Here is a 57671-nt window from a genome sequence, read left to right as displayed (position 1 = left end):
GGATAAATCCGCGGTTTGAAACACCTTTTGCAACGTTCGAATAGAAGTCTGGCAATAAGCAGCAGTTTGCTCGATCGTCAAGCCTGCCTCCTGCAAATTTCTGCGCATAAAATCCGTGGCACTGACTAAAAGCTGATTGTAATTTTTCCGCTCTAAAAAAGGCACTGTTTCCGGCAACCAATCACAAAAAAGCTGAATGAAATGCTTTAGTAAGAGATAATTTTCTTCTTCGGAGCAAAAAGTAAACTGCTCGGCAAGCTGGAAAACCATGTCCAATAAAACCCTGCCCATCCCCCTTTCCGCATCAATGATACGACTGGAAGGAGCGAAAAGCTTTTCCGTCTGACAATCCTTTGGAATAAAAAGATTGATCCCTTCGGTCAGTTTTTCTCGCTGATAGCGGCTGGTTGCCCGCAAATCAAAAATACCAATGGTGTAGTCTTTTAGAATGCTGGTCTTTTCCCCGTCTGAATGACGTTCATAGCCCTTTTTGATAAATCGAAAGCCTAAGTAATCCTTTTGCGCCTCGGAACAACGAGTGAAAATACCTTGAGAACGATCGACAATACTATGAGTCAACACGAAATGATCCAATTGATAGATTCTAGAGACGGACAGTGTTTCCTTGGGACTATTGATCGTGTATTGAAAGTTCAATTGAGACAGACCATACGAATAATCCTGCGACTTGGAAAATTGAGAACAATGAATTCCTTCTTCTGTCATAGGTATTTCCGCTCCCCTCGCGTAATAATTATATTCCTCGGGCGCTAAAATCATAGTGATCTTGATCAGATATCCTATACTTAAATTATACTAGTTGTTTAGCATTTCACAACCTGATTTTGTGGATTGGTATACAACAAGATAATAACTCGATAAAAAGGAGGAATAGTTGTATGACGGCAAAATTTGAAAGTTTGTTTTCCCCTTTGAAAATTGGTCCTGTTGAAATTCCCAATCGAATCGCCATGATGCCGATGGGGGTCTTTTCCCCACGCCTGCTAAGTATGGAAACCATCGCTTATACCAAAGAGGGTACTGATTATTATATCGAAAGAGCCAAGGGCGGTACCGGACTGATCATTACTGGTTTGATGCCGGTCGTGGATAATATGGGCTTTTGTATTTTGAGCAATCCTGAGGGCTATGTCAGAGACATGAAATATTTAATGGATGGCGTTCATGAAGCCGGTGGAAAAGTGTTTGTGCAATTGACCGCTCTGACCGGACGAGCAAATCACGGCCTCGTTGGAATCTGCCCTGCCCCTGCACCGATTCAAAATGTCTGGGACCCGACCAAAACGGATCGCGGAATATCCAAAGAAGAAATCAAAACCTACGTAGAAAACTTTGCAAAAGGTGCAAAACTAGTCCAGGATGCGGGCGGTGATGGTGTCGAAATCCATGCGGTTCACGAAGGATACTTATTGGATCAATTCGCGATCTCCTTCTTTAACCGACGGACCGATGAATATGGCGGCTCCTTGGAAAATCGCCTACGGATCATCCGAGAAATCGTTGAAGCCATCAAAGCGGCTTGCGGTCAAGATTTTCCTGTTTCAATGCGCTACAGTGTGAAAAGTTATGTGAAGGACTTTAATCGAGGAGCGATCCCTGGCGAAGAATTTGAAGAAAAAGGACGTGACTACGAGGAATCCTTCATCGTTGCCAAAAAATTAGAAGAATTCGGTTACGATATGCTGAACTGCGACAACGGCAGCTACGATTCTTGGTTTTGGGCTCATCCGCCAATGTATATGCCAAAGGCCTGCAATTTAGAAGACGTGATGAAGGTCAAGGAAGTCGTTTCGATTCCGGTCGCTTGTGCTGGCCGATTTGATGATCCAGCATTGGCTGATCAAGTGATTGCCGATGGAAAACTGGATATTATGGGAATGGGCCGACCATTATTGGCCGATCCATACGCACCTGAAAAATTTTCTCAAGGTCGCTTAGATGATGTGCGCCCATGTATTTATTGCCATCAAGGTTGTTTAGGACGAATTTTCCAATTTAAAGATATTTCCTGTGCAGTCAATCCCGCTTGCGGGCGAGAAAAAAGCTATGCATTGACTCCTGCGAAAACACGGAAAAAGGTTCTAGTCGTCGGTGGCGGGATCGGTGGAATGGAAGCGGCTCGGGTTGCCGCGATTCGTGGTCATGCCGTTGATTTATATGAGAAAACCGATCAATTAGGCGGCGTCTTTGTGGCGGCAGCGACCCCTGATTTCAAAGAGGACGATCGCCATTTATTGGACTGGTACAAGAAACAGATGGATGATTTGATGGTACGTGTTCAATTGAATAGTGAAATCACGCCCGAGCAAACAAAAGAATATGATGAAGTCTTTGTAGCTACCGGTGCGAATGAACGACGATTGGATACACCAGGCTTTGACAGCGAACAGGTGACTTACGCTATTGAGGCGTTACGCCACAAAGAAATCACAGGTGACAGTGTAGTGATCGTGGGTGGCGGGCTAACCGGTTGCGAAATCGCTTATGATCTAGCTAAAAAAGGAAAGAAAGTGACCATCGTCGAAGCCAGCGAAACCATTTTAAATGCCTTTGGTTTGTCAGCAGCCAACTACAATATGATGATGGAGCTGCTAGATTATTATCAAGTGACGGTTCTTAAAAATTCAGTCGTTGATAAATTTTCCGATGGCACTGCCTACGTAACAGAAACGATCAAGAATTATCCAAATGTTGCAAATCGAGCGCAGCACATGTTCGCTCTGGGTGTTCAAGGCATGCCAAAAGCCCATGAAATTCCGGCTGACGATATTATTGTTTCTGTCGGCTATACACCAGATGATGCATTGTATCAAGTAATCCAAGCAGAGAATGTTCATTTGATAGGTGACGCCAAGAAACCGACCAATGTAATGGATGCCATTTGGGAAGCCTATGAAGCAGCGATGAAGGTGTAAAGTCATTTTGAATCAGACTTAACAAAAGTAAAGAAAATAAGCCATTTACTATCTATTTGTATAGTAAATGGCTTATTTAGTTTATTCGTAAGATAAGTCTTCCCCATTCGTAGCAATCACTTTTTTATACCAATAGAAGCTGTCCTTTCGACTGCGGTCAAAGCTTCCGTTTCCTTCATCATCCTTATCGACATAAATGAACCCATAACGTTTGGACATCTCGCCGGTTCCGCCAGAGACCAAATCAATACACCCCCACGGTGTATAGCCGATCAAATCGACCCCATCTTCCACGGCTTTTTTCATCTCTTCAATGTGCTGGCGAATATAATCAATCCGGTAGTCATCATGAATGGATCCGTCCTCTTCCACTTTATCCACTGCACCCAAACCATTTTCGACGATCATTAGTGGAATCTCATAGCGATCATAGAGCTCATTTAGCGTAAAACGTAGACCAACCGGGTCGATTTGCCACCCCCATTCGCTCGTTTCCAGATAATTATTTTTTACACCACCAAAAAGATTACCGCCCACTCGATCCTCACTTTCTTCGATGTTCGCAGTGACACAGCTGGTCATGTAATACGAGAAGGTATAGTAATCCACTGTTCCCGTTTTTAAAATTGCCTCATCGCCTTCTTCAAATGTTACATTGATGTTGTGTTTCTTAAAATAATTCTTCATATAATACGGATATTTCCCTTTGACCTGAACATCGCCGCAGAACCAATTTAGTTTTTTGACCAGTTCTTGGCTGGCTAACGCATCTTCAGGCTTGCAGGTCAACGGATACATTGTCATGTAAGCCAGCATGCAGCCGATTTTGAAATCAGGATTGATTTCGTGTCCGACTTTGACTGCTTTGGCACTCGCAATGAACATATGGTGAAGCGCTTGGAAACGTCGTTCTTCATCATCCTCTTCAGCTAGTATCCCTAACAAATTTTTACCGCCTAAAGGCAATGTTCCGAAGTTGATCTCATTGAAGGTCAGCCAGTATTTCACCTTGTCCTTGTAGCGTTCAAACAACGTCGTCGCATAGTTCACAAAGAAGCCGATCGTCTTACGATTGGCAAAGCCGCCATAATTCTCCGCTAAGGCATAAGGCAGTTCAAAATGACTGATTGTAACTAACGGTTCGATCCCGTATTTTTTGCATTCGTCAAAAACCTTGTCATAAAAAGCCAGGCCGGCTTCATTTGGTTCCTGCTCATCACCCTTGGGAAAAATTCGTGACCAGGCAATACTTAAGCGAAACACTTTAAATCCCATCTCCGCAAACAACGCAATATCTTCTTTGTAACGATGGTAAAAATCGATTCCATCATGGTTTGGATAATAGCCATCCGGTTCAATGGTAGGCGTCATCACTCGATGCTTATGCAATCCACCTGCCCGCATATGATCTGGAATACTTTCCCCTTTTCCATCAACGTCCCAGGCTCCTTCATATTGATTGGCTGCTGTCGCTCCACCCCATAAAAAATCCGTTGGTAATGTCATTTGAATAGCCTCTTTTCTTTATTTTTTGTTAGAATTGCTTCTTAAAACGTCAAAAACCCGTCAACAAACAAAGCGTTCCTCACGCTTCATTTATTCACAGGTTTAGCTTGCTTAAAGCAATCACTATCCATTTATTTTCTTACTAAAAGAATTATAGCACTCTAAATCGAGAAAATGCAAACGCTTTTTTAGACTTTGTTATTAAAAAAACGCTTCTGTACATCAGCCACCTGTTTTTTCAACTCACAGGCATTTATCTTAGCCTTTTCCAATGAATCAATCAGATTGTCGCAGGCGGAAATAATACTATCATCTGGCGTAACCGGGTTTAATAATGACTTGATGTCTTGTTTTTCTTGCTCTACCGCATTCAACATCCGTAAAATCGCGGCTAAGGAATACTTTGCTGAGCGCAAGGTTCGAATAATCTTCAACCGTTTAATATCTTCTTGATCATAGAGACGATAGTTATTTTTACTTCTTTTGACAGCAAGTAGCCCATTGCGCTCCCAATTACGCAATGCTTCAGAAGTCACACCTAAATACTCAGCGGTTTCACTGCGGGTTAAACACAGCGCCTCTTCCTCTGTTTTTCCAACCAGAATATTTTCTACCACATGAATCACATCGTTTGCATTGGCGATTTCTTTTTCTACCAATTCTAGATAGCGATCAAGCAAAGCTTGTGCCTCAGCAAAATCATAGCGTGCCACCGCCTTGACCATCTCAACCATGATGATTCGCAATCCCGATTGCAACACCTCGATCTGAAAAGCGACCTGGGCAATTTTGATTGTTTCGATATGGAAATCAGTAAATACCCGATAGCCATTATTCGCTCTAGGAGGAATAGGAATCAGCTCCCATTCCTCGTAGCGGCGGATCGTATTTGGGTGCAAACCGACAAGAGCTGCTACCTCTGAAGTATGATACGTTTTCATTTGTGTTCCTTTCAATCTCTGACTAAGAGCGTCAACTCGTGCAGTGCTCTAGAGCAGCTGGTATAAAGCAGGGTGCTTTTTTGCGTCAATTGCTGGGAACGAATATCTGGTAAAATTACCTGATCGAATTCCAATCCCTTTGCATATTGTGCGGTCGTTAGGATTATCCCTTCCGCAATCTTTTTCGTGTCCTTTTCAAAGCGGGTTAATTGTTCAGCTGGAAACTCCGCTTCTATCTTTGCCACTTCCTGCCAATTCTGACAAATTATACCACACGATTTATACTCACTAGCTTTAAAATCAGCTAGCTTTTGCGCCAACGTATTTTGCTGATAATCAAGGATTTCCACTTCCTTGCCATGACGCCGCACTGGCTGAATTTCAGTTGCATCGATGAAGCGGCTGGCAAAATCCATAATTTCAAAACTGGAGCGATAGCTTGTTCGAAACTTTAATAGACGGGAGTAAGGTAAGGCAGCTTGAATATCTGCTAGAAAACTTGGATCATTGGCTACTAGTGACTGATGAATATCGCCGCAAATGGTTTTTTGACATGGAAAGAGCCGTTCGATCATTACTAACTGTAACAATGAGTAATCCTGCATCTCGTCAATTACCAAATGTTGAATCTTTTTATTCGGTTTGATCCCTTCAATCATCGATTTAAAGAACAGGTACGGGAATAAATCCGAATAATTGATGACATTTCTTTTTCGTGAAAATTCCAGTTGTTTCGTAGAAAGAAATTGATAGTAATCGGCTAAGCTTCCAGTCGTTTTGATGCGTTTCTTGAATACCTGTTCCAATTGTTTCGCAAATTTTTCACGACTCAATTCAGACACCCGTTTGCTCAACAGTTTCGTTAGTTCTTGAATCAGCTCAAACAAATTCTGTTCTGACTGCTGATCGACAAGACGTTTAATTTCTGAGGAGGAAATATGTTGCTCATCAATTATAATTTCACTAGCGTATAGGCGACTTTTTACTTCTTCGACGTGCTTCAGAAGCTGATTGTAAAATTTTTTCGATTGCTTGTATCTGTAGGCTTCCGCTTGTTTAGAATGCGGCTCTTCCAATACGGCTTGTAACTCGTCATGACGATTGACCACCTGATAACTCTCTTCAATAAATAGGCTCCCTAACTTAACGATATCTATCTGCGGCAGCTCGTCTTCTCCTAATTCAGGTAACACTGTTGCGATGTAATCGGCAAAGACCTGATTTGGTGAGACAATTAAAATATCTGAAGCATCCAGCTCCTCCTTTTTCTGGTAAAGCAGATAAGCCATGCGATGGAGGGCAATGGATGTCTTTCCTGAGCCAGCTACCCCTTGAATGATTAAATTTTTCGTTTTTGTATCTCTGATTGCCTCGTTTTGCTCTTTTTGAATGGTGTGGATAATCGTTTTCATTTCATTGGAAGTACTTTTGCCGAGCTCCCGCATCAATAACTCATCATTGACGGCATCATTCGTATCTACCACAAAACTGATCGCACCTTGCTTGATTTCAAATTGACGCTTCAGGCGTAACTGTCCATGAAATTTTCGCTGTTGCGATTCATAGAAAGCCTCTCCCAAAGAAAAATCATAATATAAAGAAGAAATGGGGGCTCGCCAATCATAAATAAGCTGCTCGCCGTATTGATCCGCAAAGCCATAACGTCCAATGTAAAAATCCTCAACCTCCACTTCGTCCGCAAATTGAAAAGTAATCTTGCTGAAGTACGGAGTATCCTTTTGATACTTCAGCTTTTTTAAAACATTTGCTTCCAAAACACTGCGGCTGTCGAGAAATTTCAGGTGCTGCTGATGATTGTAGACCTCATACTTATCCAGTTCATTTTTATAATCAATGGTGTAATGCTTTAATTCCTTATAATTGTCTTCATTGATATTCAGGGCGGCCTCAACCTCTGTGATCTTTCTTTTAAGTTGGTGTGTTACTTCTGTTAAATACTTTTCTTCAATTGTGGTATCCATCTAATCCTCCCCTTTCATCAGAACTCATCTTAGCAAATCTGAAAAGGTTGGTGTTATAGTGGAGGGTTCAAAAGATAAAAAAACACGCTAAAAAGATCAATCAGTATCCACAGTCACTTTATATTCTAAAAAAATTGTTGCATCATTAATATAAAAGCTTTTAAACCATTGTTTTACTGCCTTTCTTCCCAATGAGAAAAACAGGCCTGTTTTGTACAGAATTGAGTAATTAGGCTTATCTAGCATTCATAGACACTTCATAATAGTGAACGATCTTTTTTAAAGTAGCAACTTATGTTTTTGACTCTCTTTTGGATCAAAATGAACATCCATTTGCTCAGGTAACCCTTACTAATGTTGGGTCACTTCGTCCTTCTTACTTATTTCTATGTTTTTTAAATCGCTCCCACAGTTTTCGTTTTGTTTGATGGATTTTCTTTTTTTGTTCCTTTTTTAAATTTTTCTCTTGCTCCAGCTTATTTGCCACAGCTTGTTTTTCTTCGTCCAATAGCATGTCCGAGTCAGAAATCTTTTTTTCGTTTGATAGATTTTCTTTGTCTTTTAGTGGTTCTTTTTCGTCCTCAGAAAATATTTCCTCTGCAGAAACAATATCAGGTAAATTACTGACAAAGATTGTGCGTAATTCTTCGTCTGATAACCTAGTGATGGCGAATCCATCAGGTAGAAGGAGCCCTATTTGCATGATTTCTTCTTCCGAATCTTCAATGATTTGGATAGTAACGTCTTTTTTGCTCACTTTTGGGTTTTTAGGTGACAACCAAACAGGTTCCTGCTTGGCTATTATTTCTTTTTCATTCTCATCAAAAATTTTCGTTTCAATGGTTTCAACGAACTTTGCGCGAACAAGCTTGTGAAACAACTGTGTTCCGTCGTTTTCAACCACCTTTAGCTTTGTTAATTTTTCTAAAAAAACATTGATTTCTTCTGCAGAATTATTTGTATCTAAATTATGTAGTTGCCAACGGTACTTTTTCCCTTCACCATTTTCAAATATTGCCTCTAATGTCAGCATAATTATCCCCCTCACACTTATTGGTTTCTACAATTACTCTCACGAACACAGTCACCTTCAATCATCAGTGATTTAAATATACGAATCATTGAACACTGAAAATGGGCATTCATCTCGTAAGAGTTCTTCTTTTTCTTACTAATAGTTAAAATTTAATCCTCAAATCGAAACGATGTCAACAGCATAATTGTTTTATGTCTACTAATAAGGGCAATTCACAATTGAACAATAGTAGTATATTAGACCAGAATCTAAAAAACGTTCTTACAATTTTTTTTTACTATATTAAAACTGAAAAATTTTCCTTATTAAAATAATAAACCGTTATAAAATAACTCGAGTAACTACTTTTTGTGAGCTACTAACACAACCGATAGTATGAACGTACGGAATAAACGAAGTCTAAAAAAGGGAAATTTTCTAGATCTTTCTTACGCGGATTTGTTAAACTTTAGTTAGCAAACCAAATGGAGGAAAAAAATGATAAAGAAGCTATATTTAATGCGCCATGGAGAAACACTCTTTAATGTCTTAAAAAAGGTTCAAGGTGCCTGTGATTCGCCATTAACAGAGAAGGGTATCCAACAGGCGAAGTTGGCACGCGAGTATTTTCAAGAAAATAATATCGAGTTTGATCATCTTTATGCCTCTACCCAAGAGCGTGCCAGTGATACACTTGAACTCGTTACTGAACGTGAAGATTATCAACGATTGAAGGGGTTGAAGGAAATGCATCATGGCTTGTATGAGGGAGAGCCTCAGTTTTTACAGCCGAATGGGGCCGAATACTTTGAGTCCTTTTACTCCCAATTTGGCGGAGAATCCCTATCGGCTGTGCAGGAACGTGTGAGTTCTACTTTACATCAAATAATGGCAAATGATGACCATCAACAAGTCTTGGCCGTCTCTCATAATGGCGCTTGTATCAGTTTTCTTCAAACCCTTCAACAAGAAAACAAGGACGAATTGATTCGGGCATACCCTAATTGTGCGATTTTTATCATTCAATATATAGATGGACAATTTCACTTAGAGGATATTGTTGATCCGGCGACGAAATTGAGTATTTTATAACTAAAAAAGAACTGTCCCAAAAGCCTTTAGACTTTTGGGACAGCTCTTTTTCACGAAGAAACAGCAACTCATTAAGCAGCCTTTTCGGAAAGAAACTGATATTTCTTGAGGCTGACTACTTCTGACGTAACCTCTTCTATTTCTTATCTTTTAAGAATAATTGAAATAAACTTCCTTTTCCATATTCACTTATTACTTCTAGCTTACCATCAAGTTGCTCGGCCAAACTTTTACTTATATAAAGACCCAAACCCGAGCCGCCGGTTTCAGCATTTCTAGATTTTTCGACACGATACAACCGATCAAAAATCTTTGCTTGCTCCGCCTCCTTGATACCTATCCCCTCGTCTCTGATCGAAAACAGTATCTGCTCATTTCGTCTCTCGATCTTCAAATAGATCGTTGTCTGTGATAGCGAGTATTTACTGGCATTTTCAATCAAATTAGTCAATATTCGATTAAGTTTTCCTTCATCAGTTGTCAGAGTTTTCACTTGCGGATCTACTTCAAGAGTGAGTGTTTGTTGTTTTTTTCTCAATACATAATCAAAGCTGGAAAGCAGTTTTAGTAAAAATTGATCCAGCCAAATTTTTTCTTCCTGATTCACCGAGCTTTGTGTCGTTGCCTTTTCCATCACAGCGACCTCCATCAATTGCTTAGTGAAAGAGCTCAACCGTTCGATTTGAAACGCCATTTGTTCAAGAGTCTGGTCAATCTCATCCTTCGAGATAATGCCATCTTGGATTGCTTCAATCTGATTTTTTATTGCAGTAATCGGTGTTTTGATATCATGTCCCAGTTGTGCTACTAAATTACTTTTATCCTGTTCGCTTTTTTCTAGCGCTGTAAAGCTATCTGACAACGCAGCAACCATTTCATTGAAATCATCAGCCAATGTCTCCAGTTCCTTCGGTGCATGATACAACTGAATCTCCGTAAATTGATTTTCTTTAATTACTTTAGTCTGCTGGCTTAACTTATTTAATGAATGGAAAGTATTTCGCAACAAAAATAAGCCAAGACCCGTTCCCAAAATATTTGCTAAAATCGTAATCCCGATAATCAAATAGCCATCATAATCAGTTAAATACATTTTGCTAATACTAAACCAGACGATCAAGATCACGACGATACTCGATGAGAGAAAGGATAAAATCAACATATTTCGTAATTTCATCATTATTCCTCCATCTTGTAGCCTAAGCCCCAAACAGTCTGGATATGAGGATAAGGCAACCCGTCTGCCGCCGATTCCAACTTTTCTCTTAAACTATGAATATGAACATTTAAAGTATTCGCATCATCTAAATAGTCCGTTTGCCAAATTTTTTCGTACAACTCGGATTTTGGAAATACTTTACCAAGATTTTTCAAGAATAATAGAAGTAACTGAAACTCTTTAATCGATAACTCTAAGGATCGATCATATAATGAAGCCTGAAACTTCTCTTCATTAATCTTGAATGGACCCTCTTCAACCGTATTTTTTGTGCGCTCTTCCTTGCTCCCCACACGTCGTAAAATATTTTTCACCCGCAGCGTCAACTCTCGTGGACTAAAAGGTTTAGTGATAAAGTCATCCGCTCCCAAGGTCAAAGAAAAAATTTTATCTTTCTCTTGATCTTTGGCACTAACAAAGATAAATGGTGTCTCTTCATTTTTTTCAAGCACTTTTTCAATAAAATCATAACCATCCATCTCTGGCATCATGATATCCGTAATAATTAAATCCAATGATTCCTTCTGAAAGAAGCTTAAGGCTTCCTTACCGTTGCTGGCAGAAAAAACTTTATATCCCTCTCTTGCTAAATAACGTGAGACAATGTCCAATATCGCTTTTTCATCATCCACAACTAGTATTTTTTGCATAGTATCCACCTCTCGCCCTATACTAATCTAGTCTGAACGAAAATGCACTCAATTTACTCGTAAATTCATTTAAAACAACTCTTAACTGTTTCTTAAGTGATTCATTCAATTTACTTAAACTGCTTTTTCTCCTCTTTAAAATTCACTAGTTATTTTCGCCAACTAAACAAGGGAATCCTTCAGATATTTGACCAAAAATAACTCGTATAAGCAAAAAATAGTAACAGAAACCCTTTTCGTTCAAACGACTTATGATTTGGTTAAGGAACAGTTTCTTTGTTTTTTGGTTCAGACAGAAGTAAAGTAATACCCGTTAAGCGAAACAAACAAAATAAAAAAGGGGTCTTTACTATGATGTCAAGAAAATTTGGAGCAGTGGCAGCCGTCACTATCCTAAGCAGTATCGCATTAGGAGGTTTTATTAAAACAGATTCAACGACTGTACATGCTGCAGCCAACTTCACACAAGGGGAAAAAGAAACACGGAATCCAATGGGCGCCGCTCTTGGCAGCACAATGGCAAAAAAATACAATATCTCTATGCCTGAAGCTGGCAAAGGGTACTTCTCAGGTGGTTCTATGTACATTGGTCCACGTGTTGGTACAAGTGCTGCTGGCGCAACCTCTACCATTCAAGTAAAGGTTTCTAAAACTTCAAAAGGGACAACCTTTGAATTGGAACCTGCAAAAGCTGGTAAACAACCTGATGCCGCTAAACTTCGGTTAGATGGTGTCCCAAATATTGCTTTTAGTGATACGAAGAAAGAGGATATTAAAAAGGGCGATGTTACTTTGATGGCTGATAGCTACAAAGTCGAAAAAGGAACCAGCGCTGAAAAAATGGCCTTCGATGGAAATAAAGATGGCTTAATCAAAATCAACGACAAAACTATGAGTGATAAGAGCATGGGCTGGTCATTATTCGCTGCTATTACTCCATTAATGGACAAAGACGGTGACACCTTGAACGCTACATTGAACCTTAAACTAACTGGTGACAATGGTGTTGAAGGAACATCAACTAGCTTAGATAGCATGAACGGCGAAGCAAAACCTGTCTTAACTGCTGCTAAAGGAACTGGCATGGATACAACCAAAGTAATGATTGACCAAAAAGGAACCACATTGAAGATCAATAAGAATGAAAATATCCAAGCGGGAGTTTACCAAGCAAATGTTGTTTGGACACTCGCAAATGATGCAAACGCACAAGCAAATATGGCAAATGCCAATGCTAACCGCGGTGCAATCAATAATCAATAATTGTTAACTTAAAAGCACCTGCCTCTTCATGAGACAGGTGCTTTTCTATTTTCCTAAAACCTTACGAAAGACAGGTGTATCATTGTCTTTTCCATAATCAAAATCACTTACAACGCCTTTCAGCTTCAGCATATCCCTCTCAGAAATAGTAAAGTCAACATCTGCATTGTTTTCCATGTGTTTTTTGTTTCCCGTTTTGGGTAACGGTAAAAGATCTAATTGCAGGCAGTAACGGATTGCCAACTGCGGGATCGATACTTGATATTTCTGGGCTAACGTAGTAATCGTTTTACTGTTCAGCATTGCACCATGGGCAATCGGCGAATACGCCTCAACCAATAACCCATTTTTTTGGGAATAGTCGATTACTTCAACGAGTGTTTGGCCAATATGGGCGAGAACTTGATTGACCATTGGCTTAATTTTGCAATGTTGAAGCAGGTTCTCTAGATCGATAATCTCAAAATTTGAAACGCCAATTGCTCGAATTTTCCCTGCTTCATAAGCTTCTTCTAACGCTTGCCAAGCGGCGCAGTTTCCTTCAAAATAATGATCCTCTTCTTGAAAATAGGCCCACGGTTTTGGACTATGAATGAGCATTAAATCGAGAGATTCAAGCTTTATTTTTTTTAGAGAGTCATCAATTGCTTGAACGGCTCCCGCATAGTCTTTGATCTCTGCCGCAAGCTTTGTCGTAATAAACAGATCATCGCGCGAGATTTTACTTGCTTTGATTGCCTCACCAACGGCTTCTTCATTGCCATAAGCTTGTGCTGTATCAATGTGACGATAGCCTACCTCGATTGCTTCGAGAACTTTTTCTTTTGCTGCCGCAGCATGAAGCTTCCAAGTGCCAAATCCGATTTTCGGAATTTCATTTCCATTTGATAAGGTGAATGTTTCTGTTAACATAGTCTCTCTCCTTTTCCTTAGTTAATTCTCTCGACTAAAACTGCATCCGCTCCTAATCGATCCGCTAGTTTATCACTATTCCCGATTCGACCGATCCTTGTATAAGAATAGTTAGTAGTGAAGGATCGGTAAAAAATCACTAATGTGTTTTCACCGTACAACATGACGTCTCCTTTTTGGATCTCCTCAACACGTTGTTGCTGCGTGGGAAGATTTTGCGGAAGCTCAAAGTATTTCTCATTTTGATTTAGATCCTGCATGGTAAAGGTGTCCGGTAAAACGCTCAACAGTTCATTCACCGTTGAGTTATTCATTAATTCTAGAGCAGAAACTTGACCATTTATGCGTAATTCCAGCATTTTTCGATTTTCCTTTTCACTAGTAAACGTTGCCGGGCTTGATGTTGGTTTTGGTGAATCCCCAGACGAACAACCAGTCAGTAACCCACTGAACAGACACATAGATAGAATAATCTGCAAACGTTTCACCTTCATCACCCCCATACATCCTAAAAGCTTTTATGATAATAGAATTTTTATTTGATTTACTTCTTGACCTCTATGCAGTGAGTCAACTAAATTTCTTTGATGACTTTCGCTGGTGAGCCTGCAACGATCACATTATTCGGAACATCCTTGGTAACCGTCGAATCCGCTGCAACAATGGCATTCTTACCCACGGTTACTCCAGGAAGAATCGTAACATTCGCTCCTATCCACGCATTTTCTTCGATTTTTACCGAAGCAACTGATAACCCGCGACGTTTTTTGGGTTCTTTCAAATGATTGACGGAAATAATACGGGTCATTGGCCCAATCAAGACATGATCTTCAATCACGATACCGCCTAAATCGACAAACATCACATTCTGATTAATAAAAATATCCTTTCCAAAAGAGATATGTTTTCCGAAATCTGTATAGAACGGTTGAGAAATGGTCACAGACTCATCGATGACTCTACCTGTGATTTTTTCTAAATAACTCCTCATTCCTTCAGGTGTAAGATAGTCGCTATTCATTTCCATTACTAATTGTTCATTATCCGCCTTTAACTCATGGATCTCCTTATAGATAGAAGACCCCGGTAAAATCTCGATTTCTTGAATCGCTGCTAAAAAATCATGTTTACTCATTGTAATCCTCTCCTTTTATTGCTGAGACTAGTATACTTCGCTATACTATCAATGACTAATACTTATATAGAATACTCAACTATTACTTTTAGTTATAGGAGGACGACTATGGAATTACGAGTGTTGAATTACTTTTTAACTGTGGCCAGAGAAGGAACCATTAGTAAAGCGGCGGAGGTTTTGCATCTTTCACAACCCACCTTATCAAAACAATTGAAAGACCTCGAAGAAGAGTTGGGCGTACAACTTTTCATTCGAGGAAATCGCGAAATATCATTAACAGAAGATGGCGTTTATTTGCAAAATCGTGGCAAAGAAATTTTGTCCTTAGTCTCAACGACTACCTTAAATTTACAAAAGAACGAAGTCATTGGCGGAGATATTTTAATCGGTGGCGGCGAGACACAAGCTTTTCAATTTCTAACAGATATTTTAAATCACTTAATGGAACGCTATCCTGATATTAAGGTCCATATGTATAGTGGCAATGCAGATGATGTGAAGGACAAGATTGATAAAGGCTTACTGGATTTTGGCTTAGTCATTGATCCCGTTGAAAAACAAAAATACGAATATGTCCCCTTACCTATCGTTGACCGTTGGGGTATCTTAGTCAATCAAAAACATGCCTTAGCGGAAAAAGAGCACGTTTCACCGGCGGATTTAAAAAATCAGCCCTTATTAATTTCTAGTCAAACACTCGTAAACAACCAGTTGGCGGAATGGTTAGGAGGCAATTTGAATAATTTTTCGATCGTCGGAAGCTATAATTTACTTTACAATGCTTCATTACTGGTTAAGGCTGGGAAAAGTGTGGCCTTTTGTATTGAAGGAATCATTCAGACAAAAGACAGTGACTTAGTTTTTGTTCCACTTGAACCGGCACTAACCTCCACCATCAGTATTATTTGGAAGAAGAAACAAATATTTTCCAATGCGGCAGCGCTCTTTCTGGAGAAACTGACGAATTCCTAAAACGAAATCTTCGTGATTTTTTTGTATAAGCAGTACAATAGACCTGTTCGAATAACTTCTTTTTATTTACTAGTTATTTTTCAAATAGCCAAACTATTTGCGCAGAATAAAAAAGTAAGCATGAAGGGCTCGTTAAGCGAACAAAAAGATTTAACTTTTCTATTGGAAAAAAGTTAAATTCACTATTTGAATTTAGGAGTGGATAGAATGACTAGCTATGCTAAAAGAACCGAAGACGAATTGCTTTCACCAGAAAATACTGTGTTAACTGTGATCGACTATCAACCGACCCAAATCAACTCTATCAATTCTATGAATCGTTCAGAATTGATCCGTAACACAGAAATCGTTATCGAGTTGGCTAAACTTTATAATATCCCCATCGTCCTTTCTACCGTCAACGTTGAAAAAGGCTGGAACACAGACACTATTCCTGTCTTGAAAAAAGCGGTCGGTGAAGATGTTCCATCTTATGATCGCAGTTCCATCAATGCTTGGGAAGACAAGGAATATAATGAAGCGATCAAAGCAACGGGACGTAAAAAAATCTTGATACTGGCTTTATGGACAGAAGCTTGTTTAACCTTCCCAACCTTGGATGCGTTAAAAGAAGGCTACGAAGTTTACCCAATCGTTGATGCGGTAGGCGGAACGTCAACAATTGCCCACGAAACAGCACTACGCCGTGTCGAACAAGCAGGGGCACAATTAACGTCGATTGCCCAATTGGCTTGCGAATTGCAACGGGATTGGAATCGTGAAGACACTGTTCCTGGCTTTGATGAATTAATGACTAAATTTGGTGCTTTCTCTAACTTAAGATAATCTCCACGAAAAAAATAACTGTGCCGGAAAATCGGCACAGCTATTTTTTTAATCATTTATTTAGTCTGAGCTTTTAGTTGCTCTCTTAGCAGAATCACCAGTGCTATAAGCAACAACCAGATTCCTGCAACAATGAGCTCATTTTGTCTTATCTCGCCTGTTTGAGGATAGCTTTCATTTCGAATTGACGCATGGATCACTTCTTTAGGCGTTGAACTTGGGGAAGTTGCCTCAGGCTCTGGAACAGACGACTCAACAGGCATGTTTAAGATTCCTGTTATTTGAATATTCTCCTTCATCTGTGAAGCCTCCTAATAGGATTAAGGTGCTGCAGTCCAATCAACTGCTTCAAATTCAAGTGTCATGGTATAACTGTGTTGAATCTTGTTAGTCAGTTCCTCATTCACTTTACCCGTGTACTCATACTTAACTGTATTTTCCCCTGTAGTTGTCCCAGCTTCATCCATGTTTCCTTTCCCATTCGCCAAAGTAATCAATTTCGAACGATTAACCGATAAATCCTTCACCGTTCTAATTGCAAGATCTGAATCAAATCCTTTTAGATTCAAATTATAGCTAATATCATCGTATGTTCCATTCGAGGTTAAGCCATTATAGTAAATATCTACAGGACGACCAGAATTATTAGTGATCGTGTATTTAGGAGAAGTAATAGGAGCATCTTTCTCTGTATTCGTACTGTAAAAAATCGTTTCAGTTGGCAAACTTACATTAATCCAAGAGTCTTCACCTTCAACGATCGGTGCTGTTGGATCTGTATTATCCATTCCTAAGGTCCCGTTGACTGGAATATCTCCTGTTCCTTCCCCGACTATTTCTTGATCCACTGCACTCACTGGTACCGCCATTAACATCATACTTGATAAAGCCAATAAACTAATCATTTTTTTCATAAATCATCTTCCTTCCGAATAATTATTTTTCAATAGTAAAAGTAACTGTTGCTGCGACTTGTCCGCGTTTTTCTTTTGTGGCATTGTCATAAATACTAAAAAGTGCTGTTGCCGGATAACTTCCCTCCCCTAATTCTTTCTCTAGGGTCGCCCCTTTTATTTCATAACCCGGTTGTATTGCCCCCGAGGTATAAACCAACTCATCTGAATCTTTTAATCGAATCTCAACATTCACTGGATTTGCATTGTGTTTAGGATTTTGAATGAACAGATTGCTGTTCCTATCCTTAGTAACAGTCACGTTTGGTGCGATCACCATATTAAACTGACTAGCGTCGACTTTCTTTTGTGCCATGTTCTGCAATTCTTTTTCTGAGATTTCTTTCGCATCTTTTCCTTCGGGTAAAAACTCCCCACTCACTACTGTGACAGGTGTCTCTGGCTGATTGAAATGTTGATACACAAAGTACCCGCCGACACCAAGCAATAAAAGCAAGAGTAAGAGTAAAAGAAGTCTCTTTCGTTTTTGCTCTTCCGGTCTTTTTTCGATTTCTTCCATGTTCTAATCCTCCGCTTTTTTAAAATTCATGGTCATGTTGTACTTCACATTTATTTCTTTTCCAGCTGACCCGTAGTATTCTCCTGTAAATCGCAACTCATTGTTTTCATCAGTATCAAGCTTACCTATAGGGATATTTAACGGGCCCGTGCTAAGGGTAGTTAAATACTCGTGATTTTTTGTAAGCTGAAGCAGCAATCCTTTAGAATTATTGGAATCAGGTTGATCTACTAATTGAATGTCAGACTTCTCTTTCTCCTCAAATCCCGCCAAATCAATGCTTACTGGATACGCACTGTTATTTTCTATCCCATAACCAGGTGATTGGATTATTTGACTGCCATCTTCATCTGTTTCCGTCTTAAAAAACATGGACACAGGAATGGTTACTGACATCACACTAGATTTAGTCTTGAAAGGAACCTCATACCATGTACTATCTCCTGACGAAAATTCTGCTTTCAGTTGAACATAGAGCCAATAGTTCTTTTCAGAATCTAAATCAGTAAAGGTTACCTCTGAAGTAATCGGTAGTCCGATCTCTTCTTTTTTGATTTCTGTGGAAAAATTATTCGTGTCTTGTTTCGTATCGAAAAGCTGGTATACCGCTCCATTTAACTTATTTCCACTAGTTAAATACTCTGATAAATTGAATACCGCTTTTGTGTCTCGTACTACCTTCTTGACATTTTGAATGGAGGTAGGTGTCGGTAAGCGTTGGAAGACCAACCGAGTGGCTTCTCGTATCATTGTTTTCTCATCAGCCGTAAAATCAGTTTTATTGGTTATCGTGTTTGAAAGTTGTAAATCTGAACCTTGTGAAGTAATGATGTCCCCCTCATCGATAACTGTATTGATTGCTTCGTTATTGGCAGTAATTCCATAGCTCGTTACACCAGGGTTAAATTTTTCAAACGTCATACCCGTGTATAACAAGGCTGTTGTACTTGCTTTAGCCACTGCAAAAGACATACGATACGCATTATCAACAATAAAATTGGTAGGTGCTAGACGATTATAAAAAATTCGACTGTCGTTTGTTACTGAAAAATCAATAGTCGCGTCTTTTCCAACGTTGAAGGTCGAATTTGCATTAATATTAATTGGTTTGCCAAATGATAGTTTCGTTTGGGCTTGTTCTGCGATGTTGAACACAAAACTGCGGGTGTTAGAAGTGTAAATATAATCTGCTTGCCCAGTAATCTTAAGGTCTGCATTTTTTCCCACGATTACCTCCCCACCATCAGTAGGAAGCCCAACAAAATCAGAACCAGTCGTATCGAAATCGACAACAGCATTCTCTTCCAATTCAAAACGAAAGGCTCTAGTAGCCCATATGGCACGAGGTTGCCCGGTATTATGTTTCACCGTTGTTTGACTATTCTTTTTGAATAGAAACTGGCTACATTCCGCAAACTCCTGTGATGATGAACCAGCATTCACAATAAAATTATTGCTCCCTGAAAATACAATCGTGCCTCCAGTATTTTGGTTGTAGAATGGCTGTGCACCTTTATTTGAATAATAATTTACATTTTCAACTTCTAATGTCACGTTTGTTTTACTCAATACTTGGCAAAAACCATAATAATCGTCTGCTGGTACAGAAAAATCTGGTGAACCAAAGGTAATATCTTTGAATTTTATGTAACTTCCGGCAACGTTAGCTTCAAAGGCCCTAGTCGATGTATAGGAGACGGTACGTCCGTTCCCATCAATCGTAATATCCCCTGGAATCTTAATTCTTCCGCTTTTAGTAAGATCAAATACTTGATTCGGAGCTGATACTGGCGCATCCGCCAATTTAACATAGCTTACTTTGTCGGTTACGACTGCTTGAATCAATTCCTCTTCATTCTCTACAATTCGCGGACTTGCTTCCGTTCCATCTCCAGTATTCTGTTGCTCAGCTGCAAAAGTCGATCTCTCATCAGACGGAGCGGTGCCCGTATCATTTCCCTCTTGTCCGTTTTCAATGAAAGCCTCATTCTCATTTCTTATTGCTTCTTCTTCGTCAATGAGAGTCGATTCATCTTTCAAAGGCACCTCTTTAGTTCGTGAATCTTCCGTAAAACTTGTATTGTCTTTGTTAGCGCTCCCACTCTCTTCCACGCCTCTGATCAATGCTTCAGAACTATTGAGATTTTTATTGTCATTCAACGATTGCGTTTTACTACTTGATTTTTCTTGCGACGAATCCTCCACATTTGCACTCACCAATGGATTACCGACACTGAGGAATAATTGGGAAATTATTACTAAGCCGCCCAGTTTTTTAAGCAAAGCCATAATTTCAGCATACCTCCTTTATTATTTTTATAATTAAATTAAAATTAATTTAAAATAATCATCGTTATTAATTAATTTTATATTATAATGATGAGATAAATAACGCAAATAATATGTTTGATTCAATTAGAACAGGTGTTTTCTAAGACTTTCAGAACATATAAGTGTCCTTATCGCTAACTACTAAACATTTTTTTACTAGCAAATAATTTATATTCATGAATTATATATAAAAAAAATTTCCACACCAATTAATCAGTGTGGAAATTCACTTTATTCAATATATTGCGTATCTCCGATTTTATCTAATCTATACTTGCCGTTTTTATACGTTAAGGTCGTTACGCTACAATTTTCCATCATTTCCCCGTTGTAGGCATCGGGCACCAGTAGCTCTAGTAAGGTTGGAATCATTCCGCCAGAGGAAACGATCATGACGTTCTCCGCGTTCTTTTTCTTCGCATCCTTAATGACCTTATCCATTGCCGCCTGACCGCGAGTGGTAATCTCATCATAATTTTCTGCTACTTTCAAAGGATCATTCTCCGCGATCGTATTAGCGATTCCATCATCGCCGATCTTGTCGACCAGTTTATCATAATCAGACCAGTCATCATCCATTTTGAAGCCATTCGCTTCAAAAATTGGCGTCCACATTTCTTTGTCCGTCTTGCCTTCATAGCCGCCATAGTTCCATTCCTTGAAGCCATCATGTTCGATCAGTTTAGGTTTCTTATGTTCATTCTTTGAAAGAATCAGCTTGGCGGTATTGCGTTGGCGACCCAAATCACTGGAATAGGCTAAATCAAATTTGATGTCCTTTAGGCCTGTTCCTAGTTTTTTCGCTTGGCTGATGCCTTTATCGGTCAAGGGTGAATCCGCGAAGCCTTGAACCTGTCCCGTTGTATTAAAGAAGGTCTTGCCATGCCGAATCAAATAGATCGTGACCTCTTCATTTTTCTTTGCGGCTTCTGCCTCTTCACTTTTTGCCAAGCCGCCGACCAATGCTATTCCTAACAACCCTATCAGCAATGTCCCGAATACTTTTTTCATTTTTTACAGTTCCTCCCCATTGGTTTCGATCAGCTGTTTGTACCAATAGAATGAATCCTTCGGCGTTCTAGCTAGATCACCTGTGCCATCATCGTGCTTATTGACATAGATAAAGCCATAACGCTTACGCATTTCACCAGTTGTCGCACTAACGAGATCAATCGGCCCCCACATCAAATAGCCAAAGCAGTTGACTTTGTCCTCTTCTACTGCCTTTTTCAGTTCGCTCAAGTGTCTTTGTAAAAAATCGATCCGATAGTCATCATGAACGACTCCGTCTGGACCGACCTCATCGTATGCGCCCAGCCCATTTTCGCAAATAATAATTGGTAAGCCGTATCGCCGATAAGTGTAGTTCAACAGATATCTCAAGCCGATCGGATCAACGCCCCAGCCCCATTTGCTTTTTTCAAGGTAAGGATTTTGGACACCGCCAAACAACGAGTCCTCGTCCGTATCGCTCCCTTCAAAGCGGGTAACCTCCGTCATATAGTAATTCATACCGATATAATCAAGCTGACCCTCCGCAAAGGCTTGTTTGTCTTCTTCAGTCATATCGATATCAATGCCCATGTCCGCATATTCTCTCAGCTTGTACTTTGGAAATTCCCCGTTACACATCGCATCGATCTGATAAAAGTCGCGATCCATATCTTTGAAGGCATTCATGACATTGATCGGATCACAGTTCACTGGATACTTTGGTGTGATGCCAAACACGCAACCAACTTGGCTGTCTGGGTCAAGCTGATGGATCAGCCTTGTCGCCTTGACACCAGCTAAAGTCATGTTGTAACCGATCACCGCCAAGGTTTCTTTTTTATTGCCTTCCAGCTCGCTGTATTTTAGACCAGCTAAAATATAGGTGAACATATCAGAAGCCTCAGTTTGCGGATCAATATGGTTCATTTCATTGAAGGTCACCCAATATTTGACCTTTCCCTTCAAGGCATTCACCATCGTTTCAACAAATTTCAAGTAAAAATCAATGACTTTTCGGTTCTTCCAGGAATCGTATTTCGTGACTAAATTCATCGGAAGCTCAAAATGGTACAGGGTAACGATCGGCTCGATGTTGTATTTCAATAATTCGTCCACCACGCGTTGATAAAACGCGATCCCTGCTTGATTTGGTTCAGCATCATCGCCGTTTGGAAAGATCCGCGACCAGTCGATTGAGATTCGCAAGCTTTTAAAGCCCATTTCACCAAATAGTCTGATATCTTCTTTGTAGCGATGGTAAAAATCAATCCCTTCATGAGAAGGATAGTGTCTATCGGCTTCGATGGTCTTTGTGTATTCTCGTGGCGTATTCACCGATCCGGAAGTCGCAAAGTCCATGATCGCAGGACCCTTCCCGTCTTCTTGCCAGGCTCCTTCTAATTGATGAGCCGCAATACTGCCACCCCATAAAAAGTCTTTTGCTAGTTTCGTCACTTTTCCTACCTCCATTTTAGACAACGACTGTCAAACAGTCTTCTTTACTATTCAAGCTTGGATCATTTGTTGGCAACACATCCAAGTAATCCGCGGTGTTGGTGATGACTGTGATCACGACTGGATCATACCCCTCGCTGCGAATCCCTGCCATATCAGCCTTTAAAATCTTATCGCCTACAGAGACTTTATCGCCTTGTTTTACATATGCTTCAAAATACTTGCCATCTAATTCGACCGTGTTGATACCAATATGGATCAACAGCTCTACTCCATATTCTGTCTTGATTCCAATCGCATGATTCGTCGGGAAAAGACTAACGACTTCACCATTGACTGGGGCATGGATCAGGTCTTCTTCAGGTTCGATTCCTAAGCCTTTTCCTAACGCCGAAGAAGAAAATGCTTTATCATTTACGTTGCTCAAAGCGACATTTTTTCCTTTGACAGGGGCTTTGATCAATAATTTTGTCACTGCTTCCGCATTGCTCCCAACGGGTTCTGCTGGTTTCGCGTTGACTTTGTCATCCTCTGGAATCCCTAAGATGAACGCCGCGATCCCCGCGCCTACAAAACCAATAATGACAGCGATCACCATCATATAAAAGTTTTGATAATTATTTTCGCCAATAAATGACGCAATCCCGAACAATCCGACTGGGGCATAACCGACAACCTTCATCACGCCAGCAAATAATCCGCCGAGCCCACCCCCAATAATTACTGCTAAATAGGGACGACGATATTTTACAAACACCCCGTAGACAGCTGGTTCTGTCACACCCATGAAAGCACTAAAAGCAGTTGTTCCAAACAATTGTTTTTGCTTTTTGTCTTTTGAACGGAAAAAATAGCCAAGAACAGCTCCACACACCGCGATATCCGAAATGATCCAAGCAGGTGTAAAAACTGGATCATACCCTAATGTTGCATAAGAATTCATGAAAATTGGAATAATAAAGTTTCCAGCGCCAATCGTAATCAAGAATGGTTGAAGGGCTGCATACAGCATCACAACACTCCAGCTTCCTAGGGTGTTGCTGACAAATTCAAAGACAAAGTTCAAAATATCCCCAATATACGTTCCCATCGGTCCGAATAAAATCAAAGTCACTGGTAATGTGATAATCAAGGTCAAAACTGGACAGAAAAAGTATTGCAACGCTTTAGGAATAATCTTGTCTAACGCTTTACCGACATACTTCATAAAAATGATGCTTAAAATGATTGGGAAAAAGGAATTTGAATAGGTCGTTTCCGGTAATTTTAGCCCAAGAAAATCCAATCCTTTTGCGCCATTGATCGTATCTGACATCAAGGTCAAGGCGATCGTCACTGCTAAATACTCATTTACCCCTAATTGACGGCCAAAGGAAATAGCGATCAAAACTGGCAGGAAGAAAAATACCGATTGACGAATCGCATCTAAGATCAGGTAGGTTGAGCTTTCCGCAGAGACGAGCCCGGTTAATGAGATCAAGGACAAGATCCCAGCCAACAGCCCGGCTGCCATGATCGGGATCAGGATTGGTCCCATTGCTTCGGATAAAATTCGCAGCGCCATCGTAATAGGTTTTTCCTTTTCAGCCGGGGTGGAATTATTACCTTCTCCGCTCAAACCTAGAATCTGATTCATCTCCGGTCGAATATCCTGGACCTGTGTTCCAATGATGACCTGATAAGCCACATCATTAGAAACAACATCAATCACATCAGGCAGTTCTTTGATTTCCTCTGTTTTAGCGAGATTGCGGTCTTTTAACTTGAAACGCAAACGCGTCATACAATTTGTCACACTTTGGATATTTTCTTTCCCGCCGACTAATTCAATCAGCTGGTTACAAAAATTTTCATAATTCATTTTAATTCCCCTCTTCTCGTTTTGCGACCCGTTGGATATGAAGCATCAAGTACGCTTCTTCATCCTCGGACAGCTCCTTTTCAAACGTATCTCGGACGTAAATCCGGATTTTATTCACACAGCTATAGGCTTCTGGATAAAGTTTGCGAATTTGTCGATTCAGCTCAGTCTCATTTGATGTAAAGGCCTCGTTTTTAAACATACGTACGATAAAATACTGTAAATGAGTGACCAAACGAATGTAATTGATGCTTTCTTCTTCAAAATCCAACCGAAAGTGGTATTTAATAATCGATAATATATCGCGAACAGCCTCCATCATTTTCATCATGTTGTCATCTTCACTGCCCTTGGTTTGCAGGTTGATAAAGTGCAAGGCGATAGATACCGCTTCTTCGTTGGGACAGTTTAGCCCGGTGACTTCTTCGATCAATCCCACAGCGTAAAGTCCGATCTTATAGTGGTCTGGATAAAACTTCCGTACCTCCCAATCTAATGGACTCTTGACGATTTGGTCTTTTTCTAAGCGTTTGATGGCAAAGTCAATATGGTCAAGGAGTGCTAAATAAAGATAATCAGAGACATTTTTCTTAATGACTTTCTCACCATATTCAATCGTCTTGGTTACGATCTGAAGGTAATCATCTTTGGTATTAGAAAGTAAATAGCTGAAATGCTCCAGTTTATCGTGGGAATCTAGGACGTAGGTTTTTTGAATGTCCTTTTCCTCGATGGTATCCCCTGCTTTACGCTTAAATGCGACACCCTTTGAATAAACGATGACTTCATTTCCACGCGTTTGGTTATTGCTGCCCTTTCTTACAATGGCTACATTATTGTTCAAAATCTGACTGATGATCATGTTTTCCCCTCCTTTCAAACAAAAAAACTCAAATTACCTGAGGATAGCAAATTTATCCTTAGGTAATTTGAGTTCTGCCTGCATGATCAGTAACATACTCAAAGCAGCAACTACCACCGTTGCTTTGATTTAAGTTTTCTCACCAATTATTGTAAAGGAGAAGTTTCACAATGTCAACGCTTTCTTTGCGTCGGTTTCTCAGTTGAACAACTCATTTTCAATGGTTATTCGAAAAATTTTCGGATCGGAATATTTAGGGATCGTCCTTTGAAGATATGTGTCATTCACGCTTGCCTTTTGCTTTAGCGGGTCCTGCTGCAGTCCATTAGTGTCCTCACTGCCTGCATTGTTTTTACGATTGCTATGATTAGTACTGCCGGTTCTAGGAAGCTTTTTTTCCGCTTTTGCTTCAGGCAACACTTTTTTACTGACAAAAGTGACTCGAAGTTCCGTCTGATAAAACTGTTGATAAAGCAGATAACTTCCGACGCTGCCTAGTAATAACAAGAGTGAAATGAACAGGGTCATGTGGCGAATCTTGTCTTGTTCCTTCGTTGTACCATCCATTGTTTGAACCTCCGTCTAACAAAAACAAATAAATGACATTTTTCATGACTTAATATTAATATAATTATCACTGTATTGCAAATAATTATTTTTAGCCATACATAAATAAACCTATTCAGATGTTATTCGAATAGGTTTAAACATTTTTATTTATTTTTATTAAAAAAAAGAGATAATGCTTAACCTGCCATTGTTAGCATGACTTACTCACTAGCTGGAGAAGTTTGACTTCCTCCGCCAGCCTCAGCTCCGGTATTTTGCCCACCGCTCTCATTATTGTCCGTCCCACCGTTGTCACCGCCAGTATTATTCGGAAAACTAGTAGGTGCTGAGCCTAAATTTCCTAAACTGATATCGATGGAAACGGTCAGATTGAGCGGAATATAATCGCTGTAATGACTCATTCCAACAACGGTTCCCTTCGGCTGATCAGAATCAACCCGTCGAATAACATAGTTGATATTTGCGCCCTTCGATTGAAATTCATCGTGGAAGTATTTTTGTAGTCCGCCTTCCACCATGGTTCCGCGCAAATCTTTCATATAGGGCTGCCCCAATGAGTAGAATACTTTGATCGTTAAGTTATCCTTGGCACTCAAGACCTTTCCAGCTTCTTCACTTTGCGAAACTAACTGACCATAGGGTAAGTTTTCCGTATAAATACCCTTTGCTTGAATGTGGACTCCTTCTAAAGCAGAGGCCGCATCCTCCAGATTATACTCCGAGAAATTTGGCACGACGTAGCCTTTACCTAGAGAAACCGTCACCTGCATTTTATCCTTTTTAGCGATTTTTTGATCTTTCGCAATACTTTGATCAATGATACTATCAGCTGGAATATCATTTGAGGGTTTCTCGGTATAGGTTAATTCAATTTCATTATTCTTGGCCCAGGTTTCAACGTCTCCCCGTGTCTTTCTCTGAAAATCTGGAACTTTTATGTCCTTTTGATAGGTTTGTTTCCCTTTGGAATAGTAGACCTTTGCGGCGTCTTTTCGTTTATAACTTTCTGGCGTTACCTCCGCATTCGCAATTTCCGAACGGATCATTTTATCTTTCTCCACAGTGTCACTATATTCTTCAATCAATGATAAATTGCTGGCTTTTTTTTCTTCGATCCATCTTTCAGCCTGTTGTTTATTCATTTTCGTAAAGTCGGGCAAAGGAATTTTTTCTTCAGGATTGGGGCCTGAGCTGTTAGTGATTGGCAGAATTCCACCTTTTTTTAACCGTGAACCCGCTTTTTGTCCTTGAGCTAAAATCGTGTTCGCCTCTTTTGAAGAATTATAAGATTGTTTGACCTTCGGCGTTACTTTATTTTTTGTTGCCCAAACTTGGACATCTGATATTTCTTTGCCGACAAAATTCGGAACCTTCACATGTGTTTGCTGATAATAGAAAAGTCCTAGTAATAGACAACTGGCAACGACTAATAAAATCAATAAGCGTCCTTTTCTTTTCTTTTTCTTTTTGTAGGAATGATCAATTTCCTCATTCTCATTTGGCAGATTTGCTCTGCGTTTTAGCATTGGTTCTGGTGACTGATTGTCAGCTTCTGAATTTTTTTTAGCTTCAGCTGCTGGTTTTCTTCTAGTCGGTTTTTCCCCCTGTGATTCTTTGTCCTGCTTTCGATGGTTGTAATTACTGCCATTAAAATTTGATAGAAAATCACTCATACGGTAACAGCTCACCTTGATTTAAATACAGAACCTCATCTGACTGCTTGGCTAACTCTCTCGAATGCGTCACAACAATTACACATTTATTATGAATAGAAGCCAATTCCTTAAATATCGTAACGATTTCTTCTTCCATACCGACATCTAGATTTCCGGTGGGTTCATCCGCCAAAATAATATCTACATTGGTTGCCAACGCTCGTGCGATAGCTATTCTCTGCTGCTCGCCCCCTGAAAGCTGATTCACCAAACGATCTGCCTTTGCTTTGTTAATACCAATATAATCCAAAAGATTATAGGCGATATCGGTAATATTATCGGGCATTTCATTGTCAGTAATCGACATAGCCACCAAAACATTTTCTAAGCCTGTTAGGTAGGGAACCAAATTGTAATTTTGGAAAATAATACTGACATCATCTCGACGAAAGCGTTCATAGCCTATTTTTTGAATATTTTCGCCATTGTAAAGAATCTCCCCTGAGGTAGGTGCATCCAAAGCACTGATTAATGATAAAAAGGTCGTTTTTCCCGAGCCTGATTCTCCTAAGATAGTGTAAAATTGTCCTTTCTCAAATTTAACTGACGTATCCTGCAAAATCATACGACGGATTCCGCCGTCTTGATAGAAATAACTCAACTCTTTTGCTTCTAAAATTGCCATCGCCTATTCCTCCTAATTCGTTCTAATCTAACTATTCTCTTGATGTGAGGTTTTGTTGCGGTATCGCTTTTCAAAACCACTCGAGCCTCCGAAAAGCAGACGATATCACATCATAATTTTCTTGGGATTCAACCGCGTCACGTAAGTTAGTGGCAAAATTGCCGAAACTATAATCGTGCCCATTCCTGCAGCCAAAAACGTAACAAAATAGGAAAGCGAAAAACGAACTTCATAATTACTTAGGACATCTTCGTTGGTTAGATTTGAGCCTAAAACCGATGTTCCCAATCCCGCTGTAAATACTTGACTCCCTGCATTTTGTGCGACTTGATCCATCGTATCTCCGGCAATCAACGATTCAGAAACGATTTTTCCTAAGACATTCCCCGTAACAAGCGATACTAACAAAGCCGCAATACTGATGACCATTAATTCGGCAATTACTTGCTTCATCACATTTTTTCGCTGCTCTCCTAAAGATAGATAGATTCCCCACTCGTGTCGGCGATCTTTCATAAACAAAACGACCACAAGAGAAATAATCATCAAGGAGGCTAAGACTGCTAGTAGGACAACATATCCAGAAATTTTAGATAGGCGTTTGACACTCGCTCCGACTTTGTCGAACTCATCAGACGAAGCAACCACCTTATAGCCCTTGGGTAATAAGGGTTTGATCTCATTTTTAAAGGCCGCAACATCATCTGGCGATTTCAAGTTAAAGACTGGTGAAATTTCTTCAATCAGCTCTTCACTCTCTTCCTTCGGCAGATTCTCCATCTCGGTTTTATTGATCGCCTGTGAAAGGCCATTCGGAACATACGCCGTATTAAATTGGTCCATCTCCATGATTTCCTTATTAAGCGCGTCTTGTCCTTGACCTTCTTTTTTCTTTTTATCAAGCTTTATCGGCGCAAACAATCCGACAATCTTCATTCCGTGCTCTGATGACTCTTGCGAATCCAGCGAACCATCCTCTTTGGGTAAAAGAGTGATTGTATCAAGCACCATCTGATCTCCTACCGCCAATCCATTTTCGTCGGCAACCTTTTTAGAAATCATCGCAACTGGTTTATTCCCTTCCAGTTCCTCCTTCGTCAGCATGCGACCATCAACAAGTTCGACCTTTTTATTTTTGAAATCCATGGGTGTGACGTTATTGCTGCCTTTTAACATCATTGATTTATAAGGCGTATCCATTTGAAGATTGCCTTCTTGTTTCATCTCGTAGGTTTTGAATTTTTTGACGTTTAAATAGGTTATGTAGTTATAATCATAATCCTTCACATAGGGAGAAGCGCCCATTTTTTTGACCATTTCCTCGCTTAGTCCCTCTGGTGTTTCCATCGCCTGTCCATCACCATTGGTTTTCATTAGCTCGTCTAGGTCTAGCTCTGGCGCGACTGTCGCTCCTAATTGTTGCTTCATTTTCTTTTCGACATTTGCCGTAGATTGTTGAATTGCGATCGCACCTGCAATCACATTGCCTAAAACAAAAATTACAGCAAAAAGAATTACAGATTTTCCTTTCGTTCTAAAAATACTCTTTCTCGCTCGTTTCCAATAGTTCATCGTAGTATTCCTTTCTTTCAGAAAACTTGGACGATTGGAAAACGTGATCACATTACAGAGTGCTGTTCTTTGATGAACAGTAATTTCCCTCGATTGAGGCCCCATAATTCATCCGCAAAACTGACCGATTGTGTGGTTTGAGTTGTAAAAACCAAGCAGGTATCATTTTGTAAACAATGCTTTTTAAGCAATCGCATCGCCTTAGCTACACCGCAATCGCTAAAAACTTGCTCAGGCTCATCCACCAAAATTAATTCAGCACGTTTCTTCACCAGCAATTTAGCCAAGCTTACCAGTTGACGGTCTTGTTTTGATAATTTCATAACAGATATATTTAATTGCTGCTCTGTCAATCCAACGGCTAAAAGCACTTTGGCAATTTCAACCTTGTCAACCGTAGAACCGGATAACAACATTTCCATCTCTAAATTCGCCATTGCTGAATCTTCCAGCAAGCTGCCTTCTTGAAAAAGGCAGGCAACCGTGTGCCCCCGATAAGTATTCCGATCCAACTCCGCTAACTCAGCACCGGCAACTGTCAAGGCCCCTTCAGTACAAACAATCAGACCTGCTAGCAAGGCTAAAAAAGTGCTTTTTCCACTACCAGAATCTCCAAATAGTTGATAACTTTTGCCTGTTTGAAAGCTTCCATTAATGCCATCAAGCGTTTTGACTGCTGATTTTTTATACTGATAGTCGACTTTTTTCAATATCCATTCAGTCATCTTAGTATTCTCCTCGTAATGGCTCTCTTACAATCTTAGAAACCCGAAAATTGATTAATAGCAGCAGCACAAGCACGCACGCAGCCAAAAAGAGCCAGCCAATGGACGTAAACACACTACTAAACCTGCTGCTTTCCTGACTAAGTTCAGGTAATTTCCACACTACAGAGGGCTCCTGTTCAACTAGGTCGTGATGGAACTTCATTAGCCATTCTCCGGTAATCCAGCTGCTCACACGTTGGGAAAAAATGACAGCAATCCCGGCAGCTGCTACAGTTGATAAGCTGTTTTCCAAAGAAACGCTTAAGGATAACGTTCGTTGATCCATGCCCATCAAATACAACGTATAAAAATCTTTCCGTTTTTTAATCGCTTGTTGAAAGATAAGTATGATTAGCGCCATGCCCAGAATCAAAATCACAATCAGCCCGTTAAAAAGCAACGCCAGCCTATCTTCAAATGACTGAAGTATCCCTTCTGACCAGCCTCGCCCGATCAAAGAGTAATTTTTAAAAGTTTCCGACTCTTTAAAGTTTTTTACGAAGTTTTTCATTTCCCTTTTATCGGATAATTGGAACATCACGGATGAATTTGTTTGAATAATATTTTTTTGCAACGCCATTCCTGTTTCCATCCCCATCAAAAGCGAACTTGGTAAGAAATAGCCTCCCTCATTAGATAAATCTGCAATTCCTACAATTTTCAATTTTTGTTCTGTTTCTTTTGGGCCCAATGAAATCATATCGTTTATCTTTAGTTTATTAGCTTTGGCGAATTCTCTGCTGATGACACATGTGTTGGGTTCAAATGGCAGTTTGCCTTGAAGTTTTTCACTTTTCCGCTCCAAAAAGCTTTTTAAAGAGTCATTATCCAATAGCAATAAAGATAAATAGTTGCCTTTCATTGGGCCGTCAGATGAGTCAGTATAATTTTCTTCGATCTGAGTGCTTGTTGCTGGCTGTGCTAAATTAGAGAAAATAGCTCCTTGAGCGGTCAATTGACTGCTTTTTACATAAGGTAAATTTTTCAATTTTTCATAATCGGTAACGTTTAAATTTTTTGCTTGTTCTGTTTGATTTAAATCTTGAACGCCCTTTAAAACCGTTGCTGATTGTTCACGATAATTGGAAAGACCATCAGATGCTGCATGATAACTGTGTAAGGCAGAAAAGATAATCAAGACTATTAAGAATATGAAGCCCCCATTTTTAAAGTGACTGTTTCGGTTGCGTTTAAGATTTAGCCAAGCATGTCGGATGATAATCATCGCTTTCGTCTCCTCCTATGCGAGTATAGTAGCAAATGCATTGTTAACTGAATGTTAACCAATGCTCGGAAAGCTTAAATAAAACGTCGAGCCACGATTTTCTTCACTTTCCAGATAGACGAAGCCGCGGCACAGGTCACACACATGAGAGACTACCGACAGTCCAATGCCATATCCATCTTGCTTTAGTCCATTTACTCGGTACCGATGAGAAAAAATCTCCGATTGTTTCTCTGAAGGTATTCCAATTCCCTGATCCCTCACCTGAACAACTACCGTGTCATTTTTTTGGTGAATCGATACATTCACTGATTTCCCCTCTCCGTATTTGATCGCATTATCAACCAAATTGGAAACAGCGCGATAAATCCAACGATCACGTCCTTTAATTATGGTGACCGCTTCCTCGTTAAAATCAAAGATCAGATCGGGATAATTCTTTCTATACGCGTCACAAACCTCAGCACAAATCAATGAAACGTCCACAACCTCATTTCCGAGATCATCTGTATTATTGGACAAGGTGAGAATATCGTCGATGCTGTCAGTTAGCCGATCCAAAAGAAGCAACCCGTCTTGCGCCTTTTCTTCTTGTTTGCTTTCAATTTCAATGTTTGCTCTTAAAATGGCGATTACATTTTTTTGTTCATGCGTCAGATAACTGTTCAAGCGTCGATAATCTTCTAAATGGTCATCAAATTTGTCCTTCAATTTGTTAAACGCCTCGTTAAGCACTTCGTCTTTTGTCGTATTTTTAGGCAATTGATCGATAAACGTCAGGTCATGTGTGATCGCTACTATTTGATTACTGTATATTTTGCGCAAGACCAACCATAGCATGAAGGTCAAAAGTAAAATCGAAGAACAAATAGCCAAAGCTATCGTAGGTAAATACTTAAATAATTCATCCTGATACGCTTGATCAAACTCCGATACTTTGATATTTGTTTCAATCTTCGTTTCTGTTCCCACAAAAGTAGGATCATCGCCGAATACTGAGGCGATACTCACCCCTTTTACATTGTTTCGCAGAAAAAAGAAACTCGTCAAAACTACTCCCGTCACAAGTAACGAAAAGAGCAACATGGTTAACGTCATTTTGAAAGTTAATCGCATAGTTGATACCCCTTTGCACGAATCGTTTTTAGAATTTCTTTATTTGCTGCTTCGGCCAATTTCTTTTTTAAACGGGCTAAATGAACTCTTAAAACAGAAGAAAATGGATCAAAATCTTCATCATAAACATGTTCAGCAATCTCCTCTGAAGAAACAACCGCTGGGTGGCGCTGTGCAATACACAATAAAATATCAAATTCTTTTGGCTTTAAAAGAAGCTCTTTTTCCTGATAACTTACCCTTCGACAAACTGGATCTACTGTCAAATCACCAACTGAAATCTGCGGCAGCGAGCGACCATGGTAGCGACGTACGACGGCACGTAAACGTGCCTTCAATTCAAGTAGCTCAAATGGTTTTACCAAATAATCATCTGCCCCAAAGTCTAAGCCTTTTGCCCGCTCCTCAATCTCATCTCGAGCAGTGATGATAATAACAGGACTCTCGATCTTTTCCGAACGCAAACTTTGTAAGACCTCTAGACCATCTTTTTTCGGTAGATTCAAGTCAAGAAAGATTCCGTCATAGGAATTGACGAAGGCCTTCTCTTCTCCTGATTCACCGTCATAGGCCAAATCTACAGAGATATTTTCCTGTTCCAAGCCTTTTTTTACAGATAAAGCCAAATCACGATTGTCTTCAACTATTAGCACACGCATCTATTTTCACTCCTAATTTGGAAATATATATCCTTCTTTTGGTCTCTAGAATAGTACAGCTTATTTAAGAAAGTCCACTTTCTTTTTGTGAAGATTTTAAGTTTTTTGCCAAATAGCAGAAAATTTCTTAGAAAAAACTAGGAATTTAAGGCAAAAAAAGCACGATCAATGACCGTGCTTTAGTGTTATTTAAAATCGGCCTATCAATCAACTATTGGCTAGGTCGATTGAATCAACTTCGCTTCTCCATCCTTAATTTGCTCAACTAGAATTTCTAGCGAAAAGGATGACAAAAAATTTTTTTAACCTTTCATCGTTAATCGTCTAATTTTATTTTTACATACTCTTCGAAACTTGTCGGTTCATGTTCAAGCAGCCACGTTAGAACATTGCTATTTCCATCCAGTCCCCAAGTAGTATAGGAACGGGCTAGGTGTTTGAAACCTTCTCGGAAGAAAAGATCGTTCGCTTGAATCTGATCCAAGAAATCTTCTACGTCAATATAAGCTGATTTTACATTTTTTCCCGTGACTTGATTGAACATTCGTACCAGATCATTTGGTGAATAAGCTTCTGTTCCGACTAATTCATAGGTCGCTTTATTGTGTTTTGCAGGATCATTCAACACTTTCACCGCCACCTCACCGACATCTTCGGTCGCTACATAGCCGACTTTACTGTCTACATCATAGAAAATCCGATATTCGCCAGTTTCTGCCACCATTTTTGGATTGAAGTTATGCATATAATGCATCGGCTGTAAAATCGTGTAGGAACATTGGGTCTCCATGCCCTTTACGATCAAATACTCCTCTACATCTCGCTTGGCAGTATGCTGCAGCAGGCTAGTTAAAATCGGATGAGTCACTGAGATGAAGACGAAATGCTCAACCTCATGTTCAATTGCTTTATCCACCATCCGCTGTCCAATCAATGCTTCTTCTGCTGAAAATAGCGGTGGAATGTAAACCACCATCGACGCTTTCACCATGACCTTCTCAATAAATGACAAATCCGTTAAATCACCAATCATGGCCTGCTTGATTCCCGGCAGTTCTTCTACCTGCGGATTGATATCCGTCGCTAAAACATCGAATCCTGCTTCCACTAACTTTTGGACCATAATTCGTCCGGTATTTCCGGCTGCTGAGGTAACTAGTATCATGCGCTTCAACTCGCTTTCTTTTTTGAATGCCCTTTCATACCATTGTAGCACTGTTTGTATTTTTCTGTTGACTAAAAAAAGACTGTGAATACTCATTATTCACAGCCCGTTTTCTTATGATAAAGAGGTTGCTAATACGTCTACTGGTGTTGCGGTTTCTTTTAACACAGCATTTAATTCCTCGATGTTTTTCCGACCTTGTGTGTTCATCCATTCGATTGCCGCTGCTTCCCCCTCTACGATATAGCTTTCCACGCCATCCGCCCAAGTCGCGCGTCCGCAAAGTACGCCGTTAAAGGTTGAACCCGCACCCTTCGCAAAGCGCAGGGTTTCTTGGAAAAGCTCCGCTTTTACGCCGGCGCTCAAGAAAATAAATGGGAGATTTGTCGCTTCGGCTTGTTCCTTAAAGTAGTTGGCCGCTTCAGCTTTTGTGTGCACGACTTCTTCAGTCGCATAGCCTTCGACATAATTCATATTGACTGGTACTTCTACCTTCAAGACATCGACACCATAGCGCGGATGAGAGAATTCTTTCATCATTTCAATGACTTTGTGCGGTTTTTTGATCGCATATTCCTTCGAAGCTGCGTCCGAGATATTCGCATCATAGGAAACCAATTCCAAAAAGAAGGGGAGATTTTCCGCCTGACATTCGGAACCGATTCGTTCGATAAAGGCATGCTTTTGCTTGTTAATCACTGCTGCTTCGTCAACGTCGTAATAAAGCAGGAACTTACAGGCATCAGCCCCGGCTTCTTTTAAGCGTTTAACTGACCAGATCGATAACAGATCCGGTAGGCGACCTGGCGTAGAAGCATCATATCCAGTTTTTTCATAAGCTAATAGCAAGCCAGCATTTTCAGCTCTAACATCCGCGGCTGGTAAGCCATATTCTGGGTCCAACAAAATCGAAGAAGCATATTGGGTTAGTTGGGAAGAAACGATTTCCTTGAATGCAATAATCTCGGATTCTTCGGCATCACTGCCCTTGAATTTCGTAATCATTTTTTTCAAGGCGCCTCGTTGATCGATTGCTAAGGCTCCGATCACCCCATCCTCATTGCATAGTTGTTTGATAAATTGACGTTTTTCTTCGTTCATTTCCTTATCCTCCTACTTCTTCTACTTGAATTTGTTCGAATAATGTTTGATAGTTGGCGAGTTCAACCTGTCCCGTTGTTGCTTCTTGTGCGTTTAGCATTCCTAAGACATTTCCTTGCTTTAAAAGCTCCTGATCTGAAAGTCCTGCGTCGATCGCCGCTGTCAATCCAGCCACCGTCGCGTCACCAGAACCAACCGGATTCACGACGTCGATTTTAGGAATCGTCACACGATAAAAGGTATCAAAATGTTTGGCAAAAGCACCGTTCCCTCCCATTGAAACAACGATCCATTCGATATCCGCAAACATCGGATCAGATAACGCTGCCTTTAGCTCCGCTACTTCTGATGGCACCCTTCGCCCTAATATTCCAGCTAGTTCCTCCGCGTTTGGTTTGATCAGTTTAGGCTTTACACGGCCGCGAAGGACCTCCGCTAGTGCTGCTCCTGAACAATCTAAAACGACTGGCTTTGGCTGGCAGGCCTGCAACATTTGACTGTAAAAATCCACAGGTAACCCTTCCGGTAAGCTTCCAGAAAAAGAAAGAATATCCGCTTTGTCTGCTAGTTCTTTAAAATGTCGTAAGAAAGCTGCTGACTCCTGTTCAGTGATGATCGGTCCGCTTTCTAAAATTTCCGTCTGCTGACCTTCGTGTAAAATAGCGATGCAATTACGGGTTTCCCCGCTGATGGGCAGAAAGTTATGAGTGATCCCACTTTTCTCTAAATCTTTTTTGATTTCTTCGCCCAAAAATCCACCAATCAAACCGCTGGCAGTCACCTCCGCATCAAATTGCTTCAAGATTCGGGTGACATTTAAGCCTTTCCCGCCAGCAGTTTTTTGAACATTTTTAACGCGATTCACGGTATCCAAATTGAATTCCTCCAGAGGATAGGAAATATCGATGGAAGGATTCATCGTAATTGTTAGAATCATTCGCTTTTCCTCTTAATCGTGGTATTCGCCGCGATCCCATTTTTCGATGAATTCATCGAAGAAGTGAGGATCGGACTGGTCAGCACGGGCTTTTTCAACATGATCAATCTTCGCGATCAATTTCTTGTTTTCCTCTGTTTCCTGATACTCGGCCTTAATGAAGGCATCAATAATGTCACAGATCAAAAATTCCCCAGTGATCCGTGCACCAAAACCGATCACATTCGCATTTAGTTGTTCTTTGGCATAGATGGCAGTCGTCATGTCGCGAACCAACGCACTGCGGATGCCTGGAACCTTATTAACCGCATTATTGATCCCAACGCCCGTTCCACATAAGCAAACACCTAAATCTGCTTCACCGCTGGTTACCGCTTCACCTACTTTTTTTCCATAAATTGGATAATGTGTTCGAGTAAAGTCGTAGGTCCCCATATCCAATACTTCATGTCCTTTTGATTTTAAGAAATCTGATACAGCCATTTTTGTATCTGTGACAATGTGGTCACAGCCGATTGCGATTTTCATGTCATTCATCCTCTCTCGTTTTTCTATGCCATTTTATTCAACATGTCGACCCGAACTTGATGACGGCCGCCATCATAGCTCGCTTGCAGAAATTCTCTGACAATGTTCAACGCTAATTCATCACCAACGATTTTTGAGCCGAGGGTAATCATGCGGGAATTGTTGTGTTCGCGAGTCATGTAGGCACTACGTTCATCCGAGACTTCTGCTGCCACCATTCCTTTGACCTTCACCGCCGTGATAAAACTACCTGCTCCATAACCATCCACGGCAATGCCTAAGCTGCCTTCGTTTTCATTTAAATCATTGGCGATCGCTAAGGTTGACTCCACAAAATCCTCCGAAGCTTCCTCACTTTTGTCCACTACTGTAAAGCCATTTTCGATCAAGTCCGCCTTGATCAGTTCCTTTAATCTCATCCCGTCACTGTCTGAACCAATTACTACACGCATCTCTGTTTCCTCCTTATGATTGTATCCATCGTTTCTTATTGAATAATCTTGGTGTATTGCTGATAATAACTCTTCAGTTCGGCTGAAAGAGTAGAATCCGTAAATAAAGTATCGATTTTGCGCAGATCATAAAACGTATAAAAATCACTATGATCGAATTTGTTGGCATCCGAAACCAAACATTTTTCGGCCGCGTTATCTAACACGATCTTCTGCAATGTTCCTTCTTCAATACTGAAATTTGAAACCTCAGCACCTTTTAGACCATTCGCTCCAATAAAGGCCTTCTTGATCCCGATTTTCTGAACCGCCTCATTGGCGATCGAACCAACAAATGCACCTGTCTTTTCTCGATACAATCCACCGATCAAATACAGCTCAAATTGTTTTGTTTCACTTAATAGATTAAAAACGGGCAGGCTATTGGTTACGATTCGCAATGAAGAAGACTCAATATACTGCGTCATCAGCTCAATCGTGGTTCCCGATCCAAGAAAAATCGTGTCATCCTCTTTCTTAATATGAGCCGCTGCATTTCTTGCAATATATTCCTTTTCCTTTGTATGTAGCTTTTTCTTTTCATTATGAGATAGTTCGTTTGCTTCTATAAAGGCAACTGGTTCTTCGTTACCCATTTTCTGTGCACCGCCATGAATCCGTAGAAGCTTTTTCTTTTGAGCAAGTTCCTCTAAGTCTCGGCGAATGGTCATATCAGAAACATCTAAGACTTCTTGTATAAACTTCACGGTGATCGTCCCATAGCGATCACACATAGCCAAGATTGATTGTTGACGCTCAGTTTTCAGCATATGTTGTCCCTCCACAATCCTATAATAAAACATTATCAAACATTTTTCAACACAATATGTTTATTTATTTTTGTTTTATGTTGACAAAGCAAATGTAAGCGATTATACTCAACGTGTAACCAAACACAAACGAACTTAGAAAGGAGCTGTTTTGTTTGAAAAAGCTTTTTTTCAAGGAAACAATCTATGTTTCTAGTGGGAACACACAGGAAGAAGTTTTTGAGGAAGTTTATTTGGATCTACTAAACAAACAATTAGTTACTGAGGATTTTTTTGAGAGTCTTTTGGAGCGAGAACGCAATTACCCGACAGGTTTGGATCTTAGCCCTGTTTCTAAAGGATTGCCGGACATTGCTATTCCCCATACGGAAAGCGAATATGTTCGAACAACCCGAATCATTCCAATCAAGTTGAAAAATGAAATTACCTTTCATAATATGATTTCGCCAAGCGATCAACTCTCCGTTCATTTTCTTTTTATGATCTTAAATGAAAACGGTGAAGCACAGGCAGGCATGTTAGCGGATATTATGGATTTTATTAACTCAGTCAATAAAGAGGAACTTTGTGCCTTCTTCAAATTAGAAGACACTGAAGCGATTTACCAGTTTTTAAATGAACACTTTACTATGGAAGTTTCTGCATAACTGCAGAATAAAAATAAATTTATTTTAAGGGGAGAATCATCATGATCAAAATTTTAGCAGCATGTGGAGCAGGAGTTAACTCAAGTCATCAAATCAAAAGCGCTTTAGAAACTGAATTGAAAAATCGTGGCTATCAAGTGACCTGTGACGCCGTAATGATCAAAGATATCAATGAAGAAATGCTGTCTCATTATGACATTTTCGCACAAATCGCCAACACCGACTTGGGCTTCAATGTAAATATTCCTGTCGTTGATGCGGGTGCTATCCTTTATCGTATCCCTGCAATGGCTGAACCTGTATACCAAAGCATGGAAAGCGCAATCCAATCAATAAATAAATAGGACCTAAGAAAGGAAAAGCATATGAATACAATTATTGATATCGCCAATAAAGTATTTACCCCCCTAATTGATTTAGGGGCGGCGCCATTAATGACCATCGTACTAACTATTATTGCCTTATTTTTTAAAGTGAAGCCGTCACGCGCCCTTGAAGGCGGGATCAAACTTGGGATTGCCTTAACTGGGATCGGAGCCATTATTGGAATTTTAACCACTGCCTTTTCAGACGCGATGACTGCCTTTGTTGAACGAACAGGCATCTCATTGAACATCACAGATGTGGGTTGGGCACCTTTAGCAACAATCACTTGGGGCTCCCCCTACACCCTTTACTTTCTATTAATAATGGTGATCGTCAATATCATTATGCTGGCAATGAAAAAAAACCAACACTTTAGATGTTGATATCTTTGACATCTGGCATTTAGCGATCGTCGGACTATTTGCGATTTTCTGCGGTGCGAACCTATTTATCGCTTCCGCATTAGTTATTTTCATTGGAGTTCTTAAAATCTGGAACTCTGACTTAATGAAACCAACCTTCAATGACTTATTGAACGCACCGGATAGCAACCCGATGACGACAACACATATGAACTATATGATGAATCCGATCATCATGGTTTTTGACAAGATTTTTGACAAAGTCTTTCCTTGGTTGGATAAATACGATTTTGATGCTGCAAAACTAAACAGCAAAATCGGTTTTTGGGGATCGAAATTTGCAATTGGAATCTATTTGGGGATTTTTGTTGGGTTATTAGCAGGACAAACACCAACACAAATTTTTTCACTCGCTTTTACCGCTGCAGTCTGTTTGGAATTGTTCTCTTTGATCGGCGCATGGTTTATCGCTGCGGTGGAACCTTTATCACAAGGAATCACCGACTTTGCCAACAAATGTTTAAAGGGGCGTACGATCAACATCGGTTTGGACTGGCCCTTCTTAGCTGGCCGCGCAGAAATCTGGGCTGCCGCAAACGTTTTAGCGCCAATCATGTTATTGGAAGCAATCATTCTACCCGGCAATAAATTATTACCACTTGGCGGAATTATCGCCATGGGTGTCACCCCAGCTTTGCTTGTTGTCACGCGTGGCAAATTGATCCGAATGATCGTGATCGGCGCGATCGAACTACCATTATTCTTATGGTCAGGTACCTTGATAGCCCCATTCGTCACTCAAACAGCCAAAGCAGTAGGCGCCTTTCCAGCCGGCTTGAGCGGGTCTGCCATGATCTCTCATACCACGATGGAAGGCCCGATTGAAAAATTCCTAGGCTATTTATTCGGTAATGCTTCTCAAGGACAAATCGAATTTGTCATTTACACAACTTTAGCACTAGCCGCTTACCTATTGATCTTTATCTGGTACGCACGTCAAATGAAAAAACGCAACGCCGCTTACGCAGCTGAAAAAGAAGAAAAAGCCGCTCCAGCAACAGCGCATAAGAATGTTGCATATGCAGCAGAAGCTAAATAAATGAATAAGCACACTCGACGATCATAGACAATCGAGTGTGCTTATTTTATTTCTACTAAGAATATACATAGCCTAGTCCTAATGACCGCTTTTGTTTTAAATTATTTTTATTGACAAAATAATGATTATTTTGGAGCAGCACTATTTTTACGGATAATTTTCACTTGAATGGCTTCCATTTGTTTTCCTTTACCCGTAGTACCAGCTACTTCTCCATTTTTTACCCAGTTTTGCCAACCATATGTTTGACAATGAGCTCTGTAATAAACATTATAGTGAAGGGCTAGGTCACCAGTTAATCGAATTTTTACGGCCTCTGCCCTCAATCCTTGTCCTTCAGTACCAGCCATATTGAAATTACTCTTCCAGTTTTGCCAACCAATATATTGACTATGTGTTTGGTATTCAACATTTCCTGAAAAAGCCAAGGGGTTATTAGAGATCTTCAATTTCAATGCTTCTAGTCTCAGAGAATTTCCTACTGTACCAGAAATCTGCCCATTATTCACTGATGGCATCCAACCTTTATTTTGAACATGGCTTTGATAAGAAACACTCGCATCTTGATATTTGAAGAATCCTCGCCCTTGTCCAGAAGGAGCAGCTTGACCTTTGGGTACAAGTTTTATTTGATAAGCCTCTAATCTATAAGCGAATCCTTCTGTTCCAGCAGCTTCTCCATTTTTCACCCAGTTTAGCCATCCAAAGGCTTGAGAGTGAACGCGATAATAAATGTCGTATTGCTTGGAGACTTCACCTGTAAGTCTTATTTTTAAAGCCTCAACCTGCTTCGCCTGTCCTGTTGTTCCTGAAATTTGTCCATTTGTTTTCCAACTAGATTCCCAACCGATATTTTGGATATGCGATTGATATTCAATGTTTCCTGAAAACTTATTAGAAATGGTCATTTTTAAAGCTTCCATACGCCTACCTTCACCAACAGTCCCAGAAACATTGTCATTTGAGACAAAATTAAGCCACCCTTTATCCTTTACATGACTTGAATAGGACACTGGTGCATTGGGATCAGGTTGTGGATCTGGCTTTGGTGTGGATATCGTCCCAGTAAATGAGTTATTATAATCAGCAGAGATATCAAATTCTTTATTCGCTATCTCCGGGAAACGTAAGCGTGAATTCCATTGCCATGAACTATAATCCGTATAGTAATTATTATTTGTTATTGTATAAGGGTAAGCTGCTACCCAAATCTTTTGTTTTCCAATAGTATTAGCATTAATTAATCCATTAAACCAACTTAAAGAAGAATAATGTCGGACAGATTGAAATCCTAATTGTTTCAACCTATTTTCAAAAGCAATGGAATTTGCAGTATGGTTTGCTTTTCCAGCTATTTGAGGTTCTTCAATATCGTTGACCATTACAGTAGAATTATCGAGACCAACACTTCTAGCAAAATTCGCGAAATAATCGGCCTCTGCTCGTGCCTGACTATCGGTTTTAAACCAACTATAATGATAGGCGGAAACCTTTAATCCTGCTGCTTTGGCATTTTTCACTTGTGAAGCCGCAAAAGGGTTCTTATAACTTGTTGCCTCTGTTAATTTTACAACAACTCCAGCAACACCGTATTTTTTCATATTATTGAAATCATTGACCGAAAGCGTCCCGTTATGAGATGAAATATCTACAAAACTTTTAGTTGGCGTATTCTTATTTGAAGCCAGTACAGATGGTATCGCAGCCCTAGTCATTCTTCCGTTAACAGCGTTAGATAGATCAGATCGATTTCTCGGTAAAGAATAGCCGCCAAAATCTGCCTCGCCTTCTGTTGGTAAAATCATTTCTTGCTCAGCTTCGCTAGACTCTTCAGTACTAGAAACCGTGCTATCAGATGCTACTGGAGGTTCCGTTTTTTCCAGTATTGAACTGTCAATCGTCGTAGAACTGGTTGTTGACCCTTCAGTCGAACTCATCTGTGTATTTATTTTATTTTCGGTGGACGAAATGGACTCAGATGATTCTGCTAAAACCATAGTAGCCATAGGAAAAAGTACCATTCCTCCAATCATCAAAGTTGAGATAATTTTTTTGCTCTTCATTAATAGCCTCCCTAAATTTTATTTAAAACATAAGCCTATTTTAACAAAAAATAATTATTAAAAGAAGTTTAAACTTCAGAAATAGAAAAATAGCCGTTTTGAGAAAAAATAATTAACTTTTGACTCGCAATATTTCATTTAAAAATTCGCCAAGTTTAGTTGTTTAAAAACTATTAACCCTATTAGTTGCTTTATAAATGTACGAACTGGCTCAATTATTAAATTAGACCAATTGCAAATTTTCAAAAAGTACAAAAGGATATTCTACCTATTACATATATCCTATCGTCTTTCATGCTTCCGTACTTTTTTCTTTCCATTATTTATTAAGGAAAAAAAGGGCAAATTTGTGCAACGCATCTGATGGTCTAACAAACAGCTGAATCTCTCGGACAAGATCCTGACAAATCAGTGAAAAATCCGAGACACACAACACATTCCGGACAAGTACTGCAACGATATATTAAATGACCGTATCTCCTTTTGGCGAAACTGCGTGTACTTTTATTATTGCTTTTTCTAATCTTTCCTTTTTGTAGCAAAAAGCTGAATTTGAGATAGTTGACGTATTAAAATAAGTTTCTACCCCTAATGCATCATATTTTAGTTATTAATAAATTTGACCACTTTACTCATAAAGCAAGCTACTGAAAATCTGTTAAAACGTTGATTTACCAACAAAAAAGTTGCTAAAATCTTGTGATAAAGATTTTAGCAGCTTTTCTTTTAGACAATATATTTTTCTTCTTTTTCAATCTTCTCATAATGCTTTTGTTCATCATCATCTGTAATCACTGCGGTCACATCATTTAGATGATAATACACTGAAAAATCTCTTTTCCCAATTTTCGAATGATCAATCAGTAAGAAACGTTCGACAGAATTGTTTAGTGCGATTTGTTGGGTCTGCCCCTCTTCAAAAGTCGAAGTCATAATTTTTTGCTCATTTAGGGCATTACAGCTGAAAAAGACTTTATGAAAACTCAGCTCGTTGAGCGATTTATTCGTAATCTCACCGATAAAACATTGCGTCGCTTCTTTTAGTTCGCCTCCTAACAAATAGATTTTCCAACTCTTTTTATGTTTCTTCAATCGTTCAAAAGTCGGTTGACAATTGGTAACGATTCTCAAAAAATCAGCTTTTATACATTTAATTAATAGTTCAATCGTCGTTCCCGGTCCGAGAAACAACGTATCTCCATCCTTAATAAATTCTGCAGCTTTCTTTGCAATTTTTTCCTTTTTTTCATGGTGAATGATTTTCTTTTCATTATGTGAACGTTCCACTTGTCGATAAAGATTTCGTAATTGTGCCCCACCATGGAATCGCTCTATTAGTCCTTGCCCCTCAAGCTCAGCTAAATCGCGCCGGACTGTCATGTCAGAAACAGCTAATTGCTTCATGATTTCATTGTTTCGAATCGCCCCCTTAGCTTCCAATAAAGTTAAAATTGCTTGAAATCTATCTGATTTTAACATCTCCAATCCTCCATTTCTCAAGCACTCTATTCCAACGATACCGTATTCTAGAAAAATAGTTTAGCGCCATTAAAACAATTAATTAGCAAGACGAGCAATATGACGAACTGATAGACGCCGTTCACTTTCTTCGCTGGAAGTATTCCACTTACTTTTGCCCCAAACCAACCGCCGAGAACCGCGGCGGGAATTACAAATAGCAGCATTGTCAGATCAAAACGTTGATAACTCGCCGTAATATATATAAATAGCAGCTTTGATGATTGCGAGAAGAAGATTGTGATGATGGAGTAAACAGTTGCCTCTTTGATCGGCATGCCGAAGAACAACATCATCATCGCCACATTGATCGGTCCACCGCCGATTCCTAACAGGCTAGCTAAAAAACCGAGAACCAAACCCACCAGTATAAAGATTAAAGCAAATTGACAGTGGAAGCTGAAGTTTTCTTTTTTCGAATAAATGAATGCAAATAGCAAGGTCAAAACGGTCAGAATAATCTGAACCATTTGAGTAGTACGCTCATTGGAAAACTGTAAAATCCAATCAAAAGTCAAATTTCCCAAAATACCGCCAGCCACTGATCCCACAGAAATCAGCAATGCCTTGTTCCATTGGATCGTGACCTTATTTTTTACTTGACGTAGCGTCGATACGACAGACATCGTGAAAACTGCCATAGAAGAATAAAAGGAAATAGCGGCCAATGAATGAGCACCGATAACATCAAAAATCGGTTTGATCAACACCCCACCGCCCATACCTGATATCGCGCCAATCGTATTGGCTGATACGATTACCAAAAAATAAACTAACCCAATCACGACATTTCTCCCTTTAACTGTTATTTATTAACTACTACTGATTTTGAAGTTGCCTGAGGCTATCAAATATTGCCGGTAATTTTGGAACGAATGTGTTAAGCAGCGTTTGGTACCCACAGAATTCATGCTGTTCATCCACATAAACGGCATCCTTCATCCGCTTACATCCGCCACCACAATAAGGTTTAAAGGGACAATCCCGACAAAGACTAGCGTTTTTTGGTTTTTCACATAAAAAATCTCTGGTTATCGCTTGCTGGAAAAGTTCTTTTAGACCTTTTTCTTGAATAAAGCCCATTCGATACTCATCCAAAACATAGAAGTCACAGGGATAAACACTACCATCTGCCTCAATCACATATTGAATCTGACAATTTCCGATGAGCCCGCAGGCATTCACTTGCTTATTAGCAAACAAATAGACCAAATCATCAAATAATTTGATGCTTATGTACTGTCCGTTTTCAAGTTCCTTGAGCCATAACTTAAATAGCTGCTGATAAAATGAGGCGAAACGCTGAGGAGTCAACGCATAACTACTTTTTCCCGCAGCACTTAATTCATCCAAGCAGGGGATAAATTGAATAAAGCTAATGGACTGCTCCAGTAAAAATCGAAAAACTTTTTTGGCTTCTTTCGCTAATTGATTCGTCAGGACACACAACATGTTATAATCAATTTGATACTTGTCAAACAGTTTTTTTGTTGCTATTATGCGATGATAGGTTCCACGCCCTTTGATATCCAAACGATTCAAATCATGATAGGACGGGAGACCGTCTATAGAAAGACCGACTAAAAAATCATGCTGCTTTAGAAATTTACACCAGCGTTCATTGATTATCAGTCCATTCGTTTGAATCGCATAATGGACTGTGACTCTTTTTGATTGTCGCTCAATCAGCTTTACAAGCTTCTCAAAATAAGCAAGTCCGGCTAATGTCGGTTCTCCCCCTTGAAAAGCGAGTGTCAGCTCATCCCCATCCGCCAAATCTAAATAAATATTAGCAATCATTTTTTTTGTTGTTCCATCCGTCATTTTTCCGTAAGAGCGAACATCCCTTGATGAACTAATATCTGCATAAAAGCAGTATTTACAACTAATATTGCAAAGTGACGATGCAGGTTTGACTAAAATAGAGATGTGCTTCACCGCTAAAACTCCAATCTATTTCAATATCTTTGATAAATTTCCATCATGCTGAGCAAGTAAGACTTTTGCCTCACTTTGGGAAAGGTTCTTACGATTCATCAAAATAGCTGTTGGAAGATCATAATAGACTTCTTCTAGAAGCTGCTCAGCCCCCTTGGCTGATAATTTAGTTGTTTTTCGCAAAATATCGATAGTTCGCTGAACCAATTTTTTGTTGATTGGCTGAACATAGACCATCGAGTTCTCAAAAACTTTACCTAAACGGATCATCATTGAAGTAGAAAACATATTTAGAACTAACTTTTGTGCTGTTCCCGCTCTCATACGAGTCGAGCCCCCGACGATTTCTTTTCCAATTGGGAGATCAATCGCTATTTCAGCAATTTTCATTAGTTCACTCGCTTCAACACAGGATATGCCAATAGTAGAAGCGCCAACTTCTACAGCGTATTTTATAGCTGCCATACAGTAAGGTGTTCTTCCACTAGCAGCAACGGCCACGACAACATCTGAAGCATTTAGTTGAATGTCTTTTAATGTTTGTTTGGCCTGTTCCTCAGAATCTTCCGCCCGTTCAACTACTTGAAATAGTGCTTCCTTTCCACCTGCTAATAAACAAAAATAGCGAGTAGGATCAATCCCATAGGTAGGACCCATTTCGAGAGCATCCATTGCAGCGATTCGCCCTGAACTACCAGCCCCACAATAGATAATTCGTCCGCCCTTTAAAAATTTTTGATAAGCCAACTCTACAGCTTCTTCGATCACTTCAATTTTCTCTTCTACGAGAAAAGCAATTTCTTTATCCAATGTGTTTATTTTCTTTAGAAGCTCATTTGTGCCTAACCGTTCAACAAACTCTTCTTTCATTTGAATATCACTCTTTCTAACTATTCAGTGAAAGTCTCTCTAGTTGTTCTTTGGGTGCTTCTAGAATCGCCAATTGTTTCTTCATATACGTTTTATATTGCTCTTCTAGCTTATAATCATGTATTGGATATTGTTGTCTAGGATCTTTTTCAAGATCAAACAGCAAACTATCCTTGGTATATTCTGAGACATCTGGCAGCCCGTCTAATATCGCCGCTCGTTTAATTGGTATCTTAAAAACGGGATATTCTGTTCTTGCTAAATAGCGACCTGTTTCAATACTTGCAGGTTCAGTTTCCCCCAAGTAGTGACGAATCGTCGTAGGTATTCCTGCATACTCAAAAAGTGGGTGATTCTCATCGTTAGGTGCTCGGAAATATGTGTACTTTCCATCTGTAATATTTACGGTAAGACCATGGGCACCATACAGTGCAAAAGATTTATTTCTAGGTTTCCCCTCAAAAATCGGCTGCCATGAGACTCCTTGAACTTCTTCCGGTACTACGATTCCGAACGCATCCAGTACAGTAGGCATCACATCAATATTCTGCGTTAATTCATTTGTTCTTTCCCCCGCTTTTTTTCCTTGCGAATGTTTTACAAAAAGTGGGATCGCTGCCAACTCATTAAAATTGTGCATGTAATTTTTTCCAAAAAGTTCACGATCACCGAGAAAATATCCATGATCGGAAGTCACGATGATTAGAGTATCCTCGTACATGTCAATCGCTTTTAATTTATCGATCAGGCGACCGAAATGAACATCCGTCATAGTAACCAGTGCAGAGTATCGATTTCTGATATATTCTTCAGCATCAACAGGGACATCAACTTCTCCATATATTGGCGTTTCAAAAAAAGGACCAGTATAATCTTTTTGATAGATATCCATATATTTCTGCGGAACATCAAAGGGTTCATGTGGATCAAAAACCTCCACCTGTAAAAAGAAATTCTCTTCGTCTTTGTTTGCTTCTAACCAATCACATGCCGAAGCAAACGTTCTAGGTGTCGGATAAGCCTCTTCATCGTCCTTCCAAAGCTCCCGATTTGCTTGATACTGTTTACGTAAACGTCCATGATAGTGTTCCGGCATCCATTCTGGGTCACGGATAATCGAATGCCAGGGATCACCTTCTTGACCACGCTGAAAATCCCAACTATCGAACTGATTAATATAACCTTCCCCACCAAGTCTGAAGTAATGTGTATGATCTGTAGTCAGATGAGAGAATATCGATTGTTCTGCTAATACTTTGGGCAACGTAATATCGAAAGGTTCAATTGGTCCCCAAGAACGTTCTAGAAAATTTAGACGTCCTGTCATTAAATCCCGCCTTGCAGGCATGCAAGGCGTTGAACCAATATAGTGATTATCAAAGGTCAGTGAATCCTTCGCAAAAGCATCTAGATTAGGTGTCAAAACATCAGTTTGTGAATTATAAGTAGACAGATAATCCTTTCGTAATGTATCCATTAATACTAAAATTGTGCGCATTTTTATCCTTCCTTATACCAAGATTCCAAATGCTGATAAAGCAATTGCAATAAAAATGATGACAAAGATCATCGCAACCACATGTTTTCCATTCCATTTTTTTAAAAGATACAAACATAAAATAGTCATTAACATCGGCAACATATTCGGCATTACTTTATCTAACATTTCCTGAACTTTGATCGCAGTATTTCCTTTCCCATACTGCAAACCCAACGTAATATTAACAGTAGAGGCGATTAAAGCACCTGTAACCATAACCCCTAAAACATTTGCGGAGGTACTAATACGATCTAAGAGTTTCTTTCCATTTTCAGAAGTCAATAAGTCTCTTCCCTTTGTATACCCCATATGAACCCCATAGTATTTCAACGGGAAATATAATACATTGATCATAATAAACATCAGAATTGGCCCTAAAAAATTACCATCAATAGCAAAGGAAGCACCAATACTGCCAGCAATGGGAAACCATGTAAAGTTCAATAAACTATCACCTAATCCAGCTAAGGGCCCCATCAAGCTTGTTTTCACAGCAATTACGGATTCTTTTTCATCTTCATCAGTACTTTCTTCCAAGGCAATCGTGATCCCTAAAATAAAGGGAACTAATACCGGATGGCTATTGAAAAATTCCAGATGCCGTTGTTGCGCTTCGATTTTTTCTTCCACAGGGCGCCCACTATAAAGTCTTTTTAAGACAGGGGTAATCGAGTAAAGTGTTCCCAAGCTTTGCATTCGCTCATAATTGTGAGAGAACTGAATCAACTGCGAACGCCAAAAAACTTTGTTTAAATCTTTTTTAGTGATCGTACTTTCCATTACAAATCAAAGCTCCCTTCATCATCAGCAACGGTAACCGTTGAGCTATCAGACACACTATCCTTTACATCGGCACCGCGATTCATCAAAATATCATATAAAGCTGCCGCACATAAGGCAAACATTGCTACAGCAATAGTTGGTAGTTGTAAAAACGTCGCTAAAGCAAATCCTAAAAGTAAAAATATCCACATATTCTTTTTCATCATCATAGATAGCAGCATAGCTAAACCAACAGCCGGAATCACTTTCGAGGCGATGGTCAATCCGGACAAGATAAACGCAGGAACTGCTTCTAAAACAGCCTCAATCGCAGGCGCTCCAAGATAAACAGCAATGAACACAGGAACTGCTCGACTTAGAAAAAAGAAAAAGCCTCCCAGATACTGCAATTTGTCGATTTGTCCAAACTCTCCATTTTGGATAATTTTATCTGCACGGTGGACTAAAGTAACATTGAAGGTCATAATAATCATACTTAATTGCTGAACCAATAGAGCAACCGGAATTGCTACCGCAACACCTGCAGCCTCTCCGCCACCAGATAAAATACCAATTGCCGTTCCTACAACTGCACCAGAAATTACATCTGGTGGCTGATACGCCCCAACATTATTTGTTCCTAACCACATCAATTCCAGTGTTCCAGCAATAATCAGCCCTTCCGTTGGTTCTCCTAAAATCAAACCAACAACGACGCCTGCTAAAAGTGGTTTTCTGAAGCCCAAATGTGGTCCAAATTGATCTAGCGCACAAAAACCTGCCCAACAAGCAACTAACAAGGATGTTATTAACATTCCTTCCCCTCCTTATTTAGATAAATGTTTTATAATCAACACGTGGATCTTTTGGGACCATTTGTACATTAATATGGATATTTTTATCAATCAATTCTCTAAATGCTCGATCCTCTTCTTCAGTAACCGAAATTGCCTTAGATAAACGTTTTCTCCCATCTCTGAATCGCATACCACCCGCGTTTATTTCAGAAATATTCAGACCTTCTTTAACTAAACGAAGAATATCTATAGGATTTGTAAATAGGAGCATCGTACGTTTTTTTATCTCCGTCTTTTTCATGACTTCTGTAAATTGCGCAACACCGAAAATTATTACTTTGACACCTGCGGGAACCGCAAAGTTAGCAACAGATGCCTGTACCGGATCATTCTTTGTTTTATCATCAATAATCAAAATTTGTTCAATGTCATAATTTCTTGTCCAAGTAGTAGCAACTTGACCATGAATCAAACGGTCATCGATTCTAACTAATTCAATAGCCATCTTTTTTCTCCTTATAATCGTAGTTTTTGGCAATAATACTTTATTCTCACAACTCGTAGGCTTCCTCTTCTTCTTTTTCCAACATCGAACTATCAAAGATATTCAAGCTCTCTGGATAAACCATTCGAATCTTTTCCAACAGTTGCTGTTTTGTTTCTAATGGGGACATGAATATTTCAATTAACATAGGAAGATTAAATCCTGTAACAATCGAAAGATTTGGAAATTCATGTAAAACTTTAATGCTGGCATTAAATGGTGTTCCACCTAATATGTCACAAAAAATGATGTACTCTTCTGTTTCTTTTTTTTTAATTACCTTTATGATCTCTCCTTTCATCCCATCTAAAGTGGTATCAAAACCAACTTCTAAAACATCCACATTTTCTTGCTCACCAACGATCATCTCTGCACTTGTAAGTGCCGCTTTAGCAAATGGGCCATGACTTGCTAAAATATAGCGCATAGTGTTCCCTCCTGTTCGTTTTGTTCTTTTTTGTTAGCTTTGAGCAAATGATACCGTTTTATATGTTCTTTGTCAATATAAAATTGATCCTTTTTGTATCTTGTTGTTTCTTTTTGTGTTTTTAACTTGTTAGATTAATTTTTTCATGTTAAATTATCCATAGTAAAAGGATTCTGCTTCCAATTTTTTAAAGAAAATATTAGATGAAGTTTATTCGACCTTGGAAATTGAATATTACTAGAAGAATAAGGAGGAACACTATGCTAAAGAGTGATAGAATGCATTTTATTCTTTCCCTCGTTAATAAAAAGGGAAGTATTTCTGTAGCTGAGCTAGAAAAAGAATTGAAAGTATCAGTGATGACTGTTCGAAGAGATTTGGACAACTTGGACAGAGAAGGATTGTTGGTTCGTACTCATGGTGGCGCTACCAGCATTGATTTTATAGCCAATAATCATATGAGTTATACAGAAAATAAAGAGATTCACCTCAAAGAAAAAAAGCAAGTCGCGAAACTTGCAGCAAAGAAAATTCAAGCTAATGATATTGTTTTTTTAGGTCCTGGTACAACGATTGAACTGATAGTTGATTACATTACAGTTCCTAACGCTCAAATAGTCACCTCAAGTTATTCCGTGTTCAAGAAACTAATTGAGAGCGACAACGATTATGATGTGATATCAATTGGTGGCACATTTGATAAGCGTTCGAACTCCTTTAGCGGTGCTCTTTCAACCGACATGATATCCAAACTGCAATTTACTAAAGCATTCATCGGTATCAATGGCGTTCATGACTTTTCAATCACAACATTTAATATTGATGGTGGCGAATTACAAAATAAGGCCCTCAATAATTCACAGGAACGTTATATCGTTGCAGATAAATTCAAATTTAAACAAAATGCATTGTTTGATTTCTATACATTGCAAAAAGACGATACTATTATCACGAATCACACATTGGACAAGGAAACAATCGAAAAGTATCAGGAGCTTGTTCACTTTGAGTTTTCAAACGAAGTTTAAATGGTTTTCTATAGTACAAAATTTTTATTTTTAGAAATACGCCGAATTACGAGATCGCTTGTATCTTACTATTCGGCGTATTAATATTTACACTGGCTTTAAAAATTATTACACATAGCCTTGTTGCAAGGATTATTTAAATGATAGGAGGAAGCTAATTTATTTAATACAATTTCATTTTCTTCGTTTACGTTTGCGATCTTTTTTATTGCCGTTGGGTTTTCCTTTATTGGCTTCCCTTAACAATTCATCTTTGTGTTCTTTCTGTTTATCACTCTTAGGTTTCTTATAGATTGATTGCGGATTTCCTGGTTTCGCTTTTGCTGCAATAGCTTCCGCGGCTTCTTTTGCTAGGGTAGTTATCGCTCCGCTATCAGTCTCTATTTCTTGTGTCGAAGCAATGGATTTTTCGGGCACACCGAACTCTTCACTAATAGAACGCTCTTTTGTCTCCTCGTTTCTAACCGCTTCCCTCCGAGTGTCAGCCAAAACGACACCCTCTGGTAACAGCTGGTTGACCAGTTGGAGTCTTTCTTCTTCACTCATCGTGCTGAAATCAAAACTAGGTTTCGCTGCTTCAGTCTGATTCGCTGAAATTTGGGCAGGCTCCTCCACAATTTCGCCTTTACGAATTTTGATGTGGCGCGTGCAATTGTCAATTTCAGAGTTTTCCAGCTTCACGAATCGACGAACGCCCTCTTTTTCAAAAATCGTTAATGAGCTCAATAGCTCTAATACGGCATCAATTTTCATCGCCGAAGCATTTTTGTCGGCATCTCGCAGACTCCACGTATGAATTTTGCCAATCGCATCCTCAAAGGTCGAGACTAGTTTGTATTGTTGACCATTTAATTCTTCGATGGGGGTTGTTTTTGCGAATAAATATTTCTTACAATCACTCACACGATTATTGTAGCGATGATATTCTTTTGTCTTTTTATATAAACGCTTAGTCACCTGTTCCCATTCTTTTCCACTATCAAAGAAATCACGGAATAACGGGGCAAATTTGCGCAACACGTCCGTCGGCTCAGCAACTAGCAGGATTTCTCGGACTAACTCCTGACAAATCAGTGAAAAATCCGAGATACACAAGGCATTTCTGATAAGGGCAGCAACAACATATTGAATAACCGTATCCGCATCCTGCGAATCCGTGTACGCTTTCATTATTGCTTTTTCTAATCTTTCCCGTTTTGGGACAAAAAGCTGGAGCTGAGATAGTGGACGTGTTAACATAAATTTTTCCTCCTAACATATCTAAAAAACTATTTTGTTTACCGTCAAAAGACTGAATACTACATACTATGATAGCCTAAAAATGCTGTTATAATAACTATACTTTTTTCAATTTTTTAATAAATTTGACCACTTTACTCATAAAACAAGCTACTGAAACTCTGTTAAAACGTTGATTTACCAACAAAAAAGCTGCTAAAATCTAGTGATAAAGATTTTAGCAGCTTTTCTTTTAGACAATATATTTTTCTTCTTTTTCGATCTTTTCATAATGCTTTTGTTCATCATCATCTGTAATTACGGCTGTCACATCATTTAGATGATAGTACACTGAAAAATCTCTTTTCCCAATTTTCGAATGATCAATCAGTAAGAAACGTTCGACAGAATTGTTTAGCGCGATTTGTTGGGTCTGCCCCTCTTCAAAAGTCGAAGTCATAATTTTTTGCTCATTTAGGGCATTACAGCTAAAAAATGCTTTATGGAAATTCATATCGTTCAACGATTTATTTGTGATCTCTCCGACAAAGCATTGGGTTGTTTCTCGCATCTCGCCACCTAATAAATAGATTTTTCGATTTCCCTTATGCCGATTCAATTCCTCAAAAACCGGTAAGCAATTTGTTACGATTCGTAACGAATCCGCACGGATGATCTTAGACATCAGCTCAATCGTGGTTCCAGGACCAAGAAAAATCGTATCTCCATCGTTGATCAGCTCATTAGCCCTTTCTACAATGCGTTGCTTTTCCTCTTGCAGCATAATCTTTTTTTCTGTATGCGAAAGCTCTACATGACGATAGAAATCCTTCAATTTCGCACCACCATGAACACGCTCTAATAGTCCTTGTTTTTCCATTTCATCCAAGTCACGTCGCACTGTCATGTCAGAAACCGACAATTGGTCCATGATGTCACTGACCCTCACTGTCCCACTAACTTCTAACAACGACATGATCGCTTGAAATCGATCCGTTTTTAACATCTCATCGCCTCTTTTCTTACCTAGCGTATCAAATTTATGGTAAATGTACTAGTGTGTCTGACAACACTTTTGAAAATTCTTTTGATTGATCCATAAAGGGCACATGTCCGACATTCTTCATAGAAATAAACGTTTTATAAGGTGCTGTGATGTCGTTAAAATATTGATCGGCTAAACTGTAGGGCGTTATCCAATCATACTCACCCGCAAAAATAGCAACTGGCATTTCATAACTCAATCCATATTGATACATTGACAGACCATTTCCTAACAAGAGTGCTTCATATAACTCACTGTTTGAGTGAATCAGTGCTTTAAAGTTGAACAACCATTTTAGATCATTAACTGTCATATACGGCGAAAATATCCCTAACATAATCGTCTCAAGTGCTGAAATAGACTGCCCTTTCGGTAAATATTTATCTTTCAATTTTCTTAATTTCAAAAACTTCGGCGCTAATTGTTGATCAATTTTTCGAATCTGCAATAACAATTCTAGTTGTCGCTTGATCTCTTGTTCATCCTGAGTATTTCCATTGTCCTTCGCCAACCGTATAGCTTCTTTTGCTGATACTTGTTCCGATTTTCTAAAGTCTAGCATCTGACTTACCCCAATATAGGCAGATATCTTTTCAGGATGCTTTCTTGAATAAATCCCCGCCAAGAATGTTCCCCACGAATGACCCATGATAAGAAGTTTCTGCTTATTGTACTTAGTTCGAAGATAATCAACCAACTCATCTAAATCTGTTAGTAATAGGTCTAGTGTAGGCTTTTCCGCTTCTTTATCATGGTAGTAAGTATTGCCACAACCTCTTTGGTCCCAATGGACGATCGTATAGTCCTTTTCGAAAGGCGTTTGCCAACAATAGGAATAGTAGGCCATGGTACTTCCCGGACCGCCATGGAGAATTAAGATGATTGGATTGGAAATATCCTCACCGCGAGTTTGAATGTATTGTTCAATCCCTCCGAGTGTTACATATTCCGAAGTTTGAATACCCGTTTCTGATTGAATAGTATATCTCTTCGCATTAATGATTTTTCCAATACTTATAATCACTAAAAAGAGTAGAACTAAACTAATAAACAGAATAATAATTACCTGCAAAAGATTTTCCTCCAATTCTCTTAATCATTCGATATTTCAAGTGAGTCTAGTATTTTTTCAATAAAATGTTGCTGCTGTTTTATGATTGATACCATGTTGTCGATTGTTAATTTAGTTAATTGAGAAATCTCTTCTCCAGAATCTTCATTTCTTTTCTGTCCTTCTTTGAGGATTCGATACTCTTCATCAAGTGATTCTTTTTGTTTTTCTAACGATTGACGAGCTTCTTGATTAGAAATCCTGTTAAGTAGGGAAAGACCGCTGTACAAAGTCGTGGGATAGTTAATGGATATCTCGCCTAACGACTCCGTAATTAGCGATTGTAAATAATCTTTTCCTTGATCGGTAATTTTATAGACTGCTTTTTGTCGATGACCTGTTTTTTCAATACTAGCTAAATCAATATATCCATTCTGTTCCAGCTTCTTTAAGGCATGATAAATTGAACCTACCAATACACCTCCCCATCTTTCAGCATCGGCCTGACTGATTTTTTGCTGAATGTCATATCCAGACATCGGTCTCTCTTCTAACAATCCAAGTACAAGTAATTTTATCATCTCAAATCCCTTCCTCACGATATACTCAACATTGAGTATACAAGATAAATTACATAAGGTCAAAATTCTTTTTTATCAGGCGAAAACGCCTAGAAAATAGCGGAAATTGCCATAATTCTAGACGTTTCTTATTACAAAATTTTTATCGCGATATTAAATCGAAGGATCTCCTTGATGCTTTTTCTAATTGATTTACTAAAAACAAAGACGATCAAGGTGATTTATTTAATTACTCACTCCGTTGACAGATTACAAAGATAAATAACAAGCCCGATCACTTTCATTACTGATCGGGCTTGTTAAGATAAACGTTAGTTATGGAGCGGTTCTAAATCAGGTTCGCCATTTTTTAAAATAAGCTGAAACGGTCCTTCGTGGACAAAAGGTCTGCGCCCGCCACGATAGGCATCGTCAGTAAACGTCATAAAACTTTTGACATAACTATTCACTGTATCGACGGTGTATGAAACACACAGCCCATCTTTTTCGACCCAATCGATCGAAAAAATTCCGCCTGGATATTCTTCAATATGAATCGTTTCAATAGCTGTAGCTCCGGCATCTTCTTCTCGAATCGAGGTCCACCGCAATTGATTGTCTGCTAGAAAATCGATTTGAAATTGCAGCCCCGAATTAAATGTTACTTTTGCGCTTCTACCTTCTAATGAATGTTTCTTCATCAATACACCTTCCTATTTTCAATGTTGTTCACTATACTTTCTAACATACCTTTTTTACGAAAAAATTGCACTAGTTAGGATGAAATAGCTTTCATTTATTTCAGAATTTGAGATAATAATTGAAAATAGCAAGAAGGGTAGGTTAACTATGGATCGTGCATTGGAATTACGAATAAAAATGGAGCAGAAAGACACCATCGAAGACCCTTTTGAGTATCTGGATCAGTCTGAAATCATCAAAAAATACAGTGACATGACCGATCTGAATCCCTTAGGAAAAATTTTTGCTTTAATCGGCTTAGCTGAGATTCCCTACGCGGAAAAGCTGCCGGTCACTCAGGAATTACTGGACTTCGTGAATCAACAATTGGCAACGCCGGAAGGCTTCGCTTTCACGGGAAAATTAGAAGAGATCGTTCCCTGCTATAACGCCATGCTCTTTGAAGCCTATTGTCGACTCGGATTAGG

At 39.4% G+C, this 57671-nt stretch carries 56 protein-coding genes and 1 pseudogene (2 of these 57 running past the window's edge); 10 read left to right on the top strand and 47 right to left on the bottom strand.

Translation table 11 applies throughout. From position 1 onward, the window contains the following. On the bottom strand, positions 1–726 hold the 5' portion of the coding sequence (locus IGI44_RS22715; protein WP_438790181.1) for a helix-turn-helix domain-containing protein. 237 nt of this gene lie to the left of the window's left edge; the window shows 726 of its 963 coding nt (coding positions 1–726); it begins with the start codon at positions 724–726; its stop codon lies off the left edge, out of view. Between the two features lie 173 nt (positions 727–899). Here IGI44_RS22715 and IGI44_RS22710 point away from each other — a divergent pair, with 173 nt between their 5' ends. Further along, complete coding sequence (locus tag IGI44_RS22710; RefSeq protein ID WP_438790180.1) at positions 900–2936, top strand: FAD-dependent oxidoreductase; 2037 nt, start codon at positions 900–902, stop codon at positions 2934–2936. Positions 2937–3017: 81 nt separating this feature from the next. Here the strand turns inward: IGI44_RS22710 and IGI44_RS22705 are convergent, their stop codons facing one another. The 4 genes from IGI44_RS22705 to IGI44_RS22690 all read right to left on the bottom strand — a co-directional run bounded on the left by IGI44_RS22705 (position 3018) and on the right by IGI44_RS22690 (position 8398). Further along, positions 3018–4442, bottom strand: coding sequence for a glycoside hydrolase family 1 protein (locus IGI44_RS22705; RefSeq protein WP_438790179.1), 1425 nt, complete (start codon positions 4440–4442; stop codon positions 3018–3020). 188 nt (positions 4443–4630) lie between these two features. Then, positions 4631–5383, bottom strand: a complete 753-nt coding sequence (locus IGI44_RS22700) for a MerR family transcriptional regulator (RefSeq protein ID WP_438790178.1) — start codon at positions 5381–5383, stop codon at positions 4631–4633. 11 nt (positions 5384–5394) lie between these two features. After that, positions 5395–7365, bottom strand: a complete 1971-nt coding sequence (locus tag IGI44_RS22695; protein WP_438790177.1) for a HelD family protein — start codon at positions 7363–7365, stop codon at positions 5395–5397. A gap of 376 nt (positions 7366–7741) precedes the next feature. Further along, a complete protein-coding gene (locus tag IGI44_RS22690) occupies positions 7742–8398 on the bottom strand; it encodes a DUF2922 family protein (protein WP_438790176.1) in 657 nt (218 codons plus the stop codon). A 480-nt stretch (positions 8399–8878) separates the two neighbouring features. Here IGI44_RS22690 and IGI44_RS22685 point away from each other — a divergent pair, with 480 nt between their 5' ends. Further along, the gene (locus IGI44_RS22685) at positions 8879–9472 is read left to right on the top strand and encodes a histidine phosphatase family protein (RefSeq protein ID WP_438790175.1); all 594 of its coding nucleotides are present in this window, start codon (positions 8879–8881) and stop codon (positions 9470–9472) included. 136 nt (positions 9473–9608) lie between these two features. On the opposite strand, the gene IGI44_RS22680 is transcribed toward IGI44_RS22685, so the two are convergent. Both IGI44_RS22680 and IGI44_RS22675 read right to left on the bottom strand, forming a co-directional pair. After that, positions 9609–10652, bottom strand: a complete 1044-nt coding sequence (locus IGI44_RS22680; RefSeq protein WP_438790174.1) for a sensor histidine kinase — start codon at positions 10650–10652, stop codon at positions 9609–9611. Then, positions 10652–11341 carry a response regulator transcription factor gene (locus IGI44_RS22675; RefSeq protein ID WP_438790173.1) on the bottom strand — a complete coding sequence of 230 codons (690 nt, stop codon included), beginning with the start codon at positions 11339–11341 and terminating at the stop codon, positions 10652–10654. The genes IGI44_RS22680 and IGI44_RS22675 overlap by 1 nt, the downstream gene beginning before the upstream one ends. Positions 11342–11692: 351 nt before the next feature. Here IGI44_RS22675 and IGI44_RS22670 point away from each other — a divergent pair, with 351 nt between their 5' ends. Continuing rightward, positions 11693–12604 carry a WxL domain-containing protein gene (locus tag IGI44_RS22670; protein WP_438790172.1) on the top strand — a complete coding sequence of 304 codons (912 nt, stop codon included), beginning with the start codon at positions 11693–11695 and terminating at the stop codon, positions 12602–12604. A gap of 45 nt (positions 12605–12649) precedes the next feature. On the opposite strand, the gene IGI44_RS22665 is transcribed toward IGI44_RS22670, so the two are convergent. The 3 genes from IGI44_RS22665 to IGI44_RS22655 form a co-directional block, all read right to left on the bottom strand. Further along, positions 12650–13516: an aldo/keto reductase gene (locus tag IGI44_RS22665; protein ID WP_438790171.1), complete on the bottom strand. Its 867-nt coding sequence runs from the start codon at positions 13514–13516 to the stop codon at positions 12650–12652. Positions 13517–13533: 17 nt separating this feature from the next. Next, on the bottom strand, positions 13534–14010 hold the full coding sequence (locus tag IGI44_RS22660; protein WP_438790311.1) for a cyclophilin-like fold protein: 477 nt from the start codon (positions 14008–14010) through the stop codon (positions 13534–13536). A gap of 80 nt (positions 14011–14090) precedes the next feature. Next, entirely contained in the window at positions 14091–14651 is a 561-nt protein-coding gene (locus IGI44_RS22655; protein WP_438790170.1) for a DapH/DapD/GlmU-related protein, read from the bottom strand. Positions 14652–14759: 108 nt separating this feature from the next. Here IGI44_RS22655 and IGI44_RS22650 point away from each other — a divergent pair, with 108 nt between their 5' ends. Together IGI44_RS22650 and IGI44_RS22645 are read left to right on the top strand one after the other, a co-directional pair. Further along, positions 14760–15626, top strand: a complete 867-nt coding sequence (locus IGI44_RS22650) for a LysR family transcriptional regulator (RefSeq protein ID WP_438790169.1) — start codon at positions 14760–14762, stop codon at positions 15624–15626. Between the two features lie 207 nt (positions 15627–15833). Continuing rightward, entirely contained in the window at positions 15834–16451 is a 618-nt protein-coding gene (locus IGI44_RS22645) for an isochorismatase family protein (protein ID WP_216408904.1), read from the top strand. Positions 16452–16507: 56 nt separating this feature from the next. On the opposite strand, the gene IGI44_RS22640 is transcribed toward IGI44_RS22645, so the two are convergent. The 22 genes from IGI44_RS22640 to IGI44_RS22535 form a co-directional block, all read right to left on the bottom strand. Then, positions 16508–16750: an LPXTG cell wall anchor domain-containing protein gene (locus IGI44_RS22640; RefSeq protein WP_438790168.1), complete on the bottom strand. Its 243-nt coding sequence runs from the start codon at positions 16748–16750 to the stop codon at positions 16508–16510. Positions 16751–16771: 21 nt separating this feature from the next. Beyond that, positions 16772–17365, bottom strand: coding sequence for a hypothetical protein (locus IGI44_RS22635; RefSeq protein WP_438790167.1), 594 nt, complete (start codon positions 17363–17365; stop codon positions 16772–16774). Between the two features lie 22 nt (positions 17366–17387). Then, on the bottom strand, positions 17388–17924 hold the full coding sequence (locus IGI44_RS22630; RefSeq protein WP_438790166.1) for a hypothetical protein: 537 nt from the start codon (positions 17922–17924) through the stop codon (positions 17388–17390). 3 nt (positions 17925–17927) lie between these two features. After that, positions 17928–20213, bottom strand: a complete 2286-nt coding sequence (locus IGI44_RS22625) for a hypothetical protein (RefSeq protein ID WP_438790165.1) — start codon at positions 20211–20213, stop codon at positions 17928–17930. Positions 20214–20486: 273 nt separating this feature from the next. Next, a complete protein-coding gene (locus IGI44_RS22620; RefSeq protein ID WP_438790164.1) occupies positions 20487–21266 on the bottom strand; it encodes a histidine phosphatase family protein in 780 nt (259 codons plus the stop codon). A 3-nt stretch (positions 21267–21269) separates the two neighbouring features. Next, the gene (locus tag IGI44_RS22615) at positions 21270–22718 is read right to left on the bottom strand and encodes a glycoside hydrolase family 1 protein (protein ID WP_438790163.1); all 1449 of its coding nucleotides are present in this window, start codon (positions 22716–22718) and stop codon (positions 21270–21272) included. Between the two features lies 1 nt (position 22719). After that, positions 22720–24564, bottom strand: a complete 1845-nt coding sequence (locus tag IGI44_RS22610) for a beta-glucoside-specific PTS transporter subunit IIABC (protein WP_438790162.1) — start codon at positions 24562–24564, stop codon at positions 22720–22722. A gap of 1 nt (position 24565) precedes the next feature. Continuing rightward, positions 24566–25426, bottom strand: coding sequence for a PRD domain-containing protein (locus IGI44_RS22605; RefSeq protein ID WP_438790161.1), 861 nt, complete (start codon positions 25424–25426; stop codon positions 24566–24568). A 198-nt stretch (positions 25427–25624) separates the two neighbouring features. Then, positions 25625–25993, bottom strand: coding sequence for a hypothetical protein (locus IGI44_RS22600; RefSeq protein ID WP_438790160.1), 369 nt, complete (start codon positions 25991–25993; stop codon positions 25625–25627). Between the two features lie 203 nt (positions 25994–26196). After that, on the bottom strand, positions 26197–27669 hold the full coding sequence (locus tag IGI44_RS22595) for a PASTA domain-containing protein (protein WP_438790159.1): 1473 nt from the start codon (positions 27667–27669) through the stop codon (positions 26197–26199). Next, positions 27662–28336, bottom strand: coding sequence for an ABC transporter ATP-binding protein (locus IGI44_RS22590; RefSeq protein ID WP_438790158.1), 675 nt, complete (start codon positions 28334–28336; stop codon positions 27662–27664). The genes IGI44_RS22595 and IGI44_RS22590 overlap by 8 nt, the downstream gene beginning before the upstream one ends. A 105-nt stretch (positions 28337–28441) precedes the next feature. After that, complete coding sequence (locus tag IGI44_RS22585; RefSeq protein ID WP_438790157.1) at positions 28442–29908, bottom strand: ABC transporter permease; 1467 nt, start codon at positions 29906–29908, stop codon at positions 28442–28444. A 47-nt stretch (positions 29909–29955) separates the two neighbouring features. Further along, entirely contained in the window at positions 29956–30633 is a 678-nt protein-coding gene (locus IGI44_RS22580) for an ATP-binding cassette domain-containing protein (RefSeq protein WP_438790156.1), read from the bottom strand. Between the two features lies 1 nt (position 30634). Beyond that, entirely contained in the window at positions 30635–31900 is a 1266-nt protein-coding gene (locus IGI44_RS22575; protein ID WP_438790155.1) for a hypothetical protein, read from the bottom strand. A gap of 54 nt (positions 31901–31954) precedes the next feature. Further along, complete coding sequence (locus IGI44_RS22570) at positions 31955–33016, bottom strand: sensor histidine kinase (RefSeq protein ID WP_438790154.1); 1062 nt, start codon at positions 33014–33016, stop codon at positions 31955–31957. Beyond that, a complete protein-coding gene (locus tag IGI44_RS22565; RefSeq protein ID WP_438790153.1) occupies positions 33007–33675 on the bottom strand; it encodes a response regulator transcription factor in 669 nt (222 codons plus the stop codon). The genes IGI44_RS22570 and IGI44_RS22565 overlap by 10 nt, the downstream gene beginning before the upstream one ends. Before the next feature lie 316 nt (positions 33676–33991). Continuing rightward, the gene (locus IGI44_RS22560; RefSeq protein ID WP_438790152.1) at positions 33992–34840 is read right to left on the bottom strand and encodes an SDR family oxidoreductase; all 849 of its coding nucleotides are present in this window, start codon (positions 34838–34840) and stop codon (positions 33992–33994) included. Positions 34841–34954: 114 nt separating this feature from the next. Beyond that, positions 34955–35941, bottom strand: a complete 987-nt coding sequence (gene lacD / locus IGI44_RS22555; RefSeq protein ID WP_438790151.1) for a tagatose-bisphosphate aldolase — start codon at positions 35939–35941, stop codon at positions 34955–34957. 4 nt (positions 35942–35945) lie between these two features. Next, positions 35946–36878: a tagatose-6-phosphate kinase gene (lacC, locus tag IGI44_RS22550; RefSeq protein ID WP_438790150.1), complete on the bottom strand. Its 933-nt coding sequence runs from the start codon at positions 36876–36878 to the stop codon at positions 35946–35948. A gap of 12 nt (positions 36879–36890) precedes the next feature. After that, positions 36891–37406 carry a galactose-6-phosphate isomerase subunit LacB gene (lacB, locus tag IGI44_RS22545; RefSeq protein ID WP_438790149.1) on the bottom strand — a complete coding sequence of 172 codons (516 nt, stop codon included), beginning with the start codon at positions 37404–37406 and terminating at the stop codon, positions 36891–36893. A 23-nt stretch (positions 37407–37429) separates the two neighbouring features. After that, a complete protein-coding gene (gene lacA, locus IGI44_RS22540; RefSeq protein WP_438790148.1) occupies positions 37430–37858 on the bottom strand; it encodes a galactose-6-phosphate isomerase subunit LacA in 429 nt (142 codons plus the stop codon). A gap of 35 nt (positions 37859–37893) precedes the next feature. Next, complete coding sequence (locus tag IGI44_RS22535) at positions 37894–38667, bottom strand: DeoR/GlpR family DNA-binding transcription regulator (protein ID WP_438790147.1); 774 nt, start codon at positions 38665–38667, stop codon at positions 37894–37896. Positions 38668–38822: 155 nt separating this feature from the next. Here IGI44_RS22535 and IGI44_RS22530 point away from each other — a divergent pair, with 155 nt between their 5' ends. The 3 genes and pseudogenes from IGI44_RS22530 (at position 38823) to IGI44_RS22520 (ending at position 41141) form a co-directional block, all read left to right on the top strand. Continuing rightward, positions 38823–39314 carry a PTS sugar transporter subunit IIA gene (locus IGI44_RS22530; protein WP_216408943.1) on the top strand — a complete coding sequence of 164 codons (492 nt, stop codon included), beginning with the start codon at positions 38823–38825 and terminating at the stop codon, positions 39312–39314. 41 nt (positions 39315–39355) lie between these two features. After that, on the top strand, positions 39356–39658 hold the full coding sequence (locus IGI44_RS22525) for a PTS fructose transporter subunit IIB (protein WP_216408944.1): 303 nt from the start codon (positions 39356–39358) through the stop codon (positions 39656–39658). Positions 39659–39679: 21 nt separating this feature from the next. Beyond that, a pseudogene (locus tag IGI44_RS22520) lies at positions 39680–41141 on the top strand (PTS galactitol transporter subunit IIC). 125 nt (positions 41142–41266) lie between these two features. Here the strand turns inward: IGI44_RS22520 and IGI44_RS22515 are convergent. From IGI44_RS22515 to IGI44_RS22470, 10 genes are all read right to left on the bottom strand, one after another. Then, positions 41267–43204 (bottom strand): GH25 family lysozyme, encoded by a 1938-nt coding sequence (locus tag IGI44_RS22515; protein WP_438790146.1) that lies wholly within the window; start codon positions 43202–43204, stop codon positions 41267–41269. Positions 43205–43930: 726 nt separating this feature from the next. After that, positions 43931–44683 (bottom strand): DeoR/GlpR family DNA-binding transcription regulator, encoded by a 753-nt coding sequence (locus tag IGI44_RS22510; RefSeq protein WP_438790145.1) that lies wholly within the window; start codon positions 44681–44683, stop codon positions 43931–43933. 47 nt (positions 44684–44730) lie between these two features. Next, entirely contained in the window at positions 44731–45507 is a 777-nt protein-coding gene (locus tag IGI44_RS22505; RefSeq protein ID WP_438790144.1) for a sulfite exporter TauE/SafE family protein, read from the bottom strand. A 34-nt stretch (positions 45508–45541) separates the two neighbouring features. After that, the gene (locus IGI44_RS22500; protein ID WP_438790143.1) at positions 45542–46660 is read right to left on the bottom strand and encodes an SPASM domain-containing protein; all 1119 of its coding nucleotides are present in this window, start codon (positions 46658–46660) and stop codon (positions 45542–45544) included. Between the two features lie 15 nt (positions 46661–46675). Next, positions 46676–47530, bottom strand: coding sequence for an N-acetylmuramic acid 6-phosphate etherase (murQ, locus tag IGI44_RS22495; RefSeq protein WP_438790142.1), 855 nt, complete (start codon positions 47528–47530; stop codon positions 46676–46678). Between the two features lie 16 nt (positions 47531–47546). Beyond that, positions 47547–49028 (bottom strand): sulfatase, encoded by a 1482-nt coding sequence (locus IGI44_RS22490; RefSeq protein WP_438790141.1) that lies wholly within the window; start codon positions 49026–49028, stop codon positions 47547–47549. Between the two features lie 12 nt (positions 49029–49040). Then, complete coding sequence (locus IGI44_RS22485; RefSeq protein WP_438790140.1) at positions 49041–49850, bottom strand: PTS system mannose/fructose/sorbose family transporter subunit IID; 810 nt, start codon at positions 49848–49850, stop codon at positions 49041–49043. Further along, complete coding sequence (locus tag IGI44_RS22480; RefSeq protein WP_438790139.1) at positions 49850–50647, bottom strand: PTS mannose/fructose/sorbose/N-acetylgalactosamine transporter subunit IIC; 798 nt, start codon at positions 50645–50647, stop codon at positions 49850–49852. Before IGI44_RS22480 ends, IGI44_RS22485 begins: the two co-directional genes overlap by 1 nt. A gap of 16 nt (positions 50648–50663) precedes the next feature. Continuing rightward, positions 50664–51134 carry a PTS system mannose/fructose/N-acetylgalactosamine-transporter subunit IIB gene (locus tag IGI44_RS22475; RefSeq protein ID WP_438790138.1) on the bottom strand — a complete coding sequence of 157 codons (471 nt, stop codon included), beginning with the start codon at positions 51132–51134 and terminating at the stop codon, positions 50664–50666. A 46-nt stretch (positions 51135–51180) separates the two neighbouring features. Beyond that, positions 51181–51600, bottom strand: a complete 420-nt coding sequence (locus IGI44_RS22470; RefSeq protein WP_438790137.1) for a PTS sugar transporter subunit IIA — start codon at positions 51598–51600, stop codon at positions 51181–51183. A gap of 260 nt (positions 51601–51860) precedes the next feature. On the opposite strand from IGI44_RS22470, the gene IGI44_RS22465 reads away from it, so the two are divergent. After that, positions 51861–52628, top strand: coding sequence for a DeoR/GlpR family DNA-binding transcription regulator (locus tag IGI44_RS22465; protein ID WP_438790136.1), 768 nt, complete (start codon positions 51861–51863; stop codon positions 52626–52628). Positions 52629–52802: 174 nt separating this feature from the next. On the opposite strand, the gene IGI44_RS22460 is transcribed toward IGI44_RS22465, so the two are convergent. The 5 genes from IGI44_RS22460 to IGI44_RS22440 all read right to left on the bottom strand — a co-directional run bounded on the left by IGI44_RS22460 (position 52803) and on the right by IGI44_RS22440 (position 57203). After that, positions 52803–53867 (bottom strand): glycosyltransferase family 1 protein, encoded by a 1065-nt coding sequence (locus IGI44_RS22460; RefSeq protein ID WP_438790135.1) that lies wholly within the window; start codon positions 53865–53867, stop codon positions 52803–52805. A 232-nt stretch (positions 53868–54099) separates the two neighbouring features. Beyond that, positions 54100–54852 (bottom strand): DeoR/GlpR family DNA-binding transcription regulator, encoded by a 753-nt coding sequence (locus IGI44_RS22455; RefSeq protein WP_438790134.1) that lies wholly within the window; start codon positions 54850–54852, stop codon positions 54100–54102. Positions 54853–54886: 34 nt separating this feature from the next. Continuing rightward, the gene (locus tag IGI44_RS22450) at positions 54887–55963 is read right to left on the bottom strand and encodes an alpha/beta fold hydrolase (protein ID WP_438790133.1); all 1077 of its coding nucleotides are present in this window, start codon (positions 55961–55963) and stop codon (positions 54887–54889) included. 20 nt (positions 55964–55983) lie between these two features. Next, positions 55984–56523 carry a PadR family transcriptional regulator gene (locus tag IGI44_RS22445; protein ID WP_438790132.1) on the bottom strand — a complete coding sequence of 180 codons (540 nt, stop codon included), beginning with the start codon at positions 56521–56523 and terminating at the stop codon, positions 55984–55986. 311 nt (positions 56524–56834) lie between these two features. Then, on the bottom strand, positions 56835–57203 hold the full coding sequence (locus IGI44_RS22440) for a MoaF-related domain-containing protein (protein WP_438790131.1): 369 nt from the start codon (positions 57201–57203) through the stop codon (positions 56835–56837). A 148-nt stretch (positions 57204–57351) separates the two neighbouring features. On the opposite strand from IGI44_RS22440, the gene IGI44_RS22435 reads away from it, so the two are divergent. Then, positions 57352–57671, top strand: partial view of a hypothetical protein gene (locus IGI44_RS22435; protein WP_438790130.1) — the start only. The gene runs 544 nt beyond the window's last position; the window shows 320 of its 864 coding nt (coding positions 1–320); it begins with the start codon at positions 57352–57354; its stop codon lies off the right edge, out of view.

This window comes from Enterococcus sp. DIV0756 (assembly GCF_051710745.1).
Classification (GTDB): domain Bacteria; phylum Bacillota; class Bacilli; order Lactobacillales; family Enterococcaceae; genus Enterococcus_A.
This window is presented reverse-complemented; position numbering and strand designations above follow the sequence as displayed.

Excerpts from the sequence above, each read along its gene's own strand:
- IGI44_RS22710 (WP_438790180.1), top strand. The coding sequence starts at position 900 with ATGACGGCAAAATTTGAAAGTTTGTTTTCCCCTTTGAAAATTGGTCCT.
- IGI44_RS22705 (WP_438790179.1), bottom strand. The coding sequence starts at position 4,442 with ATGACATTACCAACGGATTTTTTATGGGGTGGAGCGACAGCAGCCAAT.
- IGI44_RS22700 (WP_438790178.1), bottom strand. The coding sequence starts at position 5,383 with ATGAAAACGTATCATACTTCAGAGGTAGCAGCTCTTGTCGGTTTGCAC.
- IGI44_RS22695 (WP_438790177.1), bottom strand. The coding sequence starts at position 7,365 with ATGGATACCACAATTGAAGAAAAGTATTTAACAGAAGTAACACACCAA.
- IGI44_RS22690 (WP_438790176.1), bottom strand. The coding sequence starts at position 8,398 with ATGCTGACATTAGAGGCAATATTTGAAAATGGTGAAGGGAAAAAGTAC.
- IGI44_RS22685 (WP_438790175.1), top strand. The coding sequence starts at position 8,879 with ATGATAAAGAAGCTATATTTAATGCGCCATGGAGAAACACTCTTTAAT.
- IGI44_RS22680 (WP_438790174.1), bottom strand. The coding sequence starts at position 10,652 with ATGATGAAATTACGAAATATGTTGATTTTATCCTTTCTCTCATCGAGT.
- IGI44_RS22675 (WP_438790173.1), bottom strand. The coding sequence starts at position 11,341 with ATGCAAAAAATACTAGTTGTGGATGATGAAAAAGCGATATTGGACATT.
- IGI44_RS22670 (WP_438790172.1), top strand. The coding sequence starts at position 11,693 with ATGATGTCAAGAAAATTTGGAGCAGTGGCAGCCGTCACTATCCTAAGC.
- IGI44_RS22665 (WP_438790171.1), bottom strand. The coding sequence starts at position 13,516 with ATGTTAACAGAAACATTCACCTTATCAAATGGAAATGAAATTCCGAAA.
- IGI44_RS22660 (WP_438790311.1), bottom strand. The coding sequence starts at position 14,010 with ATGAAGGTGAAACGTTTGCAGATTATTCTATCTATGTGTCTGTTCAGT.
- IGI44_RS22655 (WP_438790170.1), bottom strand. The coding sequence starts at position 14,651 with ATGAGTAAACATGATTTTTTAGCAGCGATTCAAGAAATCGAGATTTTA.
- IGI44_RS22650 (WP_438790169.1), top strand. The coding sequence starts at position 14,760 with ATGGAATTACGAGTGTTGAATTACTTTTTAACTGTGGCCAGAGAAGGA.
- IGI44_RS22645 (WP_216408904.1), top strand. The coding sequence starts at position 15,834 with ATGACTAGCTATGCTAAAAGAACCGAAGACGAATTGCTTTCACCAGAA.
- IGI44_RS22640 (WP_438790168.1), bottom strand. The coding sequence starts at position 16,750 with ATGAAGGAGAATATTCAAATAACAGGAATCTTAAACATGCCTGTTGAG.
- IGI44_RS22635 (WP_438790167.1), bottom strand. The coding sequence starts at position 17,365 with ATGAAAAAAATGATTAGTTTATTGGCTTTATCAAGTATGATGTTAATG.
- IGI44_RS22630 (WP_438790166.1), bottom strand. The coding sequence starts at position 17,924 with ATGGAAGAAATCGAAAAAAGACCGGAAGAGCAAAAACGAAAGAGACTT.
- IGI44_RS22625 (WP_438790165.1), bottom strand. The coding sequence starts at position 20,213 with ATGGCTTTGCTTAAAAAACTGGGCGGCTTAGTAATAATTTCCCAATTA.
- IGI44_RS22620 (WP_438790164.1), bottom strand. The coding sequence starts at position 21,266 with ATGAAAAAAGTATTCGGGACATTGCTGATAGGGTTGTTAGGAATAGCA.
- IGI44_RS22615 (WP_438790163.1), bottom strand. The coding sequence starts at position 22,718 with ATGGAGGTAGGAAAAGTGACGAAACTAGCAAAAGACTTTTTATGGGGT.
- IGI44_RS22610 (WP_438790162.1), bottom strand. The coding sequence starts at position 24,564 with ATGAATTATGAAAATTTTTGTAACCAGCTGATTGAATTAGTCGGCGGG.
- IGI44_RS22605 (WP_438790161.1), bottom strand. The coding sequence starts at position 25,426 with ATGATCATCAGTCAGATTTTGAACAATAATGTAGCCATTGTAAGAAAG.
- IGI44_RS22600 (WP_438790160.1), bottom strand. The coding sequence starts at position 25,993 with ATGGATGGTACAACGAAGGAACAAGACAAGATTCGCCACATGACCCTG.
- IGI44_RS22595 (WP_438790159.1), bottom strand. The coding sequence starts at position 27,669 with ATGAGTGATTTTCTATCAAATTTTAATGGCAGTAATTACAACCATCGA.
- IGI44_RS22590 (WP_438790158.1), bottom strand. The coding sequence starts at position 28,336 with ATGGCAATTTTAGAAGCAAAAGAGTTGAGTTATTTCTATCAAGACGGC.
- IGI44_RS22585 (WP_438790157.1), bottom strand. The coding sequence starts at position 29,908 with ATGAACTATTGGAAACGAGCGAGAAAGAGTATTTTTAGAACGAAAGGA.
- IGI44_RS22580 (WP_438790156.1), bottom strand. The coding sequence starts at position 30,633 with ATGACTGAATGGATATTGAAAAAAGTCGACTATCAGTATAAAAAATCA.
- IGI44_RS22575 (WP_438790155.1), bottom strand. The coding sequence starts at position 31,900 with ATGATTATCATCCGACATGCTTGGCTAAATCTTAAACGCAACCGAAAC.
- IGI44_RS22570 (WP_438790154.1), bottom strand. The coding sequence starts at position 33,016 with ATGCGATTAACTTTCAAAATGACGTTAACCATGTTGCTCTTTTCGTTA.
- IGI44_RS22565 (WP_438790153.1), bottom strand. The coding sequence starts at position 33,675 with ATGCGTGTGCTAATAGTTGAAGACAATCGTGATTTGGCTTTATCTGTA.
- IGI44_RS22560 (WP_438790152.1), bottom strand. The coding sequence starts at position 34,840 with ATGATACTAGTTACCTCAGCAGCCGGAAATACCGGACGAATTATGGTC.
- lacD (WP_438790151.1), bottom strand. The coding sequence starts at position 35,941 with ATGAACGAAGAAAAACGTCAATTTATCAAACAACTATGCAATGAGGAT.
- lacC (WP_438790150.1), bottom strand. The coding sequence starts at position 36,878 with ATGATTCTAACAATTACGATGAATCCTTCCATCGATATTTCCTATCCT.
- lacB (WP_438790149.1), bottom strand. The coding sequence starts at position 37,406 with ATGAAAATCGCAATCGGCTGTGACCACATTGTCACAGATACAAAAATG.
- lacA (WP_438790148.1), bottom strand. The coding sequence starts at position 37,858 with ATGCGTGTAGTAATTGGTTCAGACAGTGACGGGATGAGATTAAAGGAA.
- IGI44_RS22535 (WP_438790147.1), bottom strand. The coding sequence starts at position 38,667 with ATGCTGAAAACTGAGCGTCAACAATCAATCTTGGCTATGTGTGATCGC.
- IGI44_RS22525 (WP_216408944.1), top strand. The coding sequence starts at position 39,356 with ATGATCAAAATTTTAGCAGCATGTGGAGCAGGAGTTAACTCAAGTCAT.
- IGI44_RS22515 (WP_438790146.1), bottom strand. The coding sequence starts at position 43,204 with ATGAAGAGCAAAAAAATTATCTCAACTTTGATGATTGGAGGAATGGTA.
- IGI44_RS22510 (WP_438790145.1), bottom strand. The coding sequence starts at position 44,683 with ATGTTAAAATCAGATAGATTTCAAGCAATTTTAACTTTATTGGAAGCT.
- murQ (WP_438790142.1), bottom strand. The coding sequence starts at position 47,530 with ATGAAAGAAGAGTTTGTTGAACGGTTAGGCACAAATGAGCTTCTAAAG.
- IGI44_RS22490 (WP_438790141.1), bottom strand. The coding sequence starts at position 49,028 with ATGCGCACAATTTTAGTATTAATGGATACATTACGAAAGGATTATCTG.
- IGI44_RS22485 (WP_438790140.1), bottom strand. The coding sequence starts at position 49,850 with ATGGAAAGTACGATCACTAAAAAAGATTTAAACAAAGTTTTTTGGCGT.
- IGI44_RS22480 (WP_438790139.1), bottom strand. The coding sequence starts at position 50,647 with ATGTTAATAACATCCTTGTTAGTTGCTTGTTGGGCAGGTTTTTGTGCG.
- IGI44_RS22475 (WP_438790138.1), bottom strand. The coding sequence starts at position 51,134 with ATGGCTATTGAATTAGTTAGAATCGATGACCGTTTGATTCATGGTCAA.
- IGI44_RS22470 (WP_438790137.1), bottom strand. The coding sequence starts at position 51,600 with ATGCGCTATATTTTAGCAAGTCATGGCCCATTTGCTAAAGCGGCACTT.
- IGI44_RS22465 (WP_438790136.1), top strand. The coding sequence starts at position 51,861 with ATGCTAAAGAGTGATAGAATGCATTTTATTCTTTCCCTCGTTAATAAA.
- IGI44_RS22460 (WP_438790135.1), bottom strand. The coding sequence starts at position 53,867 with ATGTTAACACGTCCACTATCTCAGCTCCAGCTTTTTGTCCCAAAACGG.
- IGI44_RS22455 (WP_438790134.1), bottom strand. The coding sequence starts at position 54,852 with ATGTTAAAAACGGATCGATTTCAAGCGATCATGTCGTTGTTAGAAGTT.
- IGI44_RS22445 (WP_438790132.1), bottom strand. The coding sequence starts at position 56,523 with ATGATAAAATTACTTGTACTTGGATTGTTAGAAGAGAGACCGATGTCT.
- IGI44_RS22440 (WP_438790131.1), bottom strand. The coding sequence starts at position 57,203 with ATGAAGAAACATTCATTAGAAGGTAGAAGCGCAAAAGTAACATTTAAT.